Genomic DNA, 41,194 nt, shown 5'->3' on the forward strand with positions numbered 1-41,194 from the left:
CAATAAAGTGTTTGACTTGCTCATTTCTTAACTGACGAGAATTTGTTCAATTCTCTTTATGCTCCACCATCCAACAAACCAAGGCTTGTACAGGATGATTTCGCGATGGATTCCACTAGTGAAATCCTTACTCACTCGTTGTTCAGTTTTCAAAGATCAATCATTTTCGTTCGTCATCCGCATCTCAGCGGCGACTTTTATAATATATCATACTAGCTTGCTGTTGGTCAAGAGGTTTTTTTGATTATTTTTTCAACCAATAACTGCCTGACCGGTGAAACTCTATCACCCGGAATCAAACGGGCGAACATTAATGTATCATAGAATATAAGCCTGCGTCAACTACCTAATATCGTTATTTTTAATCCAACAAGAAGAGCCACGCCCGGCAAGCCCAGGACCATGACGGTTCCTATGGTCATCGGATTCAGAGGAATATACGTTTCGGCCGCCAATCCGGAGAAATTCACAACATAGATAGCCACTGCCGAGAGAGCAAGATGGGCGCCGAATACGGTTAACCATCCGAGCCCGAGCTTCTTTCTAAACACAACATAGATAAGCAGCAAGAGCGATATGCATAGCACGCCGAGCACAATCATTTTCATAGATACTCCTCCTTCAATGGTCATTAAACATCCTCTCTACCCTAGCTTAACCATTCTCCCTTTTTTGCTCGATATATTGCATCCTTGCCCCATCCAGGTTGAGCTGCTTGGCTTGTTTGAGATTCATCTGGTATTTGCGCTCCGCCGCCTCCAGCATATAGATGGCATAATCGATCTGATCCTGTCCCGTCGCCTCTTGAAACAGCAAGTGCGCCCGCTCCCACTCCATTTGGGATCTCTGGACGTCCAGGAAGACATGCCACATCCGTTCCTGGTCCTCCGCAGTGATATACGTTTCCTCCACTTTTTTCCTCGTCTGCTTCCACCATATCTTCATTCCGTTCACTCCCTAATGAATATGAATGTTCAAAAACGGCTCTTAATTAGACCGTCTGTAACATTCATATCGAGAGAAGGACAAACTTAGAACCAAAAGAACTCTTTCAATCTCGCCTTAAAGTTAGCTAACAAAAAAACGAGCCACCGGAAATGCTTCCGATGGCTCGTTCTCGTATAGCTTACATATCTCAAACAGTTCTTGCAAAGAATCACAAAATATCAGTTCAATTCTCTTCGGCCCTCGAGTGCCTTAGATAAAGTCACTTCATCTGCATACTCCAAGTCACCGCCAACAGGCAGTCCATGGGCAATTCGGGTCACCTTAATATCAAAGGGGCGAACCAGGCGCGATATGTACATCGCCGTTGCCTCTCCCTCGATATTAGCGTTCGTCGCCAAAATGAGTTCTTTTACACGTTCGTCACTTAAACGCGTAAGAAGCTCCTTCAGACGGATCTCATCCGGCCCGATCCCCTCCATCGGAGATATGGCCCCGTGGAGGACATGATAGTAGCCATCGAATTCCTTCGTACGCTCCATTGCCACGAGATCCTTCGCATCCTGTACCACACAGATAGTCGAAGCATCCCGTGTTTTGTCCTGACAAACCCGGCATGGATCCGTATCGGTGATGTTGCAGCAGACGGAGCAGTAGTGCAGATTCCTTTTGACACTGACTAGTGCTTTGGCAAAATCTATAACGTCATCTTCCTTCATGTTCAGAACATGAAAAGCCAGGCGGGCGGCCGTCTTCGGCCCCACACCCGGCAGTCGCGTAAAGGCGTCGATGAGCTTCGCGATCGGTTCAGGATAGTACAAATGTAACTACTCCTTCTAGGTTAGATTAGAACAAGCCCGGAATTTTCATGCCGCCTGTGAATTTGCCCATATCAGCATTTGCGATTTCTTCTGCCTTGGCAAGAGCATCGTTAACCGCAGTCAATACCAGATCCTGCAGCATTTCCACGTCATCCGGATCTACCGCCTCAGGTTTGATGTTGATGGACAAAATTTGTTTATGACCATTCGCTTCCACGGTAACCACGCCACCGCCGGAAGTTCCTTCAACGGTTTTCGTAGCGAGCTCTTCCTGAGCCTTGAGCATTTGCTCCTGCATCTTTTTCACTTGCTTCATCATTTGGTTCATATTATTCATGATTCATCTCTCCTTAATAATAGGGTGCACGTAGGGACGTGCTAGTCTTTTATGACAACGAGGTCTTCTCCAAACAACTGGATGGCCTCATCAATCCATGGTTTTTCCCCGCCGGCCTCCGCCTCTTCGTGCTCTAGCTTAAGTTCTTCGGCCTGAGGCTTGCCCACTCCTTCTACCGCGTCACTCCAATCACGAAGCATCATGGTAACGAGATGATACGGCTTGCCAAGCGTTGACTCAAGAACCCCTTCAATCACCTGTTTATTGGCGGGTTTCTCCGTGGTTTCGCGGTGGATGTTGTTTTTAAAAGCGACAAGAACCTTGTCTTCCCATACGGACACGGGCTCACCATCCATCAGCCATGCGTGGACCGTTACCTTCTCCTCTTTCACGTTCTGCAGAATTTGGGCCCACTGCCGTTGAACAGAGGTAAAATCCTCCCCGGTTCGGCAAGATACATACTGATCCATATGCTGCGGAATCTTGGCTGATGAAGCTGCTTTCGGTGCCGGTGTACGGGTAGACTTGGCCGGTTCACGTTGACCTGATGCAGGAACACCATTTTGTATCAGTCGCTCCAGCTTTTTCTCAAGTGCGGCTACGTGCTGCTTCAGCTGAGCGAGTTCACCTGCATCGGCCGTACTATGGGCAGCTGCGGCCCCACCCGCAGGTTGGGTTATACCGGAGAGCTTGAGCAACGCTACCTCAAACAGAGTTTGCGGCTGCGAGGCGTATTTCATCTCACTCTGATACCGGTTCAGCGTATCAATCATTTGAAATAGTTCCTCTCGGCTGAAGGCGTTTGCCATCTCCTGAAACTCTGCCGGATTCAAAACCCGATCGGTCAGCTTGTCAGCGCCTGGAACCATCTTGATCATGAGCAAATCGCGGAAATAGTACAAGAGATTCTCCATGCATTTATCTGCACTTTTTCCCTCCTGCATGAATTGCTCCACAATCTGCAGCACAAGTCCGGCATCCCCTTGTTTCACGGCACTGGCCAGACGGCCAAACTGCTCCGAGGCAATGCCGCCCGTCATGTCCATGACCTGCTGGTAAGATACCGTACCTCCGGTAAAAGAAGCAATCTGATCCAGAATGCTCAGTGCATCCCGCATACCGCCATCCGACAGACGTGCGATATACTGCAGCGCTTCATGCTCTGCCGTAATGCCTTCTTCTCCGCAAATCTGCTCCAGACGCCCGGTTTGTTCCTCCAAGGAAACTCTACGGAAGTCAAACCGCTGACAGCGTGAGATGATCGTTGCCGGAAGCCTGTGCGGCTCTGTTGTCGCTAGTATAAACATCACGTGTGCCGGCGGTTCCTCCAGCGTTTTCAATAAGGCATTGAACGCTTCCGTCGTCAGCATGTGTACTTCATCGATAATATAAACCTTGCGCCGCACCTCGGTCGGTGCATATTTGACTTTCTCCCGCAAATCACGGATTTCCTCGACGCCGCGGTTGGATGCAGCATCGATCTCCTGAACATCCATGACGGCTCCGGACGTTATACGCCGGCAGGCCTCGCATTCATTGCAGGGTTCCTCAGCCGGACCATGCTCGCAGTTCACGGCTTTGGCCAAAATTTTAGCGGCACTGGTCTTGCCTGTACCCCGTGGACCGCTGAACAGGTAGGCATGGGAAACCCGCTGCTCGCGAATGGCATTCTGCAGGGTTTGGATAATATGCTGCTGGCCCACCATGTCGCCGAACGACTGTGGTCGCCAAGCACGATATAACGCGATATGTTCCACTGTGCTTTACCCTCTTTCAACTTCCACTTCACGAGATCGAGAAACCTAAGGTTAATACCAAGCCCGATCCTCGCGTGCTTTACTGTTGCATTCATGGTCAATCCCAGCCCAAAAGCGTGAGTTTAACGGTTATATTATACTACATTCTATACTACTTTCCCCTGCCTTAGCAAAACGTTTACTTGGAAATCTTTATCCAAAGTGCACATGAAGGATCAGCTTGAATCTATTGCCGCCTCAACAAAAAACACCCTTGCCAATATGGCAAAGGTGTTATGTGCAGATATGTATACCGTGCACCTGTTATTGATAATTGCGATCCGAGCGGCAATCCTGAGCAACAACTCGGGCTAGGCACCCCTCCGGCACAAAAGCGATCTTGCTTATGGCTGCTTCCTTCCGGACCTGACCAGGTTCACAAGTGCTCATTGCGGAGGACCCAACCGTCAACGTTGAGCGCAGGGACCAGCCTCACATCGACAATACCTCTAACAGGAATTCAACCTCGCTACAGCGGATTGCGAGTTACAGGGCACCGCTACCTCCCCGTCTAGCACGGCGAACTTTAGTATATCGCATGGCTATCAAAAAAGCAACCGACGGAAGAAGTTGCCTACTCCACCAGTCCTGTAAACAGACAAAAACCCTTCGACCACAAGGGTGAAGGGTTTGTTTATTAGATACCGTATTTCTTCTTGAATCTATCAACACGACCGCCAGCATCCAGGAATTTCTGTTTACCTGTGAAGAACGGATGACAGTTCGAGCAAATCTCTACACGAAGATCTGGTTTTACAGAACCTGTCTCAAACGTATTGCCGCAAGCACAAGTAACTGTAGTAACGTGATATTTCGGTTGAATATCTTGTTTCATTGTAGCTTTCACCTCTTTCCGCCCTGAGCCTCATGCGGACCCAGAGTTATATGGACACATAAATGGAGTATATCACGAGCATATTGAATGCGCAAGAGCCCATACACAAATCATCAGACAAGTCCACAACTGGAATTTTAGCCTGATTTTAACACATGTAATGCCGGCGCAATTCTGCTAAATAATCGAAGGTCTCTTCTTCGGTCTTGCCTGTCCCGCAGGCGGAACATGCGTAAAGGAGCCGATCACCACATCCGGCAGCTCCTCCTGCATAATCTCAATAGCCTGCTTCATCCCCAGAATCTCGCCTTGCGCAGGCGGAATAAGCTCGAGATAGCTCTCCGGGTCAATATTGAGATTACGGAGCTGGATTAACTTGAGACCCGTGCGGCGGGCAAACTCAATCATGGCCTCCAGCTCTTCCTCGCGATCGGTCACGCCCGGGAAGATCAGATAGTTGATGGATGTGTACACGCCTTGATCGGTGGCATAACGAAGGGATTTCTCCACATTGGCCAGCGTATAGCCCCTTGGTTTGTAGTATGCGTTATAATGATCATCCAATGCACTGATCGTGCTGACTCTCATCAAATCAAGACCCGCATCCACGATGCCGCGGATAAAATCGGTCAGGCCCGCATTGGTATTAATATTGATGTAGCCCATATCAGTCTGTGACCGAACTTCTCTCATAGCTTCTATAATGATCTTCGCCTGGGTGGAGGGCTCTCCCTCACACCCTTGACCAAAGCTGATGATCGATTCCGGTGTCTTCAAATGCTCCAGCATGACCTGCACCAGCTCATCCACTCTCGGACGGAAGTTCATGCGGGTCTGAGGCGCGACAAAGCCGCTGTCATCCGGCTGTTCCGATATACAGCCGAAGCAACCGGCATTGCAGGAGTAAGATACGGGAACAGCGCCTTCCCAGCGATTCAGGAAGGTGTTGGATGCCGTCAGGCATTCGTATCCTAGTGCACAGTTAGACAGATGCTCATAGAGCCGATTCTCCGGGTATTTCTCCCTCAGCGTCTTAACTCCAAGTTCAAGATCGTTCAGATCGCAGTTCACAGGGTTCCACTTCTCGGGGTCATCGGATAAACGCGCCGTCGTATAGAAGTCGCCATCCTTCCATACCACCGCCGAGTAACCAAATAGCGGCAGCTTATATTCCTTGTCCGACTTCACGTACCCTGGCAGGCACAAGCGGGTATAACCTTGCGGCAAAAGCGCTCCGACAGCGGTATACCCGTCCTCAAGCGGCATCATTTCACCTGTCTCCGGATCCATCCCGATCGCTCGGGTGCTCGGCAGACCGACCAGTGTAGCTCCCTCTGGCAAAGGTATCAATTCATCATCCAATATTTCAACGATCATATCACCGCTTCGGGCAAGCCCGAACAGCTCGGAATGATCATATACGTTCCCTTGCTCATCTGCATAAACCAAATACATGTTGATCTCCTATTCTCCGGATTGATTCAGGCTTAGCTCTGAGGTGCCGTCGCTGCAGATGCACGCGATGGGCGTCTGGCTGTCTGGCTCTGAGTCCCGGTTCCGCTGCCGTTATTCGCATTCACATCAAATGATGCCAAGAACTCCGCGTTATTCTTGCTGTCACGCATTTTTTTGAGGAATCCTTCCACAAAGTCGGCAGAGTCGTTCATATTTTTACGGATCGCCCAAATGGTATCCAGTTCATCCTTGTTCAAGAGCACCTCTTCACGCCGGGTACCGGAGCGACGAATGTCGATCGCCGGGAAAATACGGCGTTCCGCGAAGCGGCGGTCCAAGTGCAGCTCCATATTACCCGTACCTTTAAATTCCTCATAAATAATATCATCCATCCGCGATCCGGTTTCAACCAAGGCTGTAGCCAGAATCGTCAAGCTTCCGCCTTCCTCCACGTTGCGTGCCGAACCGAAGAAGCGCTTCGGACGATGGAATGCCGCAGGATCAATACCGCCGCTCAGCGTTCTGCCGGACGGAGGGATGACCAGGTTATATGCACGCGCAAGACGGGTGATGCTGTCCAGCAATATAACAACGTCCTTCTTATGCTCCACCAGACGCAATGCACGGGACAATACCAGTTCCGCCACTTTAATATGGTTCTCCGGAAGCTCGTCAAAAGTAGAAGCAACCACCTCGCCCTTAACGGAACGCTGCATATCCGTCACTTCTTCAGGCCGTTCATCGATGAGTAAAACAAACAGTTCAATCTCTGGATTGTTGGTTGAGATGCTGTTGGCGATTTCTTTTAAGAGGAGCGTTTTTCCTGCTTTTGGCGGTGCTACGATCAAACCGCGTTGTCCTAAACCTACAGGTGCAAGCAGATCCATAATTCGGGTTGACAACTGATTAGGGGATGTTTCTAGAACAAGCTTTTCTTGCGGATATAGAGGAGTCAAGGCTGGGAAGTGCAATCGTTCCGCTGCGACGGCAGGATTCTCGCCATTCACGGCGTTGACCTGCAGCAGCCCGAAGTAACGTTCGTTCTCTTTAGGTGTCCGGCATTTGCCCGAAACCAAATCTCCGGTCCGTAAATCAAATTTACGAATCTGGGAGGCTGAAATGTAGATGTCCTCCGTGCTCGGCAAATAGTTGATCGGTCTAAGAAAACCGTAACCTTCCGGTAAAATCTCGAGTACGCCCTCCATGAACATCAAGCCGCTCTGTTCGGCCTGTGCCCGGAGAATGGCAAATATCAATTCTTTTTTCTTCAACTGGCCATAATAAGGAATCTGATACTTCTTGGCCAGCTTATACAGATCCGTCAGCTTCATGCCTTCCAAATCGGCTATTTGTAAATCCATTCAATAACCACCTATTCAATTATTTGTTTCTGTCACAGCAGATCCTGCTGTCATGTAGTCTATTATTCTATGAGAGCTTTACTAGGAGCATTACCCAAATCTGAGGGAGATATGCAGTTTCCATCACACATTTCCCTCATTTTGGTAAAAATTCATTCTCCCTCGGTCTCACGCCATACGTCGGCACCCAGCATGCGCAGATTGGATACCAGATGGTCATAGCCGCGATCAATGAATTCTACGCCGCTGACCTCCGTCACCCCTTCGGGTACGGTTAGTCCCGCAATCACAAGAGCCGCACCTGCGCGCAGGTCGGTCGCTTTCACCTTGGCCGCGTTCAGCGGACCACCTTCTATAATGGCCGAACGCCCCTCCACGCGGATCTTGGCACCCATGCGAACTAACTCCGGAACATGTTTAAATCGGTTGCTATATACAAAATCACTTAGGACACTGACACCTTCCGCTTGGGTAAGCAGGCTGGTCATCGGTGATTGCAAATCCGTTGCAAATCCAGGATATATAAGCGCCTTCACGTCCGCGTGCTGGTATCGGTCCTTACCGATCACGCGGATGCTTTCGTCCAGTTCCTCAATACCAACGCCCATCTCGATCAACTTGGCCGTTAGGGCTTCAAGGTGTTTCGGGATGACGTTGTCAATCAGAACATCACCGCGAGTAGCTGCGGCAGCAATCATATATGTACCGGCCTGAATCCGGTCTGGAATAATGGAATGGCGGCAGCCATGCATCTCGGTTACACCTTCAATCCGGATCGTTTCCGTTCCGGCGCCCTTAATGACAGCTCCCATGGAATTTAACAGTGTTGCAACATCTATAATTTCAGGCTCTTTCGCCGCGTTTTCGATAATTGTGGAGCCTTTGGCCTTGGCAGCCGCCAGCATAATGTTAATCGTTGCACCAACACTGCTCACATCCAGATAGATCTTCGCGCCTCGCAGCTCTTTGGCATGCAGATGAATCGAACCGTGTTCATTGGTGACGGTTGCGCCAAGCGCTTCAAAACCCTTAATGTGCTGGTCGATGGGACGAGGTTCAAAATTACAGCCGCCCGGCAGGCCGATCACGGCTTCTTTAAATCTTCCAAGCATGGCGCCCATCATATAGTAGGACGCGCGCAGTTTCTTAACGGGTCCGTTAGGCATCGGAATAGATTTGATATCAGAAGGGTCAATTCTCATCTGATTGCCTTCCCATGAAACTTGCCCGCCCAATTCTTCCAAGATCTCAGCATAAACAGCCACATCGCTGAGAAGCGGCAAATTATCAAGTACGACTTCCGATTCCGCCAGAATTGCGGCGGGAATTAACGCAATCGCGCTGTTCTTGGCACCACTGATTGTTACAGTACCTCGCAGTGGGCGTCCACCGCTGATCATCAATTTTTCCATAAGCTTTCGGGTCCCCCTACATCACTTCGCAGCCGGAAATGGTTCTGATGGCCGTCATACAAGAAAAACGTCTTATCGACGTTCCTTAGGGATGACAGACCGCATTTAGCGTTTCTAATAGTTCTCGATGATCCGGTTGTGAAGCTCACAACCCGCTTGCACTTTGAAATCTTAATAAATGAAATGGAAAAACACCGGCTACGCGGTGTGCTTTCCATTTCATTGTATGCAGCATAAGACAGCCTAAATATATCTTAGGTGATTCCGATCGTCATGGTGTAGCCACTAGGACTACAAGTAATGATTAAGCTTGATTGTTGGAACCAAACTCACGGATTTTGCCAACAACAGTTTCCTTGATTGCCTCACGGCCTGGTTTCAGGAATGTACGTGGATCGTAAGCTTCCGGTTTAGCAGCAAGCACTTCACGGACAACTTTAGTGAACGAGATTTGGTTCTCAGTGTTCACGTTGATTTTGGAAGTACCCAGGGAGATCGCTTTCTTGATGTCATGCGTCGGGATGCCTGTACCACCATGAAGCACCAACGGAAGTTTTACAGCATTGCGAATCTCTTCCATCTCTTTGAAACCAAGGTTGGGTTCGCCTTTGTAAGGACCATGAACAGAACCAAGCGCAGGTGCCAATGTGTCGATGCCTGTTTCGTTCACGATGCGAATGCAATCGTCAAGCTTCGCGTACATTACGTCACCGATAACATCATCCTCTTGTCCGCCAACCATACCGACTTCAGCTTCAACGGAAACGCCTTTAGCATGAGCATACTCAACGACTTGTTTCGTTGTTGCAATATTCGTATCAATCGGGCTGTGGGAATCATCGATCATAACCGAAGTGAATCCTGCATCGATTGCTTCTTTACATTTTTCAACACTTGAACCGTGGTCAAGGTGAATGGCAACAGGAACTGTAACTTTCAGGTCCTCCATCAAACCTTTTACCATGTGTACGACGGTGCTGAATCCACCCATATAACGAGCTGCCCCTTCGGAAACACCAAGAATTACCGGTGATTTCTCCTGCTCAGCCGCTTCAAGAATCGCATATGTCCACTCCAGGTTGTTGATGTTGTATTGACCAACAGCATATTTACCTTCAAGTGCTTTGTTCAGCATGTCTGTCATTGATACTAATGGCATGGTTTCATCCTCCTATAGATGCTTAGTTTGTCTATGGTTTTTAGCCGATATAACATACGGACTTATTATACCACATCGCGTCATAAATACTAAACAAGCATTTCCTAAAATGCTGCGACGGACCTCACATTCTGGCAAAAAAAAGAATTCCGCCCTTTGAGCAGAATTCATCATTCAACCGATATTACTGGCGGTCCCTTTCAGCTGCATATTAACGGCTTGACGCATCTCGTCAATATCAAAGGGTTTGGTAAAATGCATCAACGCACCAAGATCGGTTGCTTCCTTGATCATGTCAAGCTCTCCATAGGCCGTCATCATGATCACTTTAATGTCCGGATTCATCTGTTTTATATGCTTCAAAATCTCAAGCCCGTCCATTCCAGGAATTTTCATATCCAGCAGCACCAAATCCGGGGCATGCATCTTCACGATTTCAAGTGCAGCCTTGCCGTTTGCCGCTTGAAACGTCTCATATCCTTCACTGCTGAACACTTCCACAAGCAGGATGCGGATACCATTCTGGTCATCCACAATCAGCACTTTGTGTTTGCTTTCCTTGCTCATCCCTTCAACCTCCCCGATACTTAAATCGTACAATGAGTATATGCAAACTCGAAAGTTCCTAACTTTCCCATAAACCGACCATTATTTGTATTCGCCTGTAGATGTCGAATTCCTTCCTATCCTAAAAAAAGTAAGAAAAAAAGATGTACGAATTTGTTGTATACGAAATCGACAGCCCCGGACATCCGCTCTGAACGTTTAGCTTACCCACTCCGTCATTATGACAAAGGATTTCTACGCAAAAAAGAGCCTCTTCCAAAGAGGCTCTTCTCATTATGCCTGATGCTGGATCGAGGCTTTTACAAATTCACGGAACAGCGGCTGCGGACGGTTCGGACGGGAAGTGAATTCCGGATGGAATTGCACGGCGAGGAACCAAGGGTGTCCTGGCAGCTCTACAATTTCAACCAGACGTCCATCCGGAGAAGTACCGGATATGCGCAGACCTGCTTTTTCAATATCTTCGCGGTACTGGTTGTTGAACTCATACCGGTGGCGATGTCTTTCATAGACCAGCTCGTCCTGGTAGCAGGACTCTGCAAGCGATCCTGGAACCAGCTTACATGGATACAGACCCAGACGCATCGTTCCGCCAAGATCCTCGATATCCTTCTGCTCCGGCAGCAGGTCGATGACTGGATATTCGGTAGCCGGATCAATTTCCGAGCTGTTCGCGCCGTTCAGGCCGACAATCGAACGGGCATATTCAATAACAGACACTTGCATCCCAAGACAAATGCCGAAGAATGGAATGTTGCGTTCGCGGGCATAACGAATCGCGCTGATCTTACCCTCGATACCCCGATCTCCAAATCCACCCGGCACAAGAATACCACCAATGCCACTCAACGCTTCTTCCACGTTGTCTGCCGTAATCTCTTCGGCATTCACCCAGCGGATTTTCACGTCAGCATTAGCATCAAAGCCTGCATGAGACAGGGATTCAACTACACTAAGGTAAGCATCGTGCAGTGCGACATACTTACCAACGATCGCAATCTCAACGGTCTTCTCCAGCTTGGATACACGCTCCACCAGATCTTCCCACTCGCTCATATCCGGAGCAGGGGTAGTCAATTTCAAATGATTGACAACAATTTCATCAAGACCTTCTTCACGCAAATTGAGCGGTACCTCATACAGCGAGGAGGCATCGCGACATTCTACAACCGCGTTTGGATCGATGTCGCAGAAGAGCGCGATTTTTGCTTTCATCTCGGTTGAAAGCTCATGCTCCGTACGGCACACGATAACATTCGGCTGAATGCCGATGCTGCGGAGTTCTTTTACACTGTGCTGGGTCGGCTTCGTTTTTACTTCACCGGCTGCCTTAATATATGGAATGAGGGTTACATGAATATACATCACGTTCTCACGGCCAACGTCGCTCTTAATTTGACGAATCGCCTCAAGGAAAGGAAGGCTTTCGATATCGCCGACCGTTCCGCCGATTTCGGTAATAACCACATCCGAACCCGCTTCACGGCCTGCACGGAACACGCGCTCCTTGATTTCGTTCGTAATATGAGGGATCACCTGAACGGTACCGCCCAAATATTCTCCCCGACGCTCCTTGCTGATAACAGAAGAGTATACTTTCCCTGTTGTCACATTGCTGTTCTTCGACAGGTTAATATCGATGAAGCGCTCATAGTGTCCCAGGTCGAGATCGGTTTCCGCACCGTCGTCCGTAACGAATACTTCGCCATGCTGGTAAGGACTCATGGTGCCCGGATCTATATTAATGTACGGATCGAATTTCTGAATCGTTACCTTGAGCCCTCTGTTTTTAAGCAGTCTACCGAGCGAAGCGGCGGTAATTCCCTTACCAAGAGATGACACGACCCCGCCTGTTACAAAAATATACTTTGTCACTGTAAAAACCCTCCTATATAATCTCCATAACTTCAGGCGACATATGATGTTTATCCTAACCCGTTTTCCCCTGATTCATCAGAGGGACCAACAAAAAAGCATCGCTCGCTTCCAAAAATGGTGAGCGAGCTGACCTCCGACCTATTACAAACCGCATATATTGAAGCTTAAATGATCCTCATATCATGTCGAGCTGCTTAACACGGCATGCGTTATGAGGCATCAAGACGAGCGGTTTCCATACCTCATCTTAAACAACTGCAAACTCGAGTCTTAGTTGACATAAGGTTAACAGAAAGTGTCCCCTACCTGCGGAATACTCACTGCAAGAAACCATGAAAGTCCAGTCCCTTCAGGAAGGATGCCTCCACAGTCCAAAGAAAAAATGTCTATCGACAAACTTCCAGAAGACAGACCGCTTTTGATAAGGTAGTTTCTCTTGCGTTATTAGGTCCAGAAGCAGCGTCGTTTACACTTTCTGGAGCCTTAAAAACAAAAAAAGTGACCCCGAATAAATAACGGGGCACTTTTATATTAAACATATTTAATCCACAATCATAAGCCCAAGCAATAGTTTACTCTGTGCCTTGTCTGCTTGTCAAGAGAAGAAGCAACCTCAAAATTCCCCAATCGGCTGACACTGTATAACACAGTCATAATCAGCGCAGATAAGTCCGAAACACCCTGCTGCAAGAGGAATTAATCCTTATCGTCTTCCTCAAATGCTTCATCTTCCAGATCATCTTCCTCATCGGATTCGGCATCCTCGTCATCCAATTCGTCATCATCGAGAACAACCTCTTCGTCTACTTCATCGTCGGCATCGTCATCATCCGGGAAGAGATCGTCATGATCATCATCTTCTTCATCGATGCTGTCAAAATCCTCCTCGACATCATCACCGCTATAAGTATCCTCTTCATCGGTGAAGTCATCGTCATCATCATCTTCATCGTTGATGATCCGCGGACGCTTGGCGTTCGCAATCGGATCCTCGGACTTCTCCAGCGGATACCAGCGCTTTAGTCCCCACAGATTCGTTCCTACACATGCGAAACGTCCGTCTATATTGATCTCGGTATATAACTGGGCTATCGTTTCGTTAATTTCCTGTTCCGTAAAGCCGCGAAGCTTGGCCACCTCATTCATAAGGTCACGGTAATAATACGGCGTATTCGCCGCCTTCAGAACCATAAAAGCCAGGTCAACCATTGGGATTTCCTGAATCTTCTCCGGATCGATCTTTAAATTGAGCGGATTACTCACTAACGCACACTTCCTCTCACACAATCTTCACGTTATACCCTCAACATATCCATTATCAAAACTAAGTAAAACCTATTTGGTAATAAAAATCAAGTTTTTCTGCGCCATTACCCATCAGATATTAAATGGAAAAAGACGGAGACAATTGTCTCCGTCTTCTGACTGTATCCGCCCCAAGGATCGACTCCTTACGGGATTAGATAAGAGAACCTTGATGTTCTCTCCATGTATCTTATGTTAGCCCTGCTGCTTTGACACGGTAAACAGGGCCTATTTCCCGGAAAAAGGGCAACATCCCATTCGGGCACTCTCCCCGGTTCATACAATACTGAAGCAACGGTTCATCGAGAAGGGAGATTGCCACATATGGATTACACCCGGATCATGCAATCACTACTTACAGAGACGAACCCTATGCGGAACGTCCGGGAAATGAACCGGCGGCTCCTCACGTTTCATGACCCTCAGCTGTACCAGGAATGTATCCGCGAATGGATACGACTTGTCGGGAAAAGGCGTTTCCCGAGTTCAGTCAGCTATTCGCCGCTTACCCAAACCATCATCGCTCCAGCTCCCCAAACCGCGAAGTTTGAAGCGGAGTTCCGGAATGAACTGATGGTAGAAGAGGATGACCAGATTCATATCCAAGCCATACAAGGGACAATTGGAACGCTAACCGGGATCCCATGGGGTATCAAGCAGATCAAAGCCCCTCAAGCCTGGTCGATCTCGACGGGACACCGCATGAAAATTGCGGTTATCGACACGGGGGTGGATTTCGCTCACCCCGATCTGAAGTATTCGCTGACTCGAGGGATTAATCTCGTCCACCGGAACATACCGCCCTATGATGACAACGGACACGGAACACATATTTCGGGTACCATCGCTGCTGCGAACAGCACGCAGGGCATGATTGGCGTTGCTCCAAGAGCTGTGGTGTATCCAGTCAAAGCCTTTGATCACAACGGATCCGCCTTTGTGTCGGATATCATTCTGGCCATCGACTGGTGCGTGCGGGCCGAGATCGATATCATCAATATGAGTTTCGGTATGCAGACCCGAAGCCGTACGCTGCTGGATATTGTGGGCAAGGCCAACCAAGCAGGCGTCATAATTGTAGCCTCCTCCGGCAATGACGGCAAACGCCGTACCGCGGACTATCCTGCCCGTTATCCTCAAACCATATCCGTCGGAGCTACCGACCGCAACCGGAAGATCCCTGCCTTTAGCAATCGCGGGCAATTTGTCGATATTTATGCACCTGGAGATAAAATCGTGTCCGCTTGGCTGCAAGGAAAATACCACGAGATGAGCGGCACCTCTATGGCGACTTCGCACGTCAGCGGAGCGATCGCCCTGCTGCTTGCGCAAAAGCCTGACCTGAAAAAAACGGCTACCATTAAGGCCCTGCTGCGACGCACCTCCTCTCCCCTTAAGCTTAAAAAAGGATACAGCGTCTCCGATGGAGAGGTAAATGCCTTGAAATTTTTGCGCGAGGGCATGAAATTATAGACTGATTCTTCAGCAGTTACAAAGGAAAGCCCGTTTACAAATTAAAAACAGCCGCCTTTCCCCGGAAAGACGGCTGTTGTCACATATTCAAGTTAAGGCTCCTCTTACATCCGTTCCGGTGCCGATACGCCCATCAGGCGAAGCACGTTGGCAATGACCGTACGAATAGCTCGCAGCAACGCCAGGCGAGCCTGCGTTTGATCCGCATCCTCCGTAATCACGCGCTCAGCTCGATAGTAGCTGTGGAACAAGGAAGCCAGCTCGTATACATACCGGATAAGTCGGTGCGGAGCGTAGTTCTCTGCAGCAAGCGACACTTCCTGCGGAAGCTCTCCTATTTTGCGCAAAATGTCGTATTCATGCTCGGTTGTCAGAACGCTCAGATTCACTTCCGAAAGCGGCAGGAGATGAACGCCCTGCTCCTCCGCTTGGCGGAATACGCTGCAGATACGTGCGTGAGCATACTGCACATAGAAGACCGGATTCTCATTGGACGTTGACACCGCCAAATCCATATCGAAATCCAGATGCGAATCCATGCTGCGCATAGTGAAGAAATAGCGGATTGCGTCTACGCCGACTTCATCCATCAGGTCTTCCATCGTGACCGCTTTGCCGGTACGCTTGGACATTTTCACTTTCTCGCCATCCTGGAACAGACTGACCATCTGGGCGATCAACACAATCAGTTTGTCCGGATCATTGCCCAGCGCCTCCATAGCTGCCTTCATCCGAGGAATATAACCATGGTGATCGGCTCCCCAAATATTGAGGATCTTGTCGTAGCCGCGCTCGTATTTATTGCGGTGGTATGCAATATCCGGCGTTAGGTAAGTATAGGTTCCGTCATTCTTCACGAGGACGCGGTCTTTGTCATCCCCATAGTCGGTGGTACGAAGCCAGGTTGCCCCATCCTTCTCATAAGCTTCGCCCTTCGATTTAAGCTCTTCCAGGGATTTCTCCACGAGTCCGTTCTCGTACAGGGATGTCTCACTAAACCATTCGTCAAAATGAACGCGGAATCGATTCAAATCGCGTTTGATTTTATCCAGTTCCTTCTCAAGCCCGAACTGGCGAAGGAATGCCGCTCTCTCCCCTGGATCCATGGACAGCAAAGAGTCGCCCTTCTCAGCTACAAGCTCTTTAGCAAACCCTTTGATATCTTCGCCGTGGTATCCATCTTCCGGCATTTCGGCATCCTGACCGAGCTCCTGCAAATAACGGGCTTCAAGGGATTTAATCAGGTTCACGACTTGGTTGCCTGCATCATTAATGTAGTATTCGCGCGTCACTTCGTATCCAGCAAAATCAAGCACATTGCAAAGGGCATCGCCTACCGCCGCTCCGCGGGCATGTCCCAGGTGCAAACTTCCGGTGGGATTGGCGCTCACAAACTCCATCTGAACCTTTTGCCCCTCTCCGGTAGCAATTCGCCCGTAGTTGTCGCCCTGTTCTTCTACCAACGCAACGATCGGATAGAGGTAGCCCTTGTCCAAGGTAAAGTTAATGAATCCTGGCCCGGCTATTTCTGCTTTTTCAATGGAAGCCTTCGCCATGTCCAGATGTTCCAGGATAGCCTCCGCAATTTGTCGCGGATTCTTCTTGGCAATTCGTGTCAACTGCATCGCTACGTTCGTAGCCAAGTCGCCATGCGACTTATCCTTGGGAACTTCAAGCGTAATGCCTGGCAATTCCTCACGGGAAACCAGTCCTGCAGCTACGGCAGCTTCCGCCACCGCTTCTGCAACCAGCCCGTTAATGTGATCTAATGGATTCATTGTCATGATTCATGTGCCTCCTGAATAGTCAAACTGATAGAAAAGTGTCCCGAAAACTCGTCAAACACATATAAATCATACGCCCATGCCGCTCGTCCGGACACGCCTTCAAGCGCGAGCTCCAGACGCTGGGTGTGCGTAGACAGATTAAATGAAGTGAACGGGGAGCGGTAATACCCAGGCAATCGCTGACCCAGCTTAAATGCCTGCTCAGACTCCACCTCGCCGTGACGGATCAGCTTCAGCTCGTCCTCCGTCAGCTTGAGCATGGCCCGGGTTTCCCCTTGATGCGGTCCAAGCGCTGGTTCGATATAGCGAACATACAGGACATTTCCTTTGATAAACGCCTCTGCCGGAAGCTCCTGTATCGTATTCTCCCCTTCGTGAAGGCTTTGAAGACGGATGCTCACTTGTTTTCGGTCGTTCATGTTCGTTCCTCTTTTCCTTACCTATTGTATTACTATATCCAGTATAGCCCTGCAATTCAAATGAGGATTTTAGCAAATACGAAGTAAACGTCTATCTACGTGCTTACACGAAAGATCGCGTACATCCTCAATCCCCGTATTTCTCGGCCCATCGCTTGTGCCGCTCACTCTAACTTACACCCGTGATTTCCTCCAAAGTCTTCCCATTCGATGGACTACGGCGCACCGGCTCAAAACCGCCCGATCAGGGAACGAGCTTCTCCCGATAACCTCACCCTGTGCCATCCTACGACTAGAATACCAAAATATCGCATGCTGTAGGCGTAACCGGAAAAGAATATGCCTGATCCGTAACGAATCAGGCATGAACTATCGTATAGGTTACAACGGAAGCAGGGATACCTTCTCCCGCAATTCCAGCTTGGCCACCATGTCGTTCCAGGCTTGTGGTTTCTCAGGCAGTACCGAATAGTAACGTCTCAGGAAGTTGACGATCAGCTCCGCAGGCAGCTCATCAACGGCATCATCGCCAGGCATGAAGCAGAAATCGAGGCCGCTCACCGCTTCGCCATCATTATTCCAGGAAGGATGCACGTAGGCGATATCTGTGCGTTTGTAGCCAAGATGCGAGAGGACTTCCCGGCGAACGAAAGGATCCATCGGCTTCACGCCGCCGAATGCATGGTCCTGCACCCGGTATGGATCGTAAATCTCGGCAAACATGCCGAACAGCTCTTTGCCGTTCGCGGCCGCCAGCTGATTCAGATCCTTCAAGCGATGCTGTGCCAAGAATCGGCCGATGCCAAGCCCTTCGCGCCCGATAATGGTAAAATCAGTCATCGCTACATTCCAGTCCTCATAATAGCGGTATTCCGTTGTCCCCACCACTTCGTCCTCATGCAGGGCAACGAATACCCGAATGCCCGGATCTTCCAGCGGTTCCTTCCACAAACTGAATTCCAGCACCTCTTCCGGAGGGAACACTTCCTTCATTAGATTGTGCATTTTTCGGAACAAGGGATCGTCGATACTCGTAATGCGAATATATTCCATTAAATTAAAGCCTCCTTATATATGTAATAAAAAATTCATTTTTATAATCGAAGTCAATTCATAGCGTTCAAGCGAGACTTCTTCATCCAATGAAAGGATTCTTCCATTCCATCAGAGCCCCGTAATTGCAGGACTCCTCATCCTCCAAATAATCTGCCGCTACCCCAACGGGCGTCCGGCCGCAGCGAAGCAGGAAGGTAATCACCGGATCCTTGAGATCGCCCCGGACAACAGCGCCCAGATACTCCTCAGCCGACATTTGATGGGCATGCCGATGATAGCCGGGCATCCGTCCGCCGCCAAGCAGCCGGTCCAATCCCTGTTCGACGGTCACGTGATACAGCGACTGAATCAGCCATTTGCCGAGTCCAAGGTTGCGAAAACGCGGCCTGACGCAAATGTCGGCAATGTATAGCGTATTCCCGTCCGGCTTATGTGTCCGGATATACCCGTTATCCGTGGCCTCCGCCCAGGAGTGGGCAGGCTCCACCGGATCGTAATCCACGATGAGCGAAGTGATGGACCCTGCGAGCATGCCTTCCACTTCAACGCACAGAGCCCCCTCAGGGAACAGGGTGACATGCTGCTTCAGCTGCTCCTTGTTCCACCACTGCTCCGGCGGATACGGGGGCGGGAACGTCTCGGATTGAATGACGATCAGCTCGTCAAAATCCGCTTCCGTATAGCCTCGAATGATAACCGGCACCGGCCGGGCATCGTCAAATACATATAACTGTTGATGAAACCGGGCCATTTTCTCTGCACCGCCTTTGTCCTATTTTCCTCAAATCATGATACACGGCTTACTCCCAATCCGGATACAAATCGGTACGCCGGTCACGCCATGTCGTGACGGAGCCCTTCTCGCGCACTTGATACAATAAATCCAGATCGAGATCGGCTGTGATGATCATGTCGTTGTTGAGCTCTCCCTCGGCCAGCAGGCCTTGTGGAGGAAACGGGATATCGTTCGGGGTAATGATGGCCGCCTGTCCGAAGTTGGCACGCATCAGATCCACGGTTGGCAGCGAACCAACGGTACCGGTCAGCACCACATAGATCTGATTCTCAATGGCGCGGGCATGGCTGGTGTAACGCACGCGGTGGAATCCGTGACGATCATCCGTACAGGATGGGCAGAAAATGACGTCGGCTCCTTTAGCCTTGGCCATGCGTACAATCTCTGGAAATTCGATGTCATAGCAGGTCAGCATCGCAACGGTGCCTTTTTCCGTCTCGAACACTTCGAGCCCTTCGCCCGCTCCCATATTCCATCCGCTAATCTCCGAAGGCGTGATATGGATTTTGGCCTGCTCCGCAATGCGGCCGTCCGGATAGAACAGATGCGCTACATTGTACAGCTTCCCTTCCCGGCGAATGACGTGCGTCCCGCCAATGATATGCATATGATATTGTTTCGCAAACCCTTGAAACAGCTCGCGGTAACGGTCTGTGAAATCCGGAAGATCATTGATCGTCAATGCCTTGCCCTGATCGTCCCCGATGGACATCAGCTGGGTCGTGAAAAATTCCGGAAACAGCACAAAATCGGCTTCAAATTCTTCTGCCGTCCGAATGTAATGCTCCGACTGACGGGCAAAATCGTCAAAGGATTGAATGGTGTGCAGATGGTATTGCACGGCAGAAACGCGAAATTTCATGTTTCTCCTCCTTAGGCGTGGTTAGATGCTTACATTATAACGGATTCCGTCCTTCGAGAACATGGGAACATGAAGTCATCCTCCTTTGGAAACCATAATCTTGTGAAGCAAGCTTCCAACACCCCAAACGGATATCATCAACTTCCGTGGAACAAAGAAACTCCATTTATGAAAAAATACACGCCATTCATACCCACGCTTAACAAATCTCCTGTATACTGTCGTATGTAAGCCTCTTGTCTACACTATGAATCTTTAGCCCTTACAAGCATATATTGCAGCCCGATTGGACTTTGGGCTGACTGCTTACAAAATTATAATGTGAGGTGTTCTGTTCACAATGATTACTCGTTCGATGGATTGGCTTCAGCAACATGACCACCTTATCTTCCGCTGGTTAAACCGCAAGATTAGCAACAAAACGGTGGATTCGATGCTCGCGCTGGTCACCCATATGGGGGGTGCTCTCTTTACCATTGTGCTGACACTTTCGATAGCGTTTTTTGCACCTGAGCCGTGGAATACGATGGGGTGGCAGAGCTTTATTGCGCTTTCCCTCAGCTTCCTGATTACGGCCCTCATCAAAAGGAAGATGCGGCGCATCAGGCCTTATCTGGCACTTGAAAAGGTGCGGTTTGAAAAAAAACCGATGAAGGATCACTCGTTTCCTTCCGGGCACTCGACGGCGATCTTTTCCATTATTACGCCATTTCTGTTCATAACGCCGTGGCTGTCATTGCTCCTGATCCTGCTGGCCCTTACGGTCAGCCTGTCACGTATTTATCTCGGCTTTCACTATCCTTCGGATTGTTTGGCCGGCTGTTTCGTAGGAACGACCTCGGCGCTGCTTATCGTGCTCAGTTAAAAAACAGGCATCTCCCTCATGGCTTTACGGCTATGGATGGAATGCCTGTTTTTTTGTGCTTCCCTCCCTTGTTTTTCCTACCCTCTATCCTGGCTGCTTCATAGGAATATTCGCATCTTTCCCATACGTATACATATAATTTTGCAGAAATATGAAAAAAGATTGAACCATTCCGTCTGGTTAATCGTACTAATAGTACATTCTTAATAAGGAGGTATTTATTCATTTGAAGAAAAAACTATCACGGATGCTGGTTACCCTACTCGCCGTCACGATGATCCTTCCGGCTGGGGTAATGGCAGCAGATAACAGCCAAGCAACCTCTGGAGGAAGCCTTGAGAAAACCGCCGCAGAGAAAGCCAAGCTGCTCACCGGGACGTATGGAACGACAAGCGTTCAATATGCCCTTATCGACAACGGAGTGATTACCGTGTCCGGGCAAGAGGGCGTCAATGATATCGAAGGAAAGAAACCGCTGACTAAGGATACAATGTATGGCATCGGCTCCACGAGTAAAGTGTTCACTGCCGCTGCGGTAATGAAATTGGTGGATGAGGGGAAAATCAACCTGGATACGCCTCTGGTTCAGTACATACCCGAATTCACGATGAAAGACGAACGTTACAAAAAAATCACGCCGCGCATGCTGCTTAACCATTCCTCTGGACTGCAAGGCTCAAGCTTGAATAATGCATTTTTGTTCGAGGATAATGACCCTCATGCACATGACACGCTGCTGAAGCAGCTGTCCACCCAAAACCTGAAAGCGGACCCGGGTGCGTTCTCCGTTTATTGTAATGATGGATTCACGCTAGCTGAGATACTGGTAGAGAAAGTGAGCGGCAAGGATTTTACCGCCTTCATTCATCAATATTTTACCGAGCCGTTAGACTTGGACCACACGAAGACATCCCAAGATACGTTGGATTTAAGCCAAATGGCGGGTCTGTATTTTCCTACTCACCAAGGACAGCTTCCTAACGAGACGGTCAATGTGATCGGCACCGGCGGCATCTATTCTACCGCTGAAGACTTGGTGCAGTTCGCGCAGATCTTCACCGGAGAAGCCGAAGGCATTCTTTCCGACAAATCCGTTAAAGCCATGGAGCAGGAAGAATATAAAAAGGGTCTGTGGCCCGAAGATGCCGATAACTCGTTCGATTACGGACTTGGCTGGGACAGCGTAAGACTGTTCCCGTTTAACCAATATGACATGAAAGCCGTAACCAAAGGTGGAGACACCATCCTGTATCACGCTTCGCTCGTTGTTCTTCCGGAGCAGAATATGGCTGCCGCTGTATTATCTTCCGGCGGTTCCAGCTCAACCAACCAAATGTTGGCCAACGACATTCTGCTGCAATCGCTCAAGGAGAAAGGCACCATCAAGGAATTGAAGCCGGAAAAATCATTCGGCAAACCGGTCAAGGCCGACATGCCTAGCGACATCGCGAAATATGCCGGTTACTATGGCGTGACGAATCAGCAGATGAAAGTCGACATCAAGGACGGCGAACTGTCCGTTACCGTACCGATGATGCCGGATTACCCTGCCGAGAAATATGTATACACTGCGGACGGAACCTTTGTCAGTGCGGATGGCAGCACGAAGGTCAGCTTCGTCAAAGAAAAGAATGACCGCCTCTACTTATGGGTAAGGCAATATGTAACGATTCCTGGACTTGGGCAAATGGCTTTATCGCAATATTCCGCCGAGAAAATGGAAGCGAACCCGTTATCCAAGGAGACCGCTGCCGCTTGGGCCAAGCGGGAAGGCGAAACGTTCTATCCATTGAACGAGAAATTCACATCCCTGATGTACTTCATTACGAAACCGACGGTTGAGATTAACAGCAAAAGCGGTCTGGAAGGTTATATGATCGACAAAAAGATCATTGACCAGGATACCGCAGTAAGCCAGCATCAGGTTCCGGCTATCGGCAGCCGGGATACGGCCGAATTCCGCTTTTATAAGGAAAAGGGCGTGGAATATCTCGAAGGGGCAGGCTCCTTGTTTGTGAGCGGTAAGAACGTGAAGCCGCTTTATAAAGGAAAAAAATCAACCGTCACCCTGCAAGCCGATGGATATGCCAAATGGTACACCGTCCCTAAACAAGCTGAAGGCAAAACCATGACCGTCACCCTGCCGGCACAAGGCGCATTCGCCGTGTATGACGAAAAAGGTGCGGTTGTGAACTACAGCATCGTCAGCGGCAGTAACGAAGTGAAGCTCCCAGCCAATGGAGCTGTTGTATTCGCCGGCGCTCCAGGCTCGGCATTCGGGATCACCCTGCAGCCTTAAAGAAGGTGGGCAGCCTAGGAACATGTTCTCTATTAAGCCAAGATAACTTATAAAGGAAAGGCACCTCAACCAAAAAGCTAATGCCCATGGTTGAGGCGCCTTTTTTGCGTTAACCGGTCTTCGCTAGCTACAATGTCAAGGTCCGATTACGCCCCCGTCGACCTGCGGGCTGCAATCGATCGACAGCTGTGTTCCCGGGCCCAGACGAACCGCATAAAAAAGGGGCCCTAGCGTTGATGGCTGGATGGAGGATCCCTGCCCCGACATGGAACATTCCCCTACCCAAGGCGGCAGGGAAACGAGGATATTCGTCTCCCGCTCAGCCTCAAGCTTGGCGTGGAACATACCGGCATCCCGGTCCCATTCCACGGTGATCCGACCGGTATGGAATCTCCAGCCTGAGAGCCGGCCACTGCGCCAGCGCTCCGGCAGCGCCGGCAGGAGCTTCACCCTATCCGGCGATATCACCTGCAGCAGCATCTCTTGTACGGCATTCACCCAACCCATGTTTGCATCGAGCTGTATCGGCGCTGCCGGCATATCCATGCATATCCCCATCCCCCTCCAATCGTTATGGAGGGTAAACAGATTCGGCAGCAGGCATGATTGCGCCAGCGTATCCAGACACTCCAGTGCGCTGTCGCCTTCCCCCAACCGTGCGTAGATGGAGGCCATATGAGCCAGCGACCAACCGCTTTGGGCGCCGAGCCGGCGCAGACGTACCGCCTTCTCGAAGGCGACATACAGCTCCGGCGCTGATTCGCGGGTCACTTCATCACCCGGGAACAACGGATAGATATGCGAGAGATGACGGTGATCGTATCGATCCTTAAAGTTGGGATCCAGCCATTCCGCGAGCGCTCCGTCCTCGTTCGTCCGGTAAGGGGGGATGCGTTCCAGCATTCGCTTCCAATGCTCCTCCCTATCCTTCGAACCTGGGCCACCAACGAGCCGATTCGCTTCGATGAGATGGGTAAGCAGCTCCTTCATAATCGCAATATCCATCGTTGCATTGACGGTTGTCGGCATCGGGTGAGCCAGCTGCCTTCCGTCCTCCGGCATAAAATTAAGCGGCGTGTTCTCCGGTGAAACCGAAGGATACAGACGGTAGGCGCCGTCTTCACCAACGACTGCGAAATCCTCGTAGAATTGAAGAGCTTCGCGCATGAACGGCAGCGCTTCCTCCCGCAAAAACCGGATATCGCCCGTATACAAAAAATGCTCGTAATAATGCCGGACGAGCCACCCGGCTGCTCCCGTCCAGTTTAGAATGACGGGTACGATTTGATTCGGCGTTCCGATCCCCGGCGTGGTCCCAGCCGGGATGTAGATTCCACGACATCCGTACAGCTTGCGGGCATTGCCGCGGAAGTCGTCCATTAAGCTGCCGTAGTAGCGGAACAGAGGGGGCACTAATTCTCCCAAGGCTCCAACATGCGCGTGCCAATACATCATTTGAATATTCTCATTTGCCATATGGTGGCACCAGACAAGCCGGTAGTCTCCGCCCCACAAGCCGTACAGTCCGAACGGCCCCGATTCGGCTGCCGTCCCGCTAATAAACAAATACCTTCCATAAGCCCACATTTTACGGACAAGCGATACGGGCGCCTCGCCCTCGTAAGCCTCCAGCAGCAGCTCCTCGCTCGAACGCACGTCCCTGCTGGCAGTGTTCAGCTCCAGGGATGCGGAATGGAACAAAGGACCATGGAGCTCGGCATGGCGCTTGAGCAACAGATCATACTCACACGTTTCAGGGAAGGTTTTGAGTTCACGCTCAAGCTGCTCCCATTCTTGTTCACGCTTGCCGCGAATAAATACTTTCACCAGTACAAGCACCCGCCGGGCCTTAGTAAAATTCAACATCGTTCCTTCCTTAGTTGACTGCAAGCTTCCGCCTTCACAAATAAGCCGCAGCACGGCACCGAAATCTGTACCGTCATCATTGCGGCCGGCGTACCGGATATACGCGCCTTTCGCCGAAGTGACCACAGATTCGGCCAACTCCTTGAATTCCGGTGTATCTCCCCATCGATCGCTTGGGTAGAGCGTCAGTCCAATCTCTCCCGAAATACAGTGACACGCCCCGGCTTGATCCTTGATAAGCTTGTCGATCCATTTCCCGTCTCCAGGGTGTACTTCTTCGTTGCCACATTCTTCGGAGCCAATCTCATAGACGACAGCCCCATCTGCACGGGATACAAACAACCGCCTTACGTACCGGTTCGGGCCGTCCGTCCAGCCTACCGAAACTTCGCCGGTCTCCATATTGAGGGATCTTCGGTAACGACGGAATGCCCGTGTGCTGGGCATGAACAGCTTAATCGCCGCGAGCGGAAAGCGGGAGGCCAGCCTCGTCCCGTATCCCCGCTCCCTTAAAGCGTTCGCCAAGTTCCAGCTGGCCTCCATATAGTGTCCTTCATCCATCAGGCTGCGCGTTTCGGCGAGCGTCATGCTCACGTCCGGCAGAGGATCTTTTCGACCCCAATGCCACAACCCCTCGTGATTCAGCAGTACCGTCTCTTCCTGCACGCCCCCGAATACCGAGGCCCCGACAATCCCATTGCCTGAGGGCAGCGCCTCACGCCACATATTACGCCACCAAGATGCGGGATACCTCATGGTTAACAGGTTCTCTTGACTCATCCCCGATGCCCGCCTTTGCCCCCCGCCTGCAGCCTCTCCATTTCGATGCTGGCCAGCAGAAGCGGAGCGACGCCCATGAGCGAATCACTGACAACCTTTTCACTCAAATAATAATCGTATGATCCGTCGCGGTATTTGCGCCCGCCCAATCCGGCGCCGTGGCAGATGCCGTGAAGGTGCAGCCCTTCGCCGTCGACGGTGATAAAATGTTTCTGGATGCCGTCATAGGCGCGTTCGACTACCCCGATGTCGATCTCGGCCAAATAATGAAGCCGAATGCCTTTGGCCAAGGCATAGGTCAACATGCAGGAGCCCGAAGCTTCCACATAATTACCCTGCCGGCCATTGCAGTCCATCACCTGATACCACAGCCCGCTGTCTTGATCCTGAACGCGTACGAGCGCATTGGCCATCCTTTCGAAAATGCCCATCAGCTGCCCGCGCTGTGGATGCCTCACTGGGAAAAACTCCAGCGCGTCCACGAGCGCCATCGCATACCAGCCCATGGCCCGCCCCCATACATGGCGCGAGCGGCCCGTTTCCTTGTCGCACCAGCGCTGCTCCCGGCTCTCATCATAAGCATGATGCAGTAGGCCCGTCTGCGGATTTCGAGTACGCCGCTCGATGAGCAGCAGCTGGCGGGCAGCTTCGTCGAACCATGCCGGCTCATCAAACGTTTCTGCATATTCTGCCATAAACGGTGACGACATATAGAGGCCGTCCAGCCACATCTGAAACGGATAGATCTTCTTATGCCAAAATCCGCCTTCGTCGGTCCGCGGCTGTCCAACCAACTGAGATGCCAACAGTTCGGCAGCCCGGCGATATTTCTCCTCACCTGTCGTGCGCCACAAGGGCAGCAGATTCTTGCCTTTATTGATATGATCGAGATTATATTCCTCCAGTGTGTAGCCGGCTATTGCCCCGTCTTCCTGAACGAAGACGTCCATATGACGCTTGACCACTTCATTGTAGCGCTCCTCACCCGTCCACTCGGCCAGGCGGCCCAGTCCGCTCAAAGCCATGCCGGCCACGTAGCCCCATTTGTTGGCTATATTCGGATGGTATCCGTCCACGCAAGCGGACAAGATCGTCTCTGCAACCTGGACCGGTATTCGTTCCAGCACCGTTGCTTCAGCCACGGTTGACCACTCCCCTCTCCTTCGCTTTAAACCGACAGCAGCGGCAGCGAATCGAAATCTTCCGGCATGCCGACCAGATACAGATTGCCGTAACCATTTTTATCGCTTGTAAACAAGAGTCGTTTACCGCCCGGATCAAAGCGCGGATGCGCGTGCACCTTCTGGGAATGAAAACTGCATCGAAGCTCGCACAACATTCGCGGCCCTTGGTAGACTCCTTTGGCGTCTTTACGCCATACGCATAGGGTTTTGACCGGCCCCTTGCCATCAACAACGGCCTGACCGTAGCCGTCTGCATACGCATGCCACGTATCAAACCCGAAGTCCGTCTCTTCCATGGCCGTATTGTCATACCGGATGCTACCGAAGAAATTAGTCCCATCCATTCGGAAACCATGGTAACCGATGGTCATACCGTCAGGATAAAAAAATTCATGGCCGACCTTTTCTCCGGGTTCAAGGCGTTGGCGGATTCTCCAGGCCTCTCCGCTCCGCAGGTCCAGCCCCCATATCCGGTGATCGACCAAATGCCAGGGTCCTTCGTGGCAGAAGGTAATCAACCATGGTTCGACGGGTGACGCATTAATATGGGTTATAAAACGATAGGCTTCATATAGGGTTTCCGGCTGCGTCTGCCCTTCCGAGTCGATCCGCACGATCCGGCTGTGGGGAGCGGCCTCCATCAACTCCCTATGGCCGACATAGCCGTTGCCTAGATCCAGCGGCATACGATGGGACAAATCCTCCTGTATGCAGGTGACAACTGAGCGTCCATCCGCAGGACAGCTCAGATTGCCGATGTTGTACCCCTCCGGGGCTTCGTAGATCAGTTCTTCCTCCAATGTTGCCAGATCGAGGCGGCGTACGCTCCGATCCGTTTTGACAAAGGCGGCCCGGCCATCCGGTAACAGACAGGCATCCACAGCATCATTGTCCGGGTAATCCGTCAGCTGAAGCATCTCACCGCTGTTAACATCCATGCTGTACAAGTTTGAGCTGTTGTTCCTGTCCGATACGAACAACAGCCGCTTCCCGCCGTCATACCATCCGCTTTCCGTAAAGTACAGATGATGACTGTGAGCTTTGTAATCGGTCAGCTGCACCACTTCGACTCCGGTCAACCGGTCGCGGTATAATTTACGTTCCGGCCTCCACACCGTTCCCTTGGCCATATTCAGCCCTCCAGTCCGTAAGTTGTATAAGCCCGAAGCTATAGCCACGGCTTCAGCCCCTCCCACTGCACCGTCCAGCCGCTTGCCGGAAATCCCGGGCAGTTCGGGTCCTCCTCGCCTTCCCAGCCGCAGGCCATCATGGCGACCGCCGTAAGCAGTCCGCCGTTACCCGGCAAATAAGCGGATAGGCCTGGGCGCTGATAGTTATGCCCGTTTGGCAAATACGTGTTTTTCATTTCGTCCATCAACAGAAAATCGACAGCCAGATCACGTTCGCCGAGCCGAGCAGCGGTCATGGCGCATACCGGAAAATCCCATCCCCAGGCCGTCTCCCATTTCCAAGCATCCTTAACCTTCCACAGTGTACGCCGCATGGTTTCGCGGTCGATCAGCTTGCCGGGAAGCACGCCTAACGCGCACAGCATGGACGGATGGTCATGATTCTTCTCCGTAAACGTGTCCGGCGCAAACTCATGCGCCAGGTAAACGCCGTCGAGTCGGGGCGGTGCCGCTAGATTGCTCGCCACCTTGGCCCAACGCGGATTCGGCTGAATTCCCAACCGATCAGCCCACTTTATAGCGATATCAAGGCCGTATTTCCAATACTCCAGCTCGTAAGGCGGGTTCGCGCTTGCATTCATCGGATGGCATTCTTGAGCCGGAATAAGCGGCGGTCCAAGATCGAAAGCGCCTGTTGCCTCATTCCAGTGAACATAGGAAACCATAAAGTCAGCCGATTCAAAGACGATGTCACGGAACCGGCGCAGCGTTTCTTGTGCTGAGTCGGCCTTATAGCACAGCTCCGCCATGGCGATCGGATGCGGCTGCTGCCAGATCAAGCCCGGAGCGACCGGCGACGGGCACGGGATGCCGTCAAAACCGACCATTTTCGGCCAGCGCGCTCCCTCGTATCCCTGGGATAGCGCCAGTTCGCGGGCGACCGGCAGTATGCCGTTGTACCAGTCCAAACTTCTCCGCAGGATGGAAGCCCGGCCCCACAGCGCGAAATGGGCGACATGCCACCAATGCATCTCCAAATGCGATTTGCCAAACCAGCTGTTATACATAAGACCGGTCTCCTGGGGCGGCATCGAGCCCCCGCTATGAACGGCACATAACCATTGCGACAAAACGACGCGTCGTTCCAGCTCAAAGGCTCGCGGATCGGAGCTGCCCGCGAAGCTGACTGCACCGCCGCTCTGCCAAAAGGACGCCCAGTGCCTGGCGCTGGCCGAAACGATGGCCTCAAAGTCGGCCGCACCGGGCGACCCGGCGGCAAAGCCAACGGAAAACGCCAGCTCCTCCGGAGATTGGTCAGGGGATTCGCCAGGAAACAGCGTAAATTCATGGGATTCCGTCTGCTCCAACCGGCCAGAGCTCCAATGCCAGCGGACCGCATAACGTTCTTCGTCCAACGTCCGTTCAATCCAGGCCGTTCCTTCCTCCTGCCGGACGAGAACGGTATCATGTCGTTGATCGTTTTCCCAATCGGGAAACACCGATTTCGACCAAGCCGAATGCGTCATATCCGGCGCGGGGAACCGGATGAATACCTGAAGCCGCCCTTCCCGGATGAGGGGCGAGACAACCCTCACGCCCAAAATATCAGCATCCGGGTGGCACGCCGTCGTAACTTCGACCGGAACGCCGCCAATTTCGAACTTGCTCGATAGAATGCCCGTCCACAGATCGAGCTTTTGACGGAATTGGCCTGCAGCGCCGTAACCGAGCTCTTCTCCCGCTTCGTCCAGAAATCGGAACGACAGCCGGCCTAGGTGAAGACGGTGGGGATTTTGCCGCAGCCATTGGTAAGCTTCCGGCTTATCCCCCGGCTTCATCGGATAGCCGACCTGCCGGCCGTGGGTCTCGAACATCTGCAACGCTGCATCCTTCGCGGAGAACCTTTCGCGCCCCCCCGTAAAATGCCAGCCCCAGTTGGACTGGGTGCCAAGCGGCACCTCATATTGTTCAGGAAATGTCTGCAGCCCGGTAATATCGGCGGTAAACGCAAATTCCCCGTTGCCTACCGACAGTGGCGAAAGCGGATCTAGCCTGTCGAATTCAGGATGATGCCGCCTAACAATCTGCTCTCTCTCCATCTCCATAGCTCCTCCCTTCCCGGCCCTTCATTCAAACAAGGCGTCTATCCGGGTTCTCATCATATCCCGGTATTTGCCCGGGGTAATATCCTTGAATTTGCGGAAGCTGCGAATGAAGCTGTTTTCGTGCTGGTAGCCGACCATTTGGGCGATATCGGATATTTTGCGGTCGGTTTTGACCAGCAGCTCGCTAGCCCGCTCCATCCGCAGCCGGGTTAAGTAGTTATAGATCGTTTCGTTTGTTTCCTGTTTAAACAATTGGCTGGCCAAGCTGCTGCTGATGCCGGTCGATTCCGCAATTTCCGGAATGCCGATCGGATCGCCGAGGTGCTGCTCCATGAATTCGATCATCCGCTGGCACATCAAAAAATCCTTGCTGCCGATTAAACGGCGGTAGCGGTCAGCCAAGGCCGATATCAGGCCGGAAAGCTCCGCCTCGATATCTTCGATGTACAGCGTGCCCAGCCGACCGGCCGGATCCCCCTCGGAACCATCGTCGCCGGGGCATATCCCTTTGAGACGTTCCAGCAGCGCCTGAAGCAAGGCAAGCGCCTCCGAAGGATACCAGTAATGGCTGCGGATATCGCCAATAATGCGCCCAAGCAGCTCTATAGCCCGCTCCCCATCACCGGTCTCCACAGCAGTCATCAACTCCCGTACGCCATCTTCCTGCGGCTGCATATCCGTCACTTCATGACTGGATACATCCTGAAACGGCACGAGCAGACCATACCCTTTATATAAACGGTAAGTTAACGCATTTTCCGCTTCCAGCATGGCCTGCTTTAACCGGCAAACCTCACTCTGCGGCATGCTCACGCCGGCGGATACACTGAATTTCAGCAAACGGGACACCGTTTCGATCGCCTCCACTAGCGGTGGCCGAGTGTCGCCCCTCCGCGGCTGCAGCAGGATAGCCATCCGGTCCGCCCCAAAATCGGCGCAGGCCACCCTCCATTCGGGCTCGTGCATCTCTGCCATGATATTGGCGAGCGCAAACTTCAGCAGCGAGTGGTCACTGGCCGGAAATCTGCGCGACCACGAATCGTAGCGGTCGATCGACAGCACCGCTACCGTGACGGGTGCATCCGTCCATTCCGCGAAATACCGTCTCCACTTCTCACCAATTTCGCGTCTGCCGCTCATATGACCCGAGTGAATGTCATACAGAAACTTGGAAGCCGCATCGGATATCGTCTCGCGGATCAACTGAGACAGATGCGCATGATTGCTGAGCAGTTCGCCGGCCAGCTTTTCCAGATCGATGCGATCCGGGCTGGTCGCTTTCCCGTCGTAGGCACTGAACAGCTGCTTAAGCCTGCGCACCGGCCGGAAGGCCGCAGAGTTTACGTATAGAATGGTCAGCAAGCCAAGCGCAAGTGCCGCCACCGATACATACAGCACCGTGTCCCGCACCTTTTTGGACTGGGCAAGCAAGCTGTCCTGGGAGACGATGGAGACGTATTTCCATCCGGTCAGCGGCGATTCGATCTGGTTGACCAGCAGCTTCCGCCCCTCATGGAAAAAATCGCCGAAGCGGTCCTCCTTCAGCTCGTGCAGCGCCTGCCTCACGGCTTCCGGTTTGAATTCCGAGTTCGAAACCGAATAAAGAATGTTGTTATGCTGGTCCACGATGTACCGCATGCTGTCGAGCTGCGACAGCGCCGGCGGGTTTAGTTTTGCGAACAGTTCCGCATCCCTCAAGTTAACCGCTACGACACCTCGTAATCGGCCCTGGATCATGATTTTGCGGAACAGCGTCAGCTCCGACCCTTTATTGCCCGCTCCCTCCGGGACATGCCTTTTTCGGATGATCATCATGTCTTCCCCGAATTCGTCAGCGATACTGGTCCATTCGGAATCCACGAAGGTAAGCCTGCTAGAGCTATACCCCTGCGGAAGCGAAATAAAGCTTCCCCGCTCGACATCGTATACGTATATGCTGTTAATGTATTTCGAATTGCTGATCCAGGTGGATAGCAGCCGGTACAATGTCGATATATTGGCCACCGAGTTCTGATTCTCGCTCGTCAGAAAATCATAGATATAGTCATTCACCGCCACCTGGACCGCAATCTTGTCGCTCTCCCGGATTAAATCGTCAATATATTTCATACTGATCTGCAGCATTTGGTGCTGCGGCTCGCTGAGCTCTTCCTGAAGCACCGATTTGGAGGTGTAATATGAGGTCAGGCTGACGGCCAAAATGATCATAAAAACGGAAACGGTCAAAATGAGCACCAGCCGCGCTTGCGTATGGGCCAGCGTGTATTTTAGCCACTTGCCGATCGATTGGAACATATCAACCCCCGCTTTACTACCAGAATGGTTCCATTATAGCTCACGATCCGCTCCTGCCGTCACGTAAAATTAAGCGTTTACAATATGGTTTGACCGCATGAATTCAAGAAGCTCGACCCCGGCCAACAGCACGATGCCGATTCCGTGCGTATCATTCAAGTTCCACGATAAGTCGTGCTTGTAATAAGCATGGGAGGTTGACCAGCTGCTGCCCTTGCACACACCGTACACATTTCCACTGCGGTCGATGGCCCTGCTGGCTAAACCGTCCCACCCCGCAATGGCGGATTGAAAGTACGGATCCGGATTCTCCAGCCAGCCATGGCGTACCCCCCGCGCCAAACCAAAAATAAACATCGCGGTACAGGAGGCTTCCTCATAGGATTCAGGGTCCGTCAGCACTTGGTGCCATAACCCATGCACTCCCTGCACGCGGAGGTATCCCTCCGCCAGACTGCGATAAAAAAGAAGCAATTCCACATAGTCGGGATGGCCGACCGGAAGCACGGCAAGCAGCTCTGACAGTGAGAAAAACACCCATCCGTTGCCCCTTCCCCATACCGTCCGGGAAGGCTGCCCACGACGTACATCGTATACATGGGACATTAACTGCAGGTCCGGCATGTAAAGGTATGACTTATACAGCAAAAGCTGGCGTGCCGCTTCGTCCAGATAGCGGGAATTGCCGGACAGCTCGGCGTATCGGCACAGGAACGGTACGCTCATGTACATGTCGTCGCACCACATCGTAAGATGCATGCTTGGGGAAACGCCGACCTCGCGATAAAGCGCCCCGTCCGCAAGGCGTGATTGTGTATCCATGATGTACCGGGCGATATCGTCCGCTGCCTTGCGTACCCCTTTCAAAGAACGAATTCGGTCTGCAAGAATGGCTAGCGCGCCGAATGATCCGCAATCGTCCAGACTGTCAATGTCGGACAGCTGGTTGTTCAGCCCTGCCGCACCGAATTCCGCGCGGTCCCACAAGGAATATTCGTAATGGCCCGCGGTAAACTCGACGTGGCGGAGCACATACTCCTGGATGTCCAGGCGATTAAGCAGCCTGCCGGTCTCCAGCAAGCCGTACATCGTGACGCCGAGCGGATAATTCCAGCGGCCGAAAAGCTCATTCTCCAAAAACGGCCTCACGCACGCTCCCGGCTCGCTCCCTGTCCAGAACAGTCTCTCTCCGCCGTCAACAGCGACCGTGTCCAGACCAAAATAGTCGGACAGCTCAAAATCGGCTTCTACGCGGAACGGACCCAGATAAAGCCACTCGCCGGTCAGGCCATGCACCCTTCGCGGAGCGGTCAGCATCCCTTCAGGCGAAGTTTCACCGATCTCAAACCCCCAGCCCGCTGCGCCGCATTCGCAGCGTGCGGTAAGCTCCCCGCGGCCCGGAGGCACATCGATGACGATACTGAACGTGCCTGCCTCGCGATTGGTGTAAACCTCCCTGCCGTTCCATTCAAACCGGACCGGGCCATAGGACGTTCCGGACAAAGTCACCTTCTTGACGGTCAAGGTCCGGTTGACAACGGCAGTCCATGCGTAAGCGGCATTCCCCGGCTTCCGCCCGTACATTCTCCACATCGGGCCGTGATCTGCTTCCCCACCGTGCTTTGCAAGCACGGGCAGCCACTGTGCCCCCGTCCATGATTCGCGTTCCATTGAATCGGGGATGCGGGCAAGCGCCCGGTCCAGCGGCACCGTCACAATCCATCCTTCCTCACCTTCCCGCTCCATGGAAGGAGCCAGAAAGTGAAACGGCTTGTTCTTGCGGTTGCTTGTGCCAAATACCGCTCTGCAGCCGCTTGGGCCCCGGCGGAATTCCAGAACGAAGTGATTCCACCCCTTGGTAAGCTGAATCCCCAGCTTCAGGGGCAATCCGTCCGCTGTGGCTTCTTCCCCTGGCGCCGAACCGAACCGCTTCCGGCCGTTGTGGTACAGCCGAACATGCCCCGTCCATTCCATCAGAAAGGGAAAGCTCTGCGGCTGGGCAGCCCACAGCTTCGTCCAGGCGTAGACCACCTGGCCATCCGTCATTTCGGGGAACATATCCGCGATGGGGAGCTGATAGCAGTGGTCGGCCCGCTTGCGGATCGGACTCTTCCGCGTCACCCGGTAAACCGGGGCATGAGGCGGATGGTCACCGACATAACGCTGGGCAATGACCGTAAGCGCATGCTCGATGTTACTGCCCTCTGTTTGGGAAGCGAGGCTTTCCGCCGGGTCAAAATATCCTTTATCGTTCAATAGGCTCACTCTCCTTCCACCCGCCCAGAACATCCGCTATCGCCACTGGACGATGTCCCTTCACGGAACGCCACACGGCTTCCCCCGCTGCCACAGAATAGGCGCCATCCACAGCCCCGGACAAAATCGGGAACGGCCTTTCCCGGTTTTCACCAAGAAACAGGTCATTCAGCAGCAGCGGGTCGCCTCCCCCGTGGCCGCCTTCCCGATGAACGACATGGATGGTTTCCTTGGAGCCGAACAACGGGAAGTAGTCGATCGTCTGGACCGGCGTCGGAAAAGGGGTTCTGGAGGGAGCATGGTATTCCATCGTCTCCAGTCGGCCTTTCGTACCGTTGATCGCCAGGCGATACCCTTCATACGGCAGCGAAAAGTTGACGGAATAACTGAGCAGTGCTCCTCCGTCGTACTTGACGGTGGCAGCATACGTGTCCTCGATGTCGATCTCATCATCAAAAATACACCGGTCCGGGCGGTAGCCTGTATAAGGGAATTCCGGCCCCCTGCTCTCCAGCAGATCGAGATGATCATCCGGCACACGACTTGCGTTCCAGCGTGAGTAATAGGCGCAGCGGCTGGCTGAGAGGCAGGTTCCGCAATGACGACCGGCTTCTTTGCCCGGATTAAGCTCCCCTTCGGCGCCGTAATAATGGAGGGCCCCGTAGGCGAAGGCCTCGACTGGCTTTTGCCCGATCCACCAGTTCACAAGGTCGAAATGATGCGTGCTTTTGTGGATGGAGAGACCTCCTGACATTTCGCGCCGACGGTTCCACCGTTTGAAATAGCTGGAGCCATGATACGTGTCCAGATACCAATTGAGATCGACGGAAGTAATCCGACCGAGCTTGCCCTCCCACACCATCTCTTTGATTTTGGTGTGAATCGGGGCGTAGCGGTAATTAAACGTGACCGTCACCGAGCCTTTGCTCACCCGCTCCGCATCCAGCACCCGCCGGGCGTCCTCACCCGTCGTGACCATCGGTTTTTCCGTGATGACATCCAAATCCCTTTCCAGGGCGGCAACAATATAACGCGCATGCGTATCGTCGCGCCCCGCCACGATGACCACATCCGGCTTAGTCTCGTCGATCATCTTCCCGAACTCTTCTTCACCGTAAGTTGCAACGGCGGTATGCTCCGGAAAACGGGAGCGATAAAGTTCGAAGCGGGCCGGATCACAATCCAGCATGGCCACCAGGTCGCAACGCCGGGCATGGGTCGTCAGAATCGGCTTGGCGAACATGCCGAGCGCCCGACCGCTTACACCACATATGGCATATTTCTTTTTCACTGTATGATCACATCCTTGAGTACCATTCCTCTACCCTCTTTGTCACTTCGTCTCCCCCTGCCTTATACCAGCGGTCGACGAATTCTTCGAATTTCTCCAGCGGCCATTCGCCGATGACAATCTTGGTTACATACTCCTGAAAAAGCTTATGCGATTGGATATCCGGGAAGCCTTCATACACAGTACTCGGAAGTCCGTCTCCCGCGATCCGCTTCGCATCCGCGGTACTCACCTCGAATATATCCTTTACCATCTGCTGCATATCTTCCGGGATCGTCTCCTGAATCCGTATGTCCATGTCCTCCTCTGTCGTCAGGTTGCGCATGCCGAGCGCCAACGGACGGCTATCCTCGGCTGGAAGCAGCACTTTTTTGCCGTCGACAACTTCATGCTGCTGTCCTTCGATGCCAAAGCGGATAAATTCGTCATTCGACCGATCATAGAAGAAATCGAGCAGCTTCAAGGCTGCGGGGGCTTTATCCTGAGCCTTTGACGGAATGATCCATTCCGGTTCGCCCATGCTCTTCTGTGTGACAAAGCCCTCATACCCTTCGGCCTTTGGAAGCGGCATGCCAACGATATAAGCATCCGGCGCTTTTTGCTGCATGGCTGTAAACCGATCACGCAGGTTGGCGGGAAGATGGTACCAGCTGCCAACCAAATTGTTATTGATTTTCGCCGTCCATACATCGCCTTTGTTCAGAAACGTCTCATTGTCAAGCAGCTTCTCGTCATATAACTCACGGGCAAATGCAATGGCGGCCTTCATATTGTCCGTTACCCCGGCATACTGGATTTTACCGTCGTAGATGTCCCATTCGGGATTCCCCTCCCACATCGCGACACCGAACATGGCAAACAAATGATCCATCCATTTGCCGAATTCCCGGCCCGTTGTGGGCAATTCGTCCTTCAGACCGTTGCCGTTCGGGTCTTTGTCAAGAAAGGCTCGCAGCACCTCCTTGTACTCCTCTGTTGTCTTCGGCATGGACATGCCTACCTTGTCAAGCCAATCCTGACGGATGAGCGGTGCTCTTTCCGGAACCAGGAACACTTTAGGCACATAATAGATTTTGCCGTCCGGTGAAGCGGATCGCACGACATCCCATGCCTCCTGGGGGATATTCTTCCAAACATTCGGGGCATACTGGGGCAGCAAATCGTCCAGTGCCAGCGCACCTCCTTGGCGGATTAGGGTCTGCTCGATCCCGCCGATCGGGCGAAGAATATCCGGCAAGTCGTCGGATGCAATCATCAGATTCAGATATTCAGTCGGCTCCGAGCCCGGCGGGGTCGTTACCAGCTGATATTCCACGCCGATCCGTTCCGCCACATATTGGACATGCGGATGATCTGCACCCGGAATCGTGCCGACACCCATGTGGCTTTTGAATACCTTTACCTGTGTCAGTTCTTGATTTCCCTCCCCACTCTGGCCCGCTTGCGATTCGCCGTCGCCCTTGCCGCCGCAGCCAAACAGCATCGCTGCCGCAAGTGTCGCCGTGAGCGCCGGTTTCCATGCCCCTTTCTGGAAAAACCTTTTCGACATGAGTAAATCCTCCCCTTTTTTCGGATTGGTAATTATATCAAACCGGCCGCAAGGCCGATTTCATATCGCATGCCTCGCTTTGCTTTATTCCTTTAACGAACCCAGCATGGACCCTTTGACAAAGTATTTTTGCAGATACGGGTATACCAGAATGATCGGAATGGTAGCAAACAGGATTGTTGCCGCTTTCAATGTTGTTGTGTTGAAATCGTAATCCCCGAGAAACAGATTGACCGCAGCCAGCTCCTCGGGAGACTGGAGGTATGCTCTCAGCTTCATTTGAAGCGGCCATTTCTCCGGATCCCTTATAAACAGCACGGCACGGGAGAAGGTGTTCCAATATCCAACCGCGTAAAACAGGCTGACCGTCGCCATGACCGGTTTGGACAAAGGCAAATACATGCGGAACAATATGCCGAACTCGCTGCATCCGTCGATTCGAGCCGAATCATCCAGCTCACTGGGAATGCCCATGAAAAAGGTCCGGATAATGATCATGTTGAACGTGCCAACCAGGCCGGGAATAATGAGCGCCCACAGGGAGTTCATCATGCCAAGCTCGCGAACGGTCAAAAAAAACGGAATCATCGGCGCATTGAAAATCATCGTTAACACAATGCCGAACATGACCTGTTTGCGGATCAGAAATTCCCTTCGTGAGAGCGGGTATGCCGTCATGACCGAAAACAGCATGCTGAGCAGTGTCCCGGCGATCGTAATATATACGGTAATCCCAAAAGATGTCCACAAGCCTTTATTTTTTAATACATGCTCCCAAGATGCGGTTGTAAACTCCACGGGCAGCAGGAATACTTCCTTCGAATCGGCAGCTAGCGGGGAGCTGAGCGATACGGCAAGCAGTTGAAGAAGCGGGAACAGCATCGTCACCGCAGCAGCGAACAGAAACACATAATTCAGCGTCTGAAACATTTTTTCTCCGAATGTCGCTTTCATCACCACAACCCCTGATCCGTTTTTCTGGCCAATCGGTTAAAAATCCACAGCAGTATAAACCCAATGACAGACTGGAACAGCCCGATGGCCGTCGTCATGCTGTATTGCCCCTGAAGCACACCCGCACGATAAACATACGTCTCGATGATATCCCCAACCGAGTACGTCATCGGTGTCAGTAAATTGTAAATCTGATCGAAGCCGAGCTCCAGGAAGTTACCGATTTGCAGCAGGAACAGCACCAGAATCGTCGGAAACATGGTGGGCAGCGTAATAAAGATCGTTTGTTTCCACCGGCTTGCTCCATCCATGACGGCTGCTTCATATAAATTCGGATTGATGCCGGCGATGGCAGCCAAATAAATAATCGTGCCCCAGCCAACTTCCTTCCAGATCGAGGACAGGACGACAATCCCTCGGAAATACCGCTCCTCTTGCATGAACAGAATGGGTTCATAACCGAACCAGTCCCGCACCGCATTTACAACTCCTTGGTTGGACAACAGCTCGAAAACGATCCCGCCGACAACGACCCATGATAAAAAGTGCGGGAGATAGAACATGCTTTGCACAACCCGCTTCGCCAGCATGATACGGATTTCATTGAACAGCAGAGCCAGCACGATTGGGGCCGGAAAACCAAAAACAAGCTGATAGAAAGCGATCACCGCCGTATTGCGCAGCACGTTGTAGAAATCCTGATATGAAAAAATAAACCCAAAGTTGTCCAGGCCCACCCACGGACTGCCAAGGATGCCTTTGAAAATCTGATAGTCCTGAAATGCGATGACACTGCCCGCCAGCGGTACATATTTAAACACAATATAATAGAGAATTCCGGGAATGATCATGAGATACAGCATCCAATGCTTGCGGATGTTGGCTATGTACCGGTTGCGGGATGGCCCTGGGTGCCGGGCGGTTATCAAATTCTCGCGCTTTATTTCGGGCGACTGGACTGCCATCGTATTCGTACCTCCTTTTCGTCGATATGGTCGATGTAACGCCAATATTAACGGCTTACGGTATATCGGCACAATCGTTCAATCCGACACGCAATGAGCAGATCGCCGATTCTTCCCACAACTACGCGTACCGTGCACCCGTGTATGGACTTGAAGTCGAACTTGGAAATAAGGGAGGAGCAAGCAAACGGAGGGAGGGTAAAAAGGATTTGTTGATGGGATGGAGGATGGGTTTGGTTTCATCCGGAAAGAAAAAACCAGCAACCTGCAGCGATAGTGAAGGTGGCTGGTTCTTATTCAGATGGTGTTATGAAAAACATATTAATTAGTGTTAAGTCGACCATGACCGCAAGTAAGCTATAGATGAATTTCCTCATGCTGCTCTCTCCTGTTTCCAATATCATTATCATTGCAACTAGTCTAACATTCAGGGCTCAAACGTGATCCAATTCCACAAAACGATTTGTTCATGAAATGCCACATTGCAAATCGTTTGTTTCGTTATACAGCCGACCGACCGTCTATTGTCCCTCCGTCGATTCAGCGAGATTTTCGAGGGTGGACTTCAAGCCTTCATCGTGATCTTCCTTCCGTACGCCTTCGGGCACATTCTCACACACGATCGTGACTTGGGTGCCTTTCGCAAGCGGCTCCAATGCCCATGTCATCTTCATAAACCCCGCATAATTGGGATCCCCAGACTCAAATTTGATCAGCTGCACAACCTTCTCATCGTGAACAAACTCCAGAAACTTTCCTTCAATGACGTCCGTATTGTCCGAAGACTTACCGGGGGCCGCGTGATCGGTATCGTTATAGGCGAGGATCATTCGATAAGTCCCACCCTCGCGGGCATCAAACGTGTCGACATGGCCTGTCATCCCTTTTGGCGGAAGCCACGAAGCCAGCGCCTCCGGATTCAAGAATGCCTGATAAATCGTAGGCGCTGACGCCATAATAACTCTTGATGCCGTGTCGGTTCTCTTCTTGCTTGAAGCATTCGTCATGATGTAACCCTCCTTAATAAATCTGAATCTATCTTAAGTTTACATCATAGAATCGCCGAGGATTTCTTCTCAAATGCTCAGGAAGCAACCCCGATAGCCGAAGGCTTAGATAGGGGACGCTTCCTTTTTTCTTCACAGCCGCGAGGTGAAACCTCGGCTGCCAGCTCGCTAGGGCTGGCCCTCGAGCGTCCCCGCAGGGGAGCATTTAGAGGGCCGCGCCCATGCAAAAAAGCAAGCCGACCCCGATAGCCAAAGGCTTAGGTAGGGGAGGCTTGCTTTTTCAACCACAGCCGAGGGGCAGTGCCAACCCGGCTCATACTCCCGGCCCCCGAGCATGCCCGTCAGGGCAGCTCACGCGAGGGGGCCTCCAACAAGTGCGAAAAA

Annotated in this window: 32 protein-coding genes and 1 other RNA gene; 3 read left to right on the top strand and 30 right to left on the bottom strand. The window is 51.9% G+C overall.

All coding sequences use genetic code 11. The annotated features are described in order from the left end of the window. Window positions 1-338: 338 nt before the first annotated feature. From DP091_RS27225 to rpoE, 14 genes are all read right to left on the bottom strand, one after another. Window positions 339-608, bottom strand: coding sequence for a pro-sigmaK processing inhibitor BofA family protein (locus tag DP091_RS27225; RefSeq protein WP_071222340.1), 270 nt, complete (start codon window positions 606-608; stop codon window positions 339-341). A 46-nt stretch (window positions 609-654) separates the two neighbouring features. Continuing rightward, complete coding sequence (locus DP091_RS27230) at window positions 655-945, bottom strand: DUF2508 family protein (RefSeq protein ID WP_113061220.1); 291 nt, start codon at window positions 943-945, stop codon at window positions 655-657. Window positions 946-1,166: 221 nt separating this feature from the next. After that, entirely contained in the window at window positions 1,167-1,766 is a 600-nt protein-coding gene (recR, locus tag DP091_RS27235) for a recombination mediator RecR (RefSeq protein WP_071222338.1), read from the bottom strand. Window positions 1,767-1,791: 25 nt separating this feature from the next. Further along, window positions 1,792-2,103 (bottom strand): YbaB/EbfC family nucleoid-associated protein, encoded by a 312-nt coding sequence (locus tag DP091_RS27240; protein WP_009595540.1) that lies wholly within the window; start codon window positions 2,101-2,103, stop codon window positions 1,792-1,794. A gap of 41 nt (window positions 2,104-2,144) precedes the next feature. Then, a complete protein-coding gene (dnaX, locus tag DP091_RS27245) occupies window positions 2,145-3,860 on the bottom strand; it encodes a DNA polymerase III subunit gamma/tau (RefSeq protein ID WP_113061221.1) in 1,716 nt (571 codons plus the stop codon). A gap of 292 nt (window positions 3,861-4,152) precedes the next feature. Next, window positions 4,153-4,419, bottom strand: an RNA gene (gene ffs, locus DP091_RS27250) — signal recognition particle sRNA large type. 117 nt (window positions 4,420-4,536) lie between these two features. Next, window positions 4,537-4,734: a 50S ribosomal protein L31 gene (gene rpmE, locus DP091_RS27255; RefSeq protein WP_006207505.1), complete on the bottom strand. Its 198-nt coding sequence runs from the start codon at window positions 4,732-4,734 to the stop codon at window positions 4,537-4,539. Window positions 4,735-4,911: 177 nt separating this feature from the next. Beyond that, window positions 4,912-6,189, bottom strand: a complete 1,278-nt coding sequence (locus DP091_RS27260; RefSeq protein WP_113061222.1) for a radical SAM family protein — start codon at window positions 6,187-6,189, stop codon at window positions 4,912-4,914. Between the two features lie 32 nt (window positions 6,190-6,221). Beyond that, complete coding sequence (gene rho / locus DP091_RS27265; protein WP_071222335.1) at window positions 6,222-7,550, bottom strand: transcription termination factor Rho; 1,329 nt, start codon at window positions 7,548-7,550, stop codon at window positions 6,222-6,224. Between the two features lie 152 nt (window positions 7,551-7,702). After that, the gene (locus DP091_RS27270) at window positions 7,703-8,962 is read right to left on the bottom strand and encodes a UDP-N-acetylglucosamine 1-carboxyvinyltransferase (RefSeq protein WP_113061223.1); all 1,260 of its coding nucleotides are present in this window, start codon (window positions 8,960-8,962) and stop codon (window positions 7,703-7,705) included. Window positions 8,963-9,266: 304 nt separating this feature from the next. Continuing rightward, window positions 9,267-10,121: a class II fructose-1,6-bisphosphate aldolase gene (gene fba / locus DP091_RS27275; RefSeq protein WP_113061224.1), complete on the bottom strand. Its 855-nt coding sequence runs from the start codon at window positions 10,119-10,121 to the stop codon at window positions 9,267-9,269. 174 nt (window positions 10,122-10,295) lie between these two features. Further along, window positions 10,296-10,688 (bottom strand): response regulator, encoded by a 393-nt coding sequence (locus DP091_RS27280; protein ID WP_071222332.1) that lies wholly within the window; start codon window positions 10,686-10,688, stop codon window positions 10,296-10,298. Between the two features lie 273 nt (window positions 10,689-10,961). Further along, window positions 10,962-12,563: a CTP synthase gene (locus DP091_RS27285; protein WP_071221150.1), complete on the bottom strand. Its 1,602-nt coding sequence runs from the start codon at window positions 12,561-12,563 to the stop codon at window positions 10,962-10,964. Between the two features lie 699 nt (window positions 12,564-13,262). After that, window positions 13,263-13,829 carry a DNA-directed RNA polymerase subunit delta gene (rpoE, locus tag DP091_RS27290; protein WP_113061225.1) on the bottom strand — a complete coding sequence of 189 codons (567 nt, stop codon included), beginning with the start codon at window positions 13,827-13,829 and terminating at the stop codon, window positions 13,263-13,265. Window positions 13,830-14,195: 366 nt separating this feature from the next. Between rpoE and DP091_RS27295 the strand changes: the two genes are divergently transcribed. Continuing rightward, window positions 14,196-15,344, top strand: coding sequence for a S8 family peptidase (locus DP091_RS27295; RefSeq protein ID WP_113061226.1), 1,149 nt, complete (start codon window positions 14,196-14,198; stop codon window positions 15,342-15,344). Window positions 15,345-15,448: 104 nt separating this feature from the next. Here the strand turns inward: DP091_RS27295 and argS are convergent, their stop codons facing one another. The 5 genes from argS to DP091_RS27320 all read right to left on the bottom strand — a co-directional run bounded on the left by argS (window position 15,449) and on the right by DP091_RS27320 (window position 20,264). Continuing rightward, window positions 15,449-17,128, bottom strand: coding sequence for an arginine--tRNA ligase (gene argS / locus DP091_RS27300; protein WP_113061227.1), 1,680 nt, complete (start codon window positions 17,126-17,128; stop codon window positions 15,449-15,451). Further along, window positions 17,125-17,550: a YwiB family protein gene (locus DP091_RS27305; protein ID WP_113061228.1), complete on the bottom strand. Its 426-nt coding sequence runs from the start codon at window positions 17,548-17,550 to the stop codon at window positions 17,125-17,127. The genes argS and DP091_RS27305 overlap by 4 nt, the downstream gene beginning before the upstream one ends. A gap of 381 nt (window positions 17,551-17,931) precedes the next feature. Next, on the bottom strand, window positions 17,932-18,603 hold the full coding sequence (locus DP091_RS27310) for a GNAT family N-acetyltransferase (protein ID WP_113061229.1): 672 nt from the start codon (window positions 18,601-18,603) through the stop codon (window positions 17,932-17,934). Between the two features lie 82 nt (window positions 18,604-18,685). Beyond that, on the bottom strand, window positions 18,686-19,357 hold the full coding sequence (locus tag DP091_RS27315) for a GNAT family N-acetyltransferase (RefSeq protein WP_113061230.1): 672 nt from the start codon (window positions 19,355-19,357) through the stop codon (window positions 18,686-18,688). Window positions 19,358-19,406: 49 nt separating this feature from the next. Beyond that, window positions 19,407-20,264, bottom strand: a complete 858-nt coding sequence (locus DP091_RS27320) for a carbon-nitrogen hydrolase family protein (protein WP_113061231.1) — start codon at window positions 20,262-20,264, stop codon at window positions 19,407-19,409. 340 nt (window positions 20,265-20,604) lie between these two features. Here DP091_RS27320 and DP091_RS27325 point away from each other — a divergent pair, with 340 nt between their 5' ends. Further along, the gene (locus tag DP091_RS27325) at window positions 20,605-21,129 is read left to right on the top strand and encodes a phosphatase PAP2 family protein (protein ID WP_113061232.1); all 525 of its coding nucleotides are present in this window, start codon (window positions 20,605-20,607) and stop codon (window positions 21,127-21,129) included. A gap of 226 nt (window positions 21,130-21,355) precedes the next feature. Next, window positions 21,356-23,428: a serine hydrolase domain-containing protein gene (locus DP091_RS27330; RefSeq protein WP_113061233.1), complete on the top strand. Its 2,073-nt coding sequence runs from the start codon at window positions 21,356-21,358 to the stop codon at window positions 23,426-23,428. A 135-nt stretch (window positions 23,429-23,563) separates the two neighbouring features. Here DP091_RS27330 and DP091_RS27335 read toward each other — a convergent pair whose 3' ends face one another. From DP091_RS27335 to DP091_RS27385, 11 genes are all read right to left on the bottom strand, one after another. After that, on the bottom strand, window positions 23,564-26,074 hold the full coding sequence (locus DP091_RS27335; protein WP_113061234.1) for a glycosyl hydrolase family 95 catalytic domain-containing protein: 2,511 nt from the start codon (window positions 26,072-26,074) through the stop codon (window positions 23,564-23,566). Beyond that, window positions 26,071-27,216 (bottom strand): glycoside hydrolase family 88/105 protein, encoded by a 1,146-nt coding sequence (locus DP091_RS27340; RefSeq protein ID WP_113061235.1) that lies wholly within the window; start codon window positions 27,214-27,216, stop codon window positions 26,071-26,073. The genes DP091_RS27335 and DP091_RS27340 overlap by 4 nt, the downstream gene beginning before the upstream one ends. 26 nt (window positions 27,217-27,242) lie before the next feature. After that, on the bottom strand, window positions 27,243-28,388 hold the full coding sequence (locus tag DP091_RS27345; RefSeq protein ID WP_113061236.1) for an oligogalacturonate lyase family protein: 1,146 nt from the start codon (window positions 28,386-28,388) through the stop codon (window positions 27,243-27,245). A gap of 38 nt (window positions 28,389-28,426) precedes the next feature. Further along, complete coding sequence (locus tag DP091_RS27350) at window positions 28,427-30,493, bottom strand: glycoside hydrolase family 65 (RefSeq protein WP_113061237.1); 2,067 nt, start codon at window positions 30,491-30,493, stop codon at window positions 28,427-28,429. A 21-nt stretch (window positions 30,494-30,514) separates the two neighbouring features. Beyond that, window positions 30,515-32,788, bottom strand: coding sequence for an AraC family transcriptional regulator (locus tag DP091_RS27355; RefSeq protein WP_113061238.1), 2,274 nt, complete (start codon window positions 32,786-32,788; stop codon window positions 30,515-30,517). A 69-nt stretch (window positions 32,789-32,857) separates the two neighbouring features. Next, window positions 32,858-35,053, bottom strand: a complete 2,196-nt coding sequence (locus DP091_RS27360; RefSeq protein ID WP_373456955.1) for a glycoside hydrolase family 88/105 protein — start codon at window positions 35,051-35,053, stop codon at window positions 32,858-32,860. Beyond that, window positions 35,034-36,335, bottom strand: a complete 1,302-nt coding sequence (locus DP091_RS27365) for a Gfo/Idh/MocA family protein (RefSeq protein ID WP_113061240.1) — start codon at window positions 36,333-36,335, stop codon at window positions 35,034-35,036. Before DP091_RS27365 ends, DP091_RS27360 begins: the two co-directional genes overlap by 20 nt. Window positions 36,336-36,342: 7 nt before the next feature. Then, the gene (locus DP091_RS27370; protein WP_113061241.1) at window positions 36,343-37,884 is read right to left on the bottom strand and encodes an extracellular solute-binding protein; all 1,542 of its coding nucleotides are present in this window, start codon (window positions 37,882-37,884) and stop codon (window positions 36,343-36,345) included. Window positions 37,885-37,968: 84 nt separating this feature from the next. Continuing rightward, window positions 37,969-38,838: a carbohydrate ABC transporter permease gene (locus DP091_RS27375; protein WP_113061242.1), complete on the bottom strand. Its 870-nt coding sequence runs from the start codon at window positions 38,836-38,838 to the stop codon at window positions 37,969-37,971. Further along, the gene (locus tag DP091_RS27380) at window positions 38,838-39,803 is read right to left on the bottom strand and encodes an ABC transporter permease (RefSeq protein ID WP_113061243.1); all 966 of its coding nucleotides are present in this window, start codon (window positions 39,801-39,803) and stop codon (window positions 38,838-38,840) included. The genes DP091_RS27375 and DP091_RS27380 overlap by 1 nt, the downstream gene beginning before the upstream one ends. Window positions 39,804-40,324: 521 nt before the next feature. Beyond that, window positions 40,325-40,810, bottom strand: a complete 486-nt coding sequence (locus tag DP091_RS27385) for an SRPBCC domain-containing protein (protein WP_113061244.1) — start codon at window positions 40,808-40,810, stop codon at window positions 40,325-40,327. Window positions 40,811-41,194 lie beyond the last annotated feature (384 nt).

Origin of the sequence: Paenibacillus sp. MDMC362, assembly GCF_003269305.1 — a bacterium.
Taxonomy (GTDB): Bacteria; Bacillota; Bacilli; order Paenibacillales; family Paenibacillaceae; genus Paenibacillus_AQ.

Coding starts and splice junctions, on each gene's coding strand:
- DP091_RS27225 (WP_071222340.1), bottom strand. CDS start 608: ATGAAAATGATTGTGCTCGGCGTGCTATGCATATCGCTCTTGCTGCTT.
- DP091_RS27230 (WP_113061220.1), bottom strand. CDS start 945: ATGAAGATATGGTGGAAGCAGACGAGGAAAAAAGTGGAGGAAACGTAT.
- DP091_RS27240 (WP_009595540.1), bottom strand. CDS start 2,103: ATGAATAATATGAACCAAATGATGAAGCAAGTGAAAAAGATGCAGGAG.
- rpmE (WP_006207505.1), bottom strand. CDS start 4,734: ATGAAACAAGATATTCAACCGAAATATCACGTTACTACAGTTACTTGT.
- DP091_RS27260 (WP_113061222.1), bottom strand. CDS start 6,189: ATGTATTTGGTTTATGCAGATGAGCAAGGGAACGTATATGATCATTCC.
- rho (WP_071222335.1), bottom strand. CDS start 7,550: ATGGATTTACAAATAGCCGATTTGGAAGGCATGAAGCTGACGGATCTG.
- DP091_RS27270 (WP_113061223.1), bottom strand. CDS start 8,962: ATGGAAAAATTGATGATCAGCGGTGGACGCCCACTGCGAGGTACTGTA.
- fba (WP_113061224.1), bottom strand. CDS start 10,121: ATGCCATTAGTATCAATGACAGACATGCTGAACAAAGCACTTGAAGGT.
- DP091_RS27280 (WP_071222332.1), bottom strand. CDS start 10,688: ATGAGCAAGGAAAGCAAACACAAAGTGCTGATTGTGGATGACCAGAAT.
- DP091_RS27295 (WP_113061226.1), top strand. CDS start 14,196: ATGGATTACACCCGGATCATGCAATCACTACTTACAGAGACGAACCCT.
- argS (WP_113061227.1), bottom strand. CDS start 17,128: ATGACAATGAATCCATTAGATCACATTAACGGGCTGGTTGCAGAAGCG.
- DP091_RS27305 (WP_113061228.1), bottom strand. CDS start 17,550: ATGAACGACCGAAAACAAGTGAGCATCCGTCTTCAAAGCCTTCACGAA.
- DP091_RS27310 (WP_113061229.1), bottom strand. CDS start 18,603: ATGGAATATATTCGCATTACGAGTATCGACGATCCCTTGTTCCGAAAA.
- DP091_RS27315 (WP_113061230.1), bottom strand. CDS start 19,357: ATGGCCCGGTTTCATCAACAGTTATATGTATTTGACGATGCCCGGCCG.
- DP091_RS27320 (WP_113061231.1), bottom strand. CDS start 20,264: ATGAAATTTCGCGTTTCTGCCGTGCAATACCATCTGCACACCATTCAA.
- DP091_RS27325 (WP_113061232.1), top strand. CDS start 20,605: ATGATTACTCGTTCGATGGATTGGCTTCAGCAACATGACCACCTTATC.
- DP091_RS27335 (WP_113061234.1), bottom strand. CDS start 26,074: ATGAGTCAAGAGAACCTGTTAACCATGAGGTATCCCGCATCTTGGTGG.
- DP091_RS27345 (WP_113061236.1), bottom strand. CDS start 28,388: ATGGCCAAGGGAACGGTGTGGAGGCCGGAACGTAAATTATACCGCGAC.
- DP091_RS27350 (WP_113061237.1), bottom strand. CDS start 30,493: ATGGAGATGGAGAGAGAGCAGATTGTTAGGCGGCATCATCCTGAATTC.
- DP091_RS27355 (WP_113061238.1), bottom strand. CDS start 32,788: ATGTTCCAATCGATCGGCAAGTGGCTAAAATACACGCTGGCCCATACG.
- DP091_RS27370 (WP_113061241.1), bottom strand. CDS start 37,884: ATGTCGAAAAGGTTTTTCCAGAAAGGGGCATGGAAACCGGCGCTCACG.
- DP091_RS27375 (WP_113061242.1), bottom strand. CDS start 38,838: ATGAAAGCGACATTCGGAGAAAAAATGTTTCAGACGCTGAATTATGTG.
- DP091_RS27380 (WP_113061243.1), bottom strand. CDS start 39,803: ATGGCAGTCCAGTCGCCCGAAATAAAGCGCGAGAATTTGATAACCGCC.
- DP091_RS27385 (WP_113061244.1), bottom strand. CDS start 40,810: ATGACGAATGCTTCAAGCAAGAAGAGAACCGACACGGCATCAAGAGTT.